This window comes from Alteromonas sp. CNT1-28 (genome assembly GCF_022348345.1).
In the GTDB taxonomy this organism is placed as follows: Bacteria; Pseudomonadota; Gammaproteobacteria; order Enterobacterales; family Alteromonadaceae; genus Alteromonas; species Alteromonas macleodii.
In genome coordinates, this window is the sequence record NZ_JAKREZ010000037.1 from 1 (window position 1) to 41,181 (window position 41,181).

Below are 41,181 nucleotides of genomic sequence, written 5' to 3' on the forward strand. Positions count from 1 at the left end.
AAGCTAATGTGTAATCACGCTGTGTGCGCTTAGGTCTTTGATTACTTGAAGTTGTCATAAAGAAGTCCTCTTTATGTCAACGTATTTTAGGACGGGACAGCCATAAACAAAAAAGCCGGAGTACGATCCGGCTTTTTTACAGCTTGTATTTTACGCTTAAATTAGCCCCATGTGTCCTGCATGGAACTCCAAGTGTTCTTCAATAAATGATGCAATAAAGAAGTAACTATGATCGTAACCTTCATGCATGTTAAGCGTAAGTTGCGTATCTGACTGTTGCGCAGCATGAACAAGTGACTGAGGTTTCAGCTGCTCGTGCAAGAACTCATCTTTTGTCCCTTGCTCTACTAGCAGAGGTACACTGTGTGTTTTGCTTGCTAATAGCAACGAGGCGTCGTAATCCTGCCATGCTGCCTTGTCATCGCCTAAGTATCGACCTAAGGCTTTCTCGCCCCACGGACAATCTGAAGGATTTGAGATAGGGCTAAAGGCCGATACCGATACAAACTTATTAGGATTACGCATGCCAATAACTAAAGCACCGTGTCCGCCCATTGAGTGGCCGCTAATAGCGCGCTCTTTGGTTACAGGGAACTCGCTTTCAATAAGCGCAGGTAGCTCGTTCACAATATAGCTATACATTTTGTAATGCTTATCCCACGGCGCCTGCGTAGCGTCAACGTAGAAGCCTGCCCCAAGGCCAAAGTCATAAGATCCTTCTTCGTCATCTGGAACGTTCTCGCCACGGGGAGATGTATCGGGCGCTACAATAGCCATACCTAATTCCGCCGCTAGCTTCATTGCACCGGCTTTTTGCATAAAGTTCTGGTCGGTACATGTCAGCCCTGACAGCCAGTAAAGCACGGGCACTGGCTTTTCTTTCGAGGCGAAAGGGGGAAGAAAAATTGCGAAGGTCATATCGCATTGTGTTGTTTCAGCTTTATGGGTATAGCGTAAATGCCGTCCCCCGAATGCTCTATTTTCGCCAATAAGCTCCATTTCAGCTCCTTAAATACGTAAATTTGCACCTTTATTGTGGAATCAGTAAAGGCTCTATCGGATTTTAGATCAAGTTCGTTTACACTAAGCGCCTAATTTTTGAGGTAAGTACAATGGTAAAAGCACTGTTGCATCATATTGTTGGCACTATTTCGGTCATCTGCTATTTCGTCAATACGGTAGTGTGGTCAACGCCTATTTTCATATTGGCTATTTTTAAACTTATACCTATTGCGCCGTGGCGACGATTCATTTCTTATTTACTCGACGCATGCGCGACTGCGTGGATCGGCGTTAATAACCTGAATCAGCGCATCAGCGGACGCACCAAATGGCAAATAAACGGACTAGAAAAACTCACTCGAGATGATTGGTATCTCGTTGTTGCTAACCATCAATCTTGGGTCGATATCTTAGTTCTTCAACGTGTATTTAACCGAAGAATCCCATTTTTGAAATTTTTCCTCAAAAAAGAGCTTATCTATGTTCCTATTTTAGGTCTGGCTTGGTGGGCACTCGATTTTCCATTTATGCGCCGGTATTCCAAATCATTTTTGGCTAAAAACCCGCATTTGAAAGGAAAGGATATGGAAACCACGCGCCAAGCGTGTGAGAAATTTAGGAATAAGCCTGTAAGTATTATGAATTTTGTTGAAGGCACCCGCTTTACGCAAGCCAAGCACGACAAGCAGGCCTCGCCTTTCACTCATTTACTTAAACCTAAAGCAGGCGGCATAGCATTCGTTTTGTCTGCGATGGGCGATCATTTGCATAAGCTTATTGATGTCACAATTGATTATCCGAACGGCGTACCGTCTTTCTGGGACTTCGTTAGTGGTAAGGTTCGTGATATTCGAGTGAATATCAACGTAATGCCCATCAAAGACATTATGGAAAACGGCATTTTCAGCGACAATTATTTTGATGATCCGCAAGTTCGAGCCCGTTTTCAGACGTGGTTGAATGAACGCTGGCATGCCAAAGATCAACTTTTAGATTCACTAAACGCAACACAGAAACCATTATGATTCGCGCAGTACTCGCTCCTTTTATTTTCGTATTACATACTTCACTACAAATCCTCAATCTTGCGTTGTGGGGAGGCTTAATTATCTTACTGGGCTTGGTAAAACTTATTATGCCCAACGGAAAGATAAGAACAGCATGGAATAAAGTGATGCACGGGCTAATGTTTAGCTTCGGACGGGTCAGCGTTCTCATGATACGCTTGTTCAACCGCGTCGATATTGAGTGTTCGGTACACGGCGAACTGTCAAAAGACCGTTGGTATCTGATTATTGCCAATCATTTAAGCTACCTCGACATTATTCTGCTCATTGAATTCGCAACGAACCGCATTCCTGCACCCAAATTTTTCCTTAAGAAAGAGCTTATTTGGCTGCCATTTGTCGGACTCGGTGCCTGGGCGCTTGATATGCCGTTCATGCACAGATACACCCGTGCTTATTTAGAAAAGCACCCAGAGAAAAAAGGAAAGGATCTCGAAACCACCAAAGCGTATTGTGAGAAGTTTAGAACGGTGCCCACAACGGTCATTAACTTTGTAGAGGGAACTCGATTTACTTCATTGAAGCATCTGTCAAAGCAAAGTCCCTATGAAAACCTCCTGCCCCCCAAAGCCGGCGGCGTTTCCTTTACGCTCTCAGCTATGGGCGAATTGTTTACCAACGTGTTAGATATCTCGCTGCTTTACCCGGAAAATAAGCGTCATCCTATGATGGCAATGCTTAGCGGTCAGATGACAAAAATCGTGATCGATGTGAACGTTACGCCGGTACCTGAATTACAACAGCATTCAGAACGCACTGAGTCTGAGTTTCGTCTTTATTTCCAAAACTGGTTGAACGGTCTATGGGAAAATAAAGACAACCGTATAAAGAAAATGTTGGAGTCGTAATTAATGGAAGTCAGTGCTTCAGTACGCGATAACTTTATTCACATAGTTAATGATATTTTCCCGAATCTTACTACTGAAGATCCGCTGTATAACGTCATCGCACTAAGTAGTATTTTAGTGGTGTCGGCGGTAATCTATATTATCGCAAGGCTATTGGTGCGCCCCCAGATAGCCAGTTGGGTATACAAATCCAATAACCTTTGGGACAACGCCTTGCAGCAGCACGGATTTTTCCGTCGCTTAATGCACCTGTTTCCTGCCCTGTTTATTTACTTAACCACACCGGTACTTATTAGCGATGAAGCCGTGATGCACGGTATGGTGATAAAGAGCGCTCAGCTATACATGTTATATAGCGGCCTTCTTGCCTTATATGCCATGTTGAGCACAGTGGAAGACGTTTATAACGCCTCAGCGCTTGCTAAACGCGCACCTATCACTGGCTTTATTCAAGTTACCAAATTGGCATTTGCTATTGTCACCATACTATTAAGTATCTCTTTAATTGTAGACAGAAGCCCGCTACTTATTGTGTCTGGCTTAACCGCCATTGCCGCTGTTTTACTATTGATATTCAGAGACACCATTCTGGGCTTTGTTGCCGGCATTCAAATAGCCGCTAACCGCATGTTTAATACGGGCGACTGGATTGCCATGCCTAAGTATGAAGTAGATGGTGAAATACTCGAGATAGGCCTTACCAACGTCAAAGTACAGAACTGGGATAAAACCATTTCTACGCTGCCGACTTACAGCCTTACTACAGAAGCAGTTAAGAACTGGCGCGGTATGCAAGAGTCTGGCGGACGCAGAATTAAGCGCGCCATTTATATTGATGTGCACTCTATTAAGCTTTGTGACAACGATATGCTAGAGCGCTTTTCGAAAATTCGCTATATCAACGAATATATCGATAAGAAGAAAAATGAGCTCCGGGCTTATCACCGAGATTACTCCATTGATGAGTCGGATCTGCTAAACAGCCGTCGCCTTACCAACATCGGCACTTTTAGAGCTTATTTAGAGGCATACTTGCGCAAGCACCCAGATATAAACCAAGAACTAACCCTAATGGTTAGGCAGCTACCGCCTAATGAGCTTGGTTTACCTTTAGAAATTTACTGCTTCAGTGCACAAAAGGAATGGGTGAGGTACGAAAAAGTACAGGCGGATATTTTCGACCACGTTATGGCTATGCTGGATTTGTTCGATTTACGCGCTTATCAACGTGATGGACATTTGTCGCTGCTTGCCCATCGCGAACAAAGCGCTTATAGAAACAGTCCCGAAAGCGACAATGCGCCTGAGGATGCTCTGGAGAAGAGCGAACCTAATCGATAAGGCAGTGATGAATAAAGACTTGTTCAAGACGAAAAAAAACCGGCTGAGATAGCCGGTTTTTTTAATGCTTATCGCTTAAGCCAATGCGTAGGCCATCAGTAAGCAAAGTACTAAACCAGTAACGCCAAAAAAACCGTACTCGATTTTTTCCTGCATACCTTCAGCACCTGCTTTAGCAGTCATAAAGCCCATAACGATGCTGCTTAGCCCTAGCGTAAAGGCAATTAGCGCAACACCAAACATAATTGCATTAATCCAATCAGCCATTGTGATAACCCCTTAAAAATATTGGCGGTATTATGCACCAATAAATAAGATTTAACCATGCTTGGATTGGCTTAAATGTACCGCTATTGGTATTAATTGATCTTAGTCAAAACTACTAATTAGTTGGTAATCTCACTAAATAGTGTATTTAGCAGAGCATAAAGAAATCATCAAATATCACTAACTATTTGAAAGATATATACTTTAAATATTGGCAAGGCCATTGCTCTACCTTAGGTATAACAGCGAGTATCGTTAGCGTCTATCTGACAGTGACACTACAACGCATTGCAGTTTGCTTCGAGCACTTTCGTTAACGCGTCACACGTAAATTAAGGAATGAACAATGTCTAAGAAACTATTACTTTCAGTTGCCCTTACCAGTGCTTTAATGAGCGGCCACGCATTTGCGCATGACAGCAGCTTTCAAAACAACAGTTGTGACATGGAGCTTGATGGTCATATTCAATATTACCAAGGTGACCTAACGGTACAGATGGACAATGGCTCAGTGATGACGATTGACTCCCATCACAATATGACCATTAACGGCGAATCAGTATCGCTTGACAGCGAACAACAGCGCTGGGTAAGTGAATATTACAACAACATTGATATTGCCATCCCTATGACCTTGAATATCGCCAGTGAAGGGCTGCAAATTGCCAACGTGGCAGTAACTGAAGTATTTACTGAACTGTTAGGCGGCGATCAAATGGGTGACGATTTTCGTGAACTGTTCGACTCACTTGAAACCAAAGTAAACACTTCATTCTATGATGACGCAGGCAATATTCGCGTTGATTCAACTAAATTCGATGAGCCAGGTTGGTTTGACGAAAGCTGGGAGCAAGAATTCGAAGCGCAAATTGAGTCTTTAATCAGTGAGTCTATGGGTAGAATACTTATTGCGGTAGGAACACAAATGTTGTGGGAAGGCGGTGATATGTCTGAGTTTGAGCAAAAGATGGAGCGCTGGGGTGAAGATTTAGAATATCGCTTAGAAAGCCAAGCGGCTGCGCTAGAAGAAAAAGGCGATGCATTGTGTAAGGTACTGAAGAAAGCAGATTATGCCGAAGGCAAAATGCAGGCATCCATATCTGGGCTAGATGACTTGAACCTGCTAGATATTGATCAAGACAACCACCATGACCACAACGACGAAATGAAAATGTAGTTGGAACATTTAGCGAACTAAACGCGCAAAACGAAACGACTTACAACTCTAACCACTCACCTTAGAAAACCGACTGTTACCCAGTCGGTTTTTCATTTTAACAGTTAACGACAACCGCCCTCCAATTAATGTACTCTTAAGCCCTAAACAAAGGGGTATTTAATTGATGACTCAAAATGTAGTAATTAGTGGCTACGGCTGGTTAGCCAGCTATGTGGGCAAAGCACTTTCAGGAAAGGTCAATATTGTTGGCACCACTCGAAGCCAACAGAAACGTCTCGCGTTAAAAGACCAAGGTATCACCGCAATTGAATATGCCCTGGGCGAAGATACATCAGCGCTTTGTAACCATTTGCCAAACGCTACCTTGTTGCTAAATATTCCCCCTGGCAGGAGAAACACAGATCTCGCGTCATACACCAACAATATGCTGCAGTTGATAGACGCAGCCATCAGCGTAAAGGTGGCGCATATCGTGTTTATCAGCACCACGTCGGTTTACGGCGATGCAACAAATGAGGTAGTGTCCGAAGTCAGCACTACACAGCCGCAAACAGCCTCGGCCAAAGCCCACGTGACTATTGAAGACTATTTATTGTCTAAACGAGGTCAGATTGATATCAGTATTGTTCGCCTAGCCGGTTTAGTAGGCCCAGACCGTCACCCCGCCCGCTCGTTAAGTGGAAAACAGTTAGATGCAGGAAATAAGCGAATAAACCTTGTACATGTGTACGACATTGTATCTGCGCTAACGACCATCATTTGTGGCATGCCGCTTAACGATGTTATTCACCTTTGCAGCTTGTCTCACCCTAAGCGCGGTATTTATTACGTGGATGCAGCGAAGGCGATGGATATTGATGCTCCTCGCTTTTCTGATACTGAAGCAGAACCTGCTGGCAAAGTGATTGACGCCGCACAAAGCTGGGCAAGGCTAAATATTACACCAGAGTATAGCGACCCCTATCGCATGTTTTAGGCTTTACACTTAATGAAAATACATACTCTGACACAAACAAAAACGGCAAGCTTTAGGCTTGCCGTTTTTAAGTTGAGCTCACTGCTAGCTCACGTCATTTCTTTTAAAACCTGACTATCCGAATAGGCTCAACCCGAAGTATTTTACCGCTACCGTGTTTACAAAAATCACGAGTAAAATAAGTGGAATAAAGGTTTTCAGCGATATATCCACGTATTTTTCAAACCAGCTACCTTTGTAACCACTGCTGCCCTCTTCCAAAGAAGCATTGAAGTTTGCACTCTTCCAACGATAAATAACAAACAAACAAATTAGCAAGCCATTTAAAGGCAAAATCGTGTCGTAGAACACATCGTAAATGACATCAAACAGTGATTTATCTGCGCCAGCGTAGTGCATAAACGACGTAAGCATATCAACTTTACCGAATGACAACGCACTTAGGATGGCTAGCAAAATCATAATGCTTCCTAGCGACCCAAGCGCCCATTTACGGCTTACACCTTTTTCATCCATAAGCGCCGCAACAGGTACTTCAAAAATAGACACTAGCGACGTAATTGCCGCAAAGAACACTAATAAGAAGAACAAGCTAGCGACAATCGATGCGCCCATATATCCAATCGAATCTTGTAACGCTAGAAAGATACTAGGTAGATAAGTAAAAATCATACCCACTGACGATTCACTTAAATCATCAGGGTTAATGTCTGGGTTAAAAGAGAAGATGGCAGGAAGGATCATCAAACCCGCAGTGAACGCCACGGCCGTGTCTGTTAACGCCACCAGCTTGGCAGCGCTCGGTACATCTGCACGCTTATCAATGTAGCTACCATAGGTAATAAGAATACCCATACCCAACGATAGAGAGAAAAAGGCCTGCGATAGCGCACCATTCACCACTTCAGCAGTGATTTTTGAAAACTCAGGAACGATGTAGAACTCAACGCCAGCCATCGCATTTTCGCGAGTTAATACGAAGATAACGAGACCGATTAGCATCACGAAAAGCGCAGGCATGAGCAGCTTTGCCGCTTTTTCTATCCCTTCTTTTACACCGCCTTGAAGGATGAGGTAGACCACACCAACAACGGCCGCCATATATAAAAAGATGGCTTCTGAGTTAATAAACAGCCCAAAGGTTTCTGGGTTAGCTAACTTGTCTAGATTTCCGCTTACTGCTTCGAACAAATAGCCGAAAAGCCACACGGTAATAACCATGTAGAAAACGGCAATCATGAATGGCGTAGCAATAGCTAGCCACCCCGCGACTTTCCATTTCTTTTCATTACCGCTTATATCACTGTATGCACCAAGCGGGTCTTTTTTAGCATGGCGACCAACTGACATTTCCGCCAGCATTACCGGTAAACAAATGGCAAAAACGAAAATAGCGTACATTAAAAGAAATGCACCACCGCCATTTTTAGCTGCACCGACAGGAAACCCTACCAAATTACCTATGCCTACCGCAGAACCTGCAGCAGCCAAAATAAAACCTATGCGCGATCCGAACTGTTCTCTGGCCCCGCTCATATCCCTTCCTCTTGTTGAGTTATTGTTATAGCAGTTCGCCGTATCACGCCTTGTGATGCACAAACACGTCGTGTGCTCACAATTTATGCTGGTTGTCGGTACTTACTATTCGTAAGAATCAAGCCTAGCGAACTGGTATTATTTATTATCAGGATGGCATTTATTGTTATGACTCACGTGTGGCGTCAACGCGTTGTATTGCTACCTCTATGGGCTTATCAATACGCTGCACCATTCCCAAAAATAGCATGGTAACAGCAGTGAAATAAAAAGTCTTGATGTTGGACTTGCTGAAATGATGTTAGACCGTATCACCAAGTTACCACTTCGCCATTCCAGTCGATAAAATGACAAGTTTGGTCTCGATTAAGCGCCGAAAGGTGATGAATAAGCTGTTTAGCGGTAAACTCAGGCGTGAACAGTTTCTTGGCAGCGACGTTCTTTTGAAAAGGCTTAGAAAGCCCCGTATCAACCGTCCCAGGGTGATAACAAACAAGCATCACGTCTTTCAATCTGCGCTTGTATTCTACCGACGCCGTTTTAACCAACATGTTGAGCGCCGCTTTCGACGCGCGGTAGCCGTACCACCCTCCAAGTCCATTATCTGAAATACTCCCTACTCTCGCGCTTAAGCAAACAAGGGTTGAACCTTCTTTACTCATGATATTCACTAAATGCTTGAGCCACATTGCGGGAATAATGCTGTTAGTCGAAAAATAAGCCGCTAAGGCCTGCTCGCTGACATCTTCCAAACGTTTCTCAGGATGAATGCCATCGCTTTCGTTATGCAAAAAACCGGTTGTTATTACTACCGTATTTAACACAACGTCTTGCTCAGCGAGTTGTTTTACAAAACCGCTAATGTGCATATCGTCCTGTTCGGCCAGCTGATGATAGGTAACATCCCCAGAATGATTAGTGTCAGATAAAGGGGCGCGACTAACCGCAAACACCCTAGCACCATCACTGCTATATTGCTCAATAAGCGCAGACGCAATACCGCCCGACGCGCCCACTATAAGGACGTTATTTTTCACTGGCTTCTCCTGGTATGCAGCGATCGCACTGGCGTTTTTTACCTGTTAACAGGTATGAAATGGTGTATCTATGCTTTGCGAATACATTGTAGAAAGCATCGGCTATATGACGAATAACAGGCCAGCGAAGCGGTGCATATAGCCAACCCATGCCCACGGCTTTCCATGCTTCATGAGTGACATCAAGGCCAGTTATCAACGTCCCGTCTTCACGAAGTCCGTGAATTCTTGCATTGAGTGCATGCCAATCCATGGTTGGATAACGGCTCGAAAAATCGGGGGCCTGGATATCTACCAATGTTAATTTGTTGTGCTTGTCTCTTTTTCTTAAATGACGCATTTCAGCGATACACAACGGACAATACCCGTCATAGAAAATAATCACGACTGAATACCTCTGCCAAATTTTGAACACGCTTATACGCACTCTTACCAGTTGTAAACTGCTTGAAAGAAAACAGCTAACTTTACATGTTAAAACCTTTCACTCAGCTCGCACATTATTCTTATTTAATATTCGTTTATACGATAAAAAAACACGCTTGGATGACTTGTGTTGTGACCTACCCGCACCCACACTACAGACAAAGATTAAGAGAGGTTTTTACTATGGCAAATTTACAAGTCGCCACGTTGGCAGGCGGATGCTTTTGGTGTATCGAATCAGCGTTTAATAGCGTTGAAGGCGTGGAAAAAGCAATTTCTGGCTATGCTGGAGGCGAAAAGGCCGATCCAACCTATGAAGAGGTATGCAAAGGAAATACTGGCCATGCTGAAGTGGTACAAGTGACGTTTGATGCCGACAGTATTAGCTACCGAGAAATACTAGAAATTTTCTTTGCGCTGCATAACCCTACACAGCTGAATAGACAGGGCAATGATGTAGGCACACAGTATCGCAGCGCGGTTTTCTATCACGACGATACACAAAAAGCTGAAGCAGAAAAAATTATCGCAGAAATTACAGAAGAAGAGATTTGGCCCGACCCAGTGGTGACTGAAATAGTAGCTGTAAATAACTACTACGACGCCGAAGACTACCACCAAGATTACTTCAAAAATAATCCACAGAACCAGTATTGCTCTATGGTGGTGGCGCCTAAGCTTGCGAAGTTTAAAAAGACCTTCGCTTCTCGACTTCGCAGCGACGCATAGATAAAACCGCGATATTAAGCGCGCTTTCAACAGCGTTAGCCAACAATGAAAGGGGTTGCTTAAAAGCAACCCCTTTTATTTTTCAATCTATTCGTTTTCTTATTATTCAAACCAAACGCTGTTAATTTCTAAAGGGAATAATAAAGGCGCTAAGTCTTCATAACGCTTCTTATGCGCTTCACACGTCGCGTTTTTAAGGTAGTTTTTCTCCCAAGGGTCGTTGATGATCCACAAGGTATTTTCAATGGTCACTAATCCTTCCATCGACGAATTATCCATTGTGTACTGTTCACAATTCTGGTCGCCGGCAACGTCGAAGGTAATAGGGATACGCTTTGTTGGCTTATTGCCACTCACATCAATTACCCACAGTTCATTGTCGTTTCTTGCTGCGCCAAACAAATAGGATGCGCCCGTTGAATGAGTATATGACGCCAGTCCATTGATAGGGTGATTGCCTGAAGTAAACGAAGGAAGTTGAAGGTTAGGCTCGCTCACTGGGGCAAAATCATTCGACGAGAAAAAGTCTTCATCAACAGCCAATGTAAAAATTCTTGGCTGTCCTGCTTTATCTTTCTCTAGCGCCAGATATAACGTGCCGTCTTCAGCCATCGTCAACCCTTCAATGCCGTCGTTAGGAAAATTACCTACTTCAAAATCGTTGGGAAACTGAAGAGGTCGCACATCCGACATTTCAACCGAGCCATTATCTTTTCGTGTCAATTTTACCAACAAGGTAGGGTAATCTGTTGACCCTGTTTCCTCGTATTTGGATTCACAGCGAGGGCTTAATGCGCCGGTACGGGTAGCATCTTCGGTAACCGTATAAATTACGTTAGTGTCTCTGGGGTCTACGGCTAGCGCTTCTAAATCAGGTTGCTCGCTCAAATAGCTATAAAAGCAGCTTCGGCGCACGGTATTGGAAAATGAAAAGCGTTCGCTCGATGCGCTCAGCGTTGCGGTATTCGGTGAAATACTATGAAGTTTCAACTGTTGAGTGGTATCAGCGCTAGCATCTGCGATAGTGACAAGTTGACCGTCTAGCACCACTAACCCTGAGGTTTGAGGATCAAACATAACGTTGCCTTTTTCATCAAGGATCCATTTACCCACAGCGACTTCTGTTAAGTCTTGAGGTTCAGGAGTAATAACAACGTCTTTCGGCTCGCTACAGGCGCTTATCAGTAAAGTGGTTAGCACAGCACTGGTTAAATATTTTAGCATAGTGTGAAGTCCTCTCTCCGTTTATTAAGACGAGAGCAAAAGGTAAAACTGAAAAAATTGTAAGGGAGTATATCGAGCATACCGTTTATTCACAAAAAAGAGTAAGGTTATGCGATAGACATCAGGTTTGCTGAGTACATATATGATTTGGCAACGTTAAATAGTCGTGCTGTCATCATGTTTTCAATTAATGTGCAGCATATTTAGTCAACACACTTACGTGTATTAATATTGACGAAAATTAAAGGAGAGCGTCATTTCTACGCAGCACTTGCCCCAAGTTATTGCAGGTCCAATAGTAAGAAGGGTGACATCTACAGAATGTCATATTTGGGTAGTAACCAGTAACGCCGATTCACCTGCGCTAAATCTATCTGCAAATGAAGTCGTCGTCAGCGGCAATTGTCAACGCGAAACCATACGCGTAGGTAAGTACGCATTTATACACTTGCTCTCTTTCACTTCGTCAGAGCCCTTCGAAGATACTGCGCGGATAGGTTACTCGCTATCTTTTAGCGACGATGCTCAGCAGGCTTCATGGGAAGTTGAACAACGCGGGCTTCTTTACGATGGGCAGTCTTCCTTATGTTTCCACTACACCGAGACTCCCGAGACCATATTGCACGGCTCATGCCGTAAGCCTCACTTTCACAGTGATGATGCCCTAGCACAAGTAGATGCACTCCATAAAAATGCGTTCAAAAAGCAAAATGATTTTCCCGATCTCCTGTTGATGACGGGCGATCAAATTTACGCTGATGATGTCGCAGGTCCTATGCTTAAAGCCATACACAGCGTGATTGACCGTTTAGGTCTTTATCATGAAGCACTGGAAGGGGCAGTAGTAACCAACACTAATGAACTTGCCACACATGAACATGGGTATTACGAACGAGAGCAGCTTCTGCCACAAATTGCGACCAATACGGTACTGTCTTCAATATTCTTTGGTGCTAAGAAGAAACCGGTATTCACATCAGTAAACGCGCAAAACCATTTGATTGGCAGTGCGGAGATCATCGCTATGTATTTACTGGTGTGGTCCGACACGCTTTGGGCTGATATCAATGTAGATAAAGATGGGATCACCCCAAAATACCACGCTATTTTCGACAAAGAACACGAGGCGCTTAACGGCTTTGTAAAACAGCTACCGCAGGTACGTAGAGCCCTGGCACACATTCCTACCTATATGATTTTTGACGATCATGATGTTACCGACGACTGGAACTTAACCCGGGGCTGGGAACAAGAAGTTTATGGAAACCCTCTATCAAAACGCATGATTGGCAATGCGCTTATCGGCTACTTGCTTTGCCAAGGATGGGGAAATGCACCAAAAAAAGTAGCGCCATTAATTGCTAAAGTACAAGAATCAATGGGAGAAAGCGGTTTAAACTCGCACGATGAAATCATTGATGATCTTTTGGATTTTGATCAGTGGCATTACCGTTTAGATACCACACCACCTATTGAGGTTTTAGACACCCGCACGCAGCGTTGGCGCAGTGAATCTAATATGAATAAGCCCTCGGGGCTAATGGACTGGGAAGCACTGTGTGATTTTCAGCATTCGATAATTGGCAAAGAATCTGTCATCGTCGTCTCTGCCGCTCCCATTTATGGTGTAAAGGTTATCGAAGCCATTCAAAAGGTGTTTACGTTTTTTGGCAAGGCGCTTACTGTTGATGCTGAGAACTGGATGGCCCACAAAGGCACCGCGAACGTTATATTAAACATATTCAGGCATTACAAAACGCCCCCCGATTTCATCATTCTATCTGGCGATGTGCACTATTCCTTTGTATACGATGTACGCCTGCGCTTTAGGCGCAACAGCCCCCACATCACCCAGTTCACCTGCAGTGGATTAAAAAACGCCTTTCCGGATGGATTGATCAAATGGCTAGATAGATTAAACCGCGTGCTTTATCGCTCCAAATCGCCCCTCAACCTTTTCACAAGACGTCGAAATATGTCGGTAAAAGCGAGAGAGCCAAGTTTGGGCTATGGCGAATTATTCAACGGTTGCGCCATTGGTGTATTAAAAATTTCACAGAAAAACACCGATGTTCAGTGCAAAGCTTTGTTGAGCAACGGTAAAGAGGTAGAATTCCCAGCTTCTAAAGACGATTAGTTCAAAAGAGGTATCTAATGAGTGATAGCGCACTGTCCATCGGATTATTTTACGGCTCAACAACCTGCTATACCGAAATGGCAGCAGAAAAAATCCAAGCGCAGCTCAATAGCCTTTTCGACGAAGATATTGTTGACCTTCACAACATTAAAGACGTTAACCTAACGCGCACGGCCGAATACGACATTATCATTTTTGGTATTTCAACGTGGGACTTTGGCGAGCTCCAGGAAGATTGGGAGTCTCATTGGGAAGAAGTGCACGGTTTGGATTTATCAGGGAAAACCATCGCCTTATTCGGACTTGGCGATCAACTCGGTTACGGTGAATGGTTTCAAGATGCACTAGGCATGCTTCACGATGCAATATTGCCATCAGGCTGTAAGATCGTGGGTTATTGGCCAAACGAAGGCTACGAGTTTACCGCCTCAAAAGCGTTAACCGAAGACAAAACTCAGTTTGTTGGCCTGTCTCTTGACGATGAAAACCAATACGACAAAACAGACGCGCGCATCGAAGCATGGTGCGAACAGTTATTGGTCTCGATGGCTTAACGCCTATTAATTTCGGATGTCAGTGTTGGAAAGTAAAGGCCGTATTCATCAGCAGTTTTATCGCAACGGCCCAAGCCACAGGGACGGCGCTGATGTTTCATTTCAAGATATTCGCAAACTGTTTAATTTCGCTACGATCACTGTGGGTAGATGGGTAACAGCAGAAGAACAACAGATCGCTGCCAACCTCTTTTTCGATGCGCTATACGATCTGGTCGCGATCTTAAATATCAATGAACAGGTGTTATCGTTAAACGGATCCCTGTCACTGGCTTTTGGCAGTGGCGGTCAAAAACACAGCAGTGCCCACTACAACAGTGCGAAAAGACAGCTTGCGCTAGCAAAAAATGCAGGAGCCGGAGCGCTAGCCCACGAATGGTTTCACGCTTTCGATCATTATATTGCGCCGCGCATGTTCGACGGTATTGCTGCCGGTAGCTTTGCCACACAGGCCTGGCTCGACAATGCCCCGATGAATCCTCATCCGTTGAATCAAAAATTGAGCGATTGTTTCTCGCTATTGTTCCTAAATGATCAAAAAAGACCAAATGAGTACTTTGTGCGATCCGTAGAAGCTGATCGCGCGTTAAAAATGTATTATTATGCTATGCCTCAGGAGATGGCTGCCCGCGCATTTGAAGCCTGTATTCAAGATCACGAGATCAAAAACGCATTTTTGGTGCAGGGGACAAAAAAATCAACGGAAGCTAGACTTGGCATTTATCCTCATGGTAACTTGCGTACATCACTCAATCAGGCATTGATGTTGTATTTTTACCAATTAGGTGTCGCTATTTCACATAAACAAACCTAGTTTGTTGTTTTATTACTGTGAAACTGAGTATTTTTTCAACAACAAGTGTTAATGAGCACACTGTTTTTGTACAAAACCCTGTATATTTTTGTAACAAGCAGTATACTAAAGCGCTCGAACGTAACAGAAGAAAGAAGACGAGATGAAAAGAAAGAAGCATACCTCGGCTGAAGACGAGGCTCAGATTGATATGACCCCCATGTTGGACATCGTGTTCATCATGTTGATTTTCTTCATCGTAACGACCTCGTTCGTGAAAGAGAAAGGTTTGGACGTAAACCGTCCTGAAGATAATCAAGCGAAAAACGATAAGCCTTCAAAAGCGCTTTCTATCCGTATTGATGCTGATGGCACAATTATGATGGGCGGCCGCGAAGTTGATATTCGTCGTGTGGTTGCAAACACGCAAACATACCTAGCGGAAAACAACACGGATTCAGCTGCTATCCAGGCTCACGAAGACAGTGAGCACGGTACTGTGGTAGAAGTTATGAACCAAGTTAAAATTGCAGGTATTGATAAAGTATCTGTTTTGGTTAAAAAGAGCAGCTAAAACGCCTTTCTGACCACGCAAAATAAAGAAAGCCACCTTCGGGTGGCTTTTTTCGTATAAGACCTTATACCAAAGTATCTCTTGTGCTATCGCATGAATTTTGTTCAGATCGTATCATTCGGTGTGTCTGGAAAATCCATGTTGAAACTCGGTTCCAGACTCTGATGTCACTGGAGCCATTATGCACAAAAAAATACTCTATACTGCTGTACTTGCAGCGGTTATGTCAGCACCACAAGTGTCTGCCGCCAAAATTGAATTAAGTGAAGCGTTTGAATACAACGCATTCATCTTCGATAGCTTTACCGGCCAATCTTCCGATGTTGAAGGAAGACTAGCTGTCGGTGGCGAAATGAACGTATCCGATTTCAATGTCGGCTTACTGCTATCGCCAGATATGTCTGAGTCTGCTCTTGCCGTAGGCGGTAACCTTCATTTCACGCGCGGTGATGTTCACGGTGGTTCAACTACCGTGTCAGGTATGGTGTTTGGCTCTGAACTCACATTCGATAAAGCGGTTAACGCTCAGCAGACTGTAAATCTCATTAATTCTACGGTGAAATCTGGCGGTATCTCATCGAAAGGTGATGTCAAACTAGGTAACTCAAATGTTGTATCAGGTGATGTGCACGCCAATACTGTGAAACTTGGTGGGCCTAATAGTGTATACGACAGTGTGAGCAACCCTGCTTTATATGGCTCTCAAGTTGAAAACGGAAACGTATTTGCTGAGTCTAGCGTTGAACTTGATAGCAGCGAAGTTAACGGTACCGTAACGCTTAACGACGTTAACAATTACACCGCTATCAACGGTTCGACAGCAAAATCTGTTGAACAGGGCAGCGTGAGTAAGGCTGACGTTAACAATATCGACTTTAATGCAATTGCTGCCGAAGTAACAGCGCAGTCTCAGGAGTTTGCGTCAATGTCGGTGAATGGCACAACAACATTGTCGTGCACTGACGCTAACGATTCGGATCAAGTGGTTGCTTGTACCGACGCTAGCAAGGATGTATTAAATACCATTACTTTCTCTGGCTCTGATGATATCAATATCTACAATATTGACGCTAGTTGGTTCAGCGCTGCTGATAAAGGCATTGTTTACGATTTCTCAACCACCAGCTACAACATCATCAATGTGTACGGTGAGTCAGTTGAGTTATTTAACACTGGCTTCTTTAATACAGCCTTTACGCAGGAAAATGAATATTTCAGAGAAAATGGCCAGTACAGAGACAATGACAACAATGTAGGTCAGCGTCATGATGGCCTTTATACCAACAACATCTTGTTTAACTTTGTTGATGCTGATTTTCTTACACTACATAGTGTGGGTGTTAAAGGTAGTGTACTGGCGCCATATGCAGAGCTAAGTTTCTACAATGGTCATGTAGACGGTAATGTCATTGCTAATAGTTTGGTCACTCCGTTGGTGCAACTGATTAATGACGACGGCGAAACCTACAATGCGCCGACAGGCCAAGTAAATAACTATCAGTTCGGCGCTATCAACGTAGGTGAACCTGCATCAATCGCCCTTTTATTTGGCGCTGGATGTTTCATGCTAGCTAGACGTAGAAAAGCGAATTAACGCTTTAAAAAGAGAGTGAATCTTCAGGCAAAAGCGGCTTTATAGTGCAAAGCCGCTTAATCTTGGCGAAGACAGCAAAAGCTCATCGCTTGTTACACCAGCACCTCGCCCTTCTCGCCACCTTATCTGAATACCCGCTTCAAATGCTTGGTACTCAACCGCAAATGCTTTTCCTATATACCCAGCCACAATCCAGTTGTGATTGATTCGATACTGACCTTCAGCCATAAAATTTCCGCTTAAACCCGTATCTGAGCTTTCACCAAGGGTCGCGTTCTCGTCTGCCGTAGGAAATGCACCTCCAATCGGAAAGCGCAGATCATCGTCTTGTTCAACACGTGAAAGCGCAAGTGAACTTCGAAGTTTAACTTGCCAGTTTAACGCCTCAAGCGTTAACAGCTCTGAATAGCCCCCGATGCTGACAAACTGACTGGGGCTAAAGTAACCACCATTGCCGACCGTAAAGCCGCTTAGATTTTTATCATAGCTTGTATAGCTCAAGAATGGCCCTACGCGCCAATAATCAAGCATGGGAGATATCATGGTAGCAATATCGTAACTTACATCCCCCCGTAGAGAGAACGCGCTATTATCGGCAACCTGCTCGCCTTCTAAGCGACTAACCTGAGCAGTACCTGCAACAGACCAGTTGTCGGCCACTGCATGCGCTACTAACCCTCTTATGCCACTTTCTATCACGTATCCCCAAGGTTTCGCGTGATCAGCATTGAAGGTTCCGGTTTGGCTTAATAAGCTGTCTTCTTTTGCCTTTCTAAACAAGGTTGCAGCTACCGTTGTACTGGTAAGAAATTTGGTTGCAGATATCTGCCCGGTTACTTTAGCGCCAACGGGTTGATCGAACATGGCATATTCAAGGTTAGCGTAAAAATTGAAATCAGGTGCCTGATAATGCGCTTCGGCGCGAAGTCCCTTATCTTCAAAGCCGCTTATTCCCGAAAATGCTCCACTCAATTGTTTGTTACCAAACCAGTCGCCAACTTGAGGGCGACCGCTGTAGAATTGCTTATAGTCGAGTGATACTTGCCACAGCCAGTTTTCATAACCGCTACCAATACCAATATATTGCGACAGAACATCGAAATTACCGAGTCCCTCGCTCCCGCTTCGACTGCGAGTATTAATACCGTAGACTGCACTTAGGCCATCTTTAGTTTGTGCTGTAACTCCCCGCGCATCGCGATTTTGATAGGCTAGCCAAAACTGTTTTCTGGGCCAGGCGTTACGTGTGGTACGTTCTTGCAATATGCTTTTTACCGCACTGTATCTCAGCGCCAATCGGTTCAGTGTGGCTTCGTCGTCTTGATTAATTGTAACCAATTCATTGGCAATTACCGCATCGGTTGGCGTCTTCGCGAGCACTCGCTCGAACGCTGCGGTGGCGGTTGTGGTGTCTTGTATCTCTTTAGCAGCCCACCCAATTAGTGCTTGCTCATCTACACTTAACGGTCTCAAACGGGCGAGTGCTTCGCCTGACTCAATACTTTGCTTGTAGCGCCGTGTATCGTAAAACTGAGCCTGTCGGCTAGCCAGACCATCAGCACAGCGTCGAATGAAAACCTCAGTATTGACACTACATGCTAGGTCGAACGCGCTTTGCTTGGCCGTGTCGCTGCTTTGCGCGCTAAGTGACAAATACCTGCCTTCATTATCGTTCACCAAACTAAATAGCGCGTCGGCAAAGTCGTAATTTTTCAAGTCGTATTGTTGCCATGCCGCACCCTGCAGCACTTCTTTCACGTAGCCGCTGTTATCAGATTTGAGAAATTGCTCCAGCGTTGTCGTATCGCGCAAAGACAATGCCTGCTGTAGCTTAATACCAGTGACACTGTTAAGGCCTTGTTGAGCGGATTGTTTATCGATATCACGAACTGCCGATTGTTGGGCCTGAGAGAACTGCTGCGTTGCCATTTCTAACATGCCTTTATCAATGGCGGTCCACCCCATAAGCAAGTAAAAATCAGTACGCTTAATTTGATTGCTCAATGCAATAAGCGTTTCTACTTTTTGCTTCGGCGTATTTGCTCTGGCTTTCGGCGTTAACTGAGCAAATTGTTCGAGCGGGAGGGCTTTAGAAGCGGGCTTATCTGGCTGCTTTTTTAAAGCCTGAAGCGATTCTCTTGGCGCTGACACTACAGGCTTGATAGTACCTTTTAAGCGGCCGTTTATTCTGTTTAGTTCGGTTTCGACTTCTTGTGGCACCTGCCACGTAGGGTAACGAGCTTTTAAGCGCGTAAACTCTTCATTGGCTTGCTGAATCTGTCGCTCATTAATATGGTACCAAAGCCCTGTTAAATCCGGCTGATCTTGTTGTGCAGGTAATATACCCAGATCTTTTTCTTTGTACGTTGTTTTAGCTTGTCCGTATGCCTGCACCGACACAAGTGACGTGGCCAAAGCGCCTAGTGCCAGATACAAAGACGTGCGATTAAACCGAGTTTTCACGATGCGTTATCCAAAACTGCTAGCATAGAAAGCAGCGTTAAACTTGCCGAATAATAATCCATGTTTCGATTGATCTCAGGCCACTCTGGCCTTTGCTTTTCTCCTGATTTCATCAAGCGGTTTACGGCCATCTGCACTGAACGCATTCCCTTAGACATTTCGTACTCAGCGGTTTCCTCGTTTAACAGGTTGATGGTAGCTGGCGTAGGCGTTATCGCCCACCATGCAAAGTAGGGAGAAAGTAGCTTCTCAGTTAACCTAGCGTTTTGGCGAAAACGTGGGGACCATGCAAGCTGAAGCGGTATACGGATCGCATTAAAACCAAACTCAGGCGATATCACATTATCTAAACTTAACGCACCAATCTTACTGTTATCGGACTCAGTACTATTAGGGGTGAAACGCACCCAATCACTGGGCAATTGGTAGGTAGAAAACTGCATATTCGACAGCAAGATCAAGCCCGACTCGAACAGGCTTTCCCAACGTGACGGAGTATCCGACAGCGAAGACAGGGCAGTTATGGCGGGAAAAACCCAATAGGACAGATTTAGCTGAAGGCTGCTATTTCCTGTTTGGTCAGATGCAAATCCGTATTCCCCTGGCAAGAGCACTACACTGTTATTATTCACCACCAGAAGTTTCTGCTCTACAGCACGTACAATATTCCTGGCGGCCTCCTCATACTTACCAACGCCCCACTTTTCACTTGCACGCAATAATGCCCACGCAATAAGAATCTCACCATCAGAGGCATTATTAGGGTCATCGATACAAGAAGATGAATTATCCACACAAGGTCGGTAGCGCCAGCTAAAGAGCCCGTCTTCTCGCATGAGCGTACGTTGGGTCCAGTGCCATAATGCATCAAAGGTGTCTTTGTCGTTGGCGGCGACGGCAAAGAGCATACCGTATCCTTGCCCTTCGCTGTGAGACACATCATCATTTCCTGTGTCTACCACGCGCCCGCCGTCAACAAACAATGCCTTATACGCTATGTACTGAGACTTGAATTCGCTATCTTCCTTGGTAGAGCACGACGCCAACAGGAACAAAAAACCTATCACGAGCGTCGCTTTTGTTGCGTAATGCAGCTTTACCATGAGTCTTGCACTTGTTTATTTCTGCGTTTAAGCAACAGGTAAATAAGTAGGCTTACAACAAATACAACCAGTATAAAGCCTATTAACCAATACCACGGGTTGTTAGACAGCCATAGTCGTAAATGTAGCCAGCTGTCGTCGGCTTCACCCACTTCATATTTATCGCTTACCTGCATGATGAGTGATGGCGAAAGACCATCTTTCCATGCGAAGAAATCCCCTGCCATCTGCCCCCACATCGACAAACTAACCAGATCCTCGATTCTAGCTTGAAGAAGTTCCGGCGTCTGCGCTGCAACAATGAACAAGGTATCGGTTTGTGAAGAAACAGGGTGTGCCTGTGCAGTAAGTACTGCTTGCTCACCTAAGTCACTTTCTTGAACGGTATGACCGTCTATGCGCATTTCTTTGAAAGACTGATCGTCAGTCAGGTTTCTTACGCGATTGTACAGATTGTTCTGTAACCGATAAGACCAGCGTTTCGTTGCCTCAATGGCCGTACTGAATTCAGACTGCTCAATATTCGTTAAGCTTTCAGGGGTACCTAGAACAATCACAGAACCTTCGGTTGTAATGTCGTTTCCAGTTGCTATTTTCACGTTCAATAAAGGCACTTGGGCTACTTGCGCTAATTTCGCTGAAAGAGTTAACGCTGTATCTAAATAGTCATCTGACGGAATAGCAATGGTTGACGATGGTGCTGACTTAAAGCGCGCAAACGGGTAAGCCGTTTCTGAAAGCAAGACGAGATTAGGTTGAACTGCCACGTTTCCTGCATCAGGTAGTTTTATAGCCGAAGAATCATCAAGCTGGAACACGAGGTGGGAACCTGGAATATCATCACAAGGCACACCTGCTAACGGCGCTCTCATGGTTACCGCAAAGTCTAAAATATTCGTCCCGCCTTTGAAGAATCGTGCAGGTATTCTTAGCTGATAGTCTCGGTAGGATTGTCCGTTAATATTATTAAGAGACAAACCGTGTACAAGTTCGTCATTCACGCTTACATTCATAACCGAACCTGGCCCAAAACCTGCGCCATATCCAAAGTCTAAGAGCAAGCTCACGCTCGCGTTTTCAGGTACATAAAAATCTGCAGGCAATCTGAATGACACCCGTTTGGTGAAGTTCCCCTCATCCCTAAACTGAGTGGTCGCCACACCAAAGTCTTGGAATGTGTAGTGATTGTCTGGGTTCAGAATGCGATGACGCTGCAGCGTTTCCGCCTGCATTTGTGACTGTGAAAGTACGGTAACTTGTGAAATAGGGTTAATCGCATCGTCCATTACCGCCAAGGCTTTCGCTGCCTCAAGTACTTCATCTTGCGTAGTACCGCTGACAATAAGGCGGTAACTAGCCGGTACAATAACGTTGCTGTCCTTAACAAACGCAGGTGTGCGCTGTGCTTTTAGAAACGCGCCATCAATGTCGTTAATCACTTCGTCAGATAATACCGGTGATAACGCGTCGACTGTACCAACTAGAATATGAACAGGCTGTTTTTGCTTGGCTTTGAGATACCATGCAGCACGCTCGTAGCGAGCAACATTTTGGTCGTTCCAAAAACTATTTTCTGTGTCTTCTAGCTGGGGCAAAACGTAACCATCATCAAAGCTGTCATGCTCGATAATAAGCGGCTGATATTGGTTCCTAAGAGACAGTGCTTGAGCAACAATGGGAAGTGTCTGATATTTAATTTGATCATCAGCTTCTCGCGCCGTGTAAAGCTGAACGTTTCGCTGTCCGCCAATTCCTGGATTAAAGAATCCGCTCAGCTCATCTAACGTGAAGCGCTTTTCATTCACCGACGTCGCAATTTTTAGCGTTGAGTTGTATGCATTAATTTCGCTCCACAATTCAGGCGCACTGCCGTCAACACATTGCTCGGCATAGTGCTGACTTACCGCTAGTGTCAGAGAGTTAAACCCGGCTCGCCACAATGAAGTAGGGATCGCAATTTCAGATACAAGAGAAGGTCTGTCTGGGTCGAACGCAATCTGTCCAATGGTCGCATTATTGAATCTCACATACAGCTGAGAACGTTTTTTGATTAACGCCTGCGAGCTGACCACTTCTAATGTAAGTAGCGCGCTGTCCACATCAGTTACTGAACTAAGGGGAATTGGAATATCAATGGAGGCAGATTTTCCCTGCAAGCGCACGGTACTTTCACCGCCAAAAAAGTCGGTTAATCGATACGTGTCAGTTTGCGCCGCTAGGGTAAAAGGCATGCACAAACATACGATGAACATAAGGTATTTTTTTATCATTGATTTTCCTTTGCCGGTTTAGCAAGCAAACCTAATTTCCCGGCGAACTTCCCCATTAATACAAGCATATGCAATAAAACAGGCTTTAACCCAACTTTCAACACATGTTTTGCGCCGAACCAGTATGAGATAGCCCTTGTTCTTCTTCGTTGAAACGACATCCAGCGCAGACTATCACACAGTGAATAGGCGACGACTTCGTTTTCTTGTTCTTCGGTTTGAGGCATAAAGCGTACTCGAAGAATTTTTGACCTATTGTCGTAATGCAGAACGCTAATTGGCAAATGAACGTTCTTATTCAGTGCGTGACTCCACGATGTGAGCGTTGCATTTTCAGGTACTAACGCTCCCTCACCTTTCAAGCGTAACCGAGCTCCACCAAGCGAAAGATCGACCAAATCTCCAACCCAAGCTTCATCGCTTGTAGTCTTAATAACGACACTATTGGTAGCTGGGAGACGTGCCTGACTACGCACCTGTTTCCGCTCTAATAACACACTAAGAACAGACAACAATAGAATCAAATTAAATACATTCCACAACATGACCACCACAGTAAGTTCGCGTGTAAGAGGCTCTGTTATGAACTTATAGACGCCGCTCCCTAATGCGAATGTGATTACCAATATTAGCCAGTAAAACACGCTCGATAGTGGCGACACAAAGGTTCTGTCAAGGCTCTCTCCTTTTGGCGTCACAACAAATGAAGGTGCCCGCGGCTTTAAGAAAACCTTGATTAATGCATTTAGCGTAAATGCGCACTGTAGTATTTCATATAACTCTGACACTAAGGGCCATCGGGTTCGCCCAAAGAGCATGGTGGATATCATGTAAGTGGCAATAACGTGAGGCAGGGTGAAGGCAAAAATTTCCAGCATCGATGCATGGTAAACCTGAAGCCCAAAGACCAAATACGCCAGTGGCATAAGCAAAAAGATGATGCGAGCAAACGGGAACAGCCAAAACATGATTGAACTCATGTAGCCCACTCGCTGATACCATTTTAGTCCTTGCGCTTTAAAAGGCTTTTTGAGTAGTAAAATTTGCGTCATGCCTTGTGCCCAGCGCATACGCTGCTGAATAAACGCATCAAAAGTTTCTGGCGCAAGGCCGCTTACCATAGGTCTGTCCACATATACAGACTCGTAGCCCATTTTGTGAAGATCTAACGCGGTTTCTGCATCTTCAGTGATAGAGTCGCCGGAAATGCCCCCAACCAAATCGAGGTGCTTTCTTCTCATCAATGCGGCTGATCCACAGAAGAAGGAACTCCCCCAGTAGTCTAAGCCTTTCTGTATAGTGCCGTAAAACATGTCGTTTTCTGAAGGCATGCGAGTAAACGCAGAGAAGTAGTTACGCTCAACAGGATCTGGGTTAGCCATAAAATGAGGGGTTTGAACGAGAAAGACCTTCTCGTTTTTAAGCATCCACGGCACGGTTCTATCAAGAAAATCCGAAGTAGGAACATGATCAGCATCCAAGATAACAATCAAATCACCCGTGGTATCTTGTATTGCACTGTTCACATTACCCGCCTTGGCAAACTCATTTTTTGCTCGAGTGTGATAGGTAATATCCAAGCGTTTGCACAGTGCTTGCAAATCTTGTCGCCGCTGTTTTGCAGTGGCCGCTGACACAGGGTTTTCAGCGTTAATTTTCTGGTCGGTTCCGCCATCGTCAAGCAAATGAATACGAAGCTTTTCTTTAGGGTAATCGAGCATTTTTGCAGCGCGGATAGTAACTTCTAATATCCCTTCATCTTCGTTATAACTCGGGATCATGACGTCTACACTGGGCAGAGTTGATTTATCTACCCCTTCCAGGGACAAAAGCGGTCGACTGAGCGGAAACGCGTTAACGATCGCCCCTAACACTGAAGTGATCCCCGCATAAATTTCAGCGCCAAATAATAGCCAGACGGCAATCATTGAAAGAAAATCTGAGTAGGTTAGCGTGTAAATACCACGCCACAGCAAATACCTGACGCTAAGCGCAATGGCTAGCACCAGAGCTAAAATGCGGAATAAATGCTGGTATTTTTGCGTGTGCCGCGCTTCTTTGCTGCACAAGGATATTGCAATGAGGATAACGATTGAAGAGAGAAGCTGGCCCAATGCATCCATGGGTGCCAGCAGTAGCACCCCAAGAATAAAGGATGCTACTAACAGAACAATAATGAACTGAGAGGTGTAGTGTTGTCTACGAGTTTGCGAATAGTCCAAGTTTGCGATCCAATACGTGTATTTGCGTTACACTTGCATAGTTCGCCCTGTTAATTAACGTAATTTTACCGTCCGACATTTCAATCTCGTGATTACTTTTATAAAACAAACGAGAAATGTCATCTCTCTGCTTTTTATTGCTTTTAGACGCTAACAACCACGCCGGATACGTTGCCATTCCAAATGCAGCTACAACAATAAGGCCATAGAACAATACTGGCGACATTGTTGGCGCTATGTACAGGGAAAATAAAAACATAGCCATACTTGCAACGGTAAATATACCAGTAATTTTGCGAAAACGTATAACTTTCATAAGTTTATTTTCTGCATCAAGCAGCATCGAAAGACGCTTCTTCCACAGCTGCTCTGTCTCTAAACTCGTGCGTTCTTCAACCAGTTGAGGTTTTTTAAAAGCAGGGTTGGTATTTTTAAACTGTTGAGCAAGCTCAAACACGTTTACCGCAGCGCCTTCATTAATAGCGCTCTGAAACGATTGTTCAAGCGTAGGTGATTGGTCAAATTGTTGTGAGTTATCTACTAATTTCACTGCGCACACTCCCCTCATTACTACACACTGAGTCTACTTCCGTACATTCAGAGGAAAAATTGCTGAAACCATACTTACTGATTAATAATGATACGCTTACATACGCAAATTGATATTGAACTTTAGCTCATTGAACTTTGGTATAAGTCATGTAGGGCAAGGCCTACAAGGGTGTGCAGACTATATGAAAAGCCATATAGCAGGTAGCGTAAGTCGCAGAAAAGAAGCCCAACTAAACGGGATTAAAGTGGGCAAATTAGACTAATTGATAAGGTGAGTTTTATTGCTAAAGCGTTAGGGCTTGCGCAGCTTACTTAAAATACTGATCAAGTTACTTACATTGAATACCGTTCCAAAAATACTGCCCACGGAAATGGCGTATAACAGCCCCAAAGTTTCAGCAACAAGAAAAACCTTTCTAATAGTGTGCGTATTGCGGATAACCAAAGATCCCACTGTAAAAATAAGTGAAGACGCATAGGCAATGAAGATTATCCAGCTGTGCTCTAGCACAAACCACTCATAAGCGAGGAAGCCTAGATTCACCGCAACAAAGAAAAATAAAATGGCATTGCTTCTATGTTTAATGGCAATAAAGTTACGAACGCTGGCAAGCAGTGTTCCAATGCCTGCGGCCATGGCATCTAGCATAAAAAAATGCACGCTAAGTGCACTTAAGGCAAACGCAGAAATAAGCAAATACTTGTCTACGTTAGTTTGGCGATACCCAATAAAATTTAAAACAACGGCTATTGCGCCAAAGCCTTCTGCAACTATGTTCATTAATATAAGCTCATTAAAATTTAAGGTAGAAAGGCTGACAAAGGGCTTTGTATTCACTGGTATATTCGCCCTTTTGATCCCTAATTATCAGCTCATTTTTGATTGCATTTTTCGCTATTAAGCTCGGCCATTCCCGATGTGCAGTAACGTTTTTAAGATTATCACTTGCGCCCTCTATTAGTTTTTTAAAGTGGAACGCGCAAAGATAAGGCGATTTGTTAGATGTATGCTTTACATAAAGAATATTTGCCAGCGATAGGCCATAACCTTCAGCCGTTTCGATAACCGAGGCTTCCATCGACGCTGGGTACACACAGTACATTTGCCCTTGTTCTATTAACAACTTGCTGCTTGAACTAAAAAGTTCATCTGGGGCCAATGCAGACGTTTGCCTTGCCACCGAGCGAGATTGGCTTTGCTTGCTGTACGCATTTGAAAGTGTAGCTGGCGTGTCAAAGTAAGGTGGATTAGAAATCACTAGGTCATACAAGTGGGGGGAGGTGTAGCCAGTTACATCACAGCAGTAAATAAACAGCTGTTTGGCCCATTTTGCATTTTTAAAGTTGGTAGCGGCCTGCGCTGCGGCTTGCTCATCTATTTCTATCGCGTCAATTCTGGCTGCGCCATTATCGAACGAGCTGATGTCAATTGAACTGCTTTGAACATTCCGCTCTTCACCGTTCGGATTGCAAAAGTGCGCTGCTTTTTGGGCCATCATCAACGCTAAAATGCCACTGCCGGTGCCGATATCCAAGATACGTGGGGCATGGCTGAGGTTTGCGCGAAACTGTGCCCAACTTCCTAAAATCAGACTGTCGGTATTCACTTTCATCGCGCATTTGTCCTGTGCTACGGTGAATTGTTTACAGCGGAACATAAGGAAGTCGTATTACCTAGTGCGTTAAAAGGCACGCATTCTATATTAAGTCGGGTTGTGCTTCACGTTAAGGTTGTGACATTTACTGTGAGCGCTTATTTCCAGCGCTGCAGCGACATCATATTTCTGGCCACGTCAACGGCATGAACGGGTCGGTATTTCTTTAACGGGCCTTTCATTATGCTTTGCCATATGGGCGCCGTTTTCTGCGCTATATCTTCTAGCGTCCGCGACTCGTCGCGATTGCCTAACAATAACGAAGGGCGTACGGCAGAGGCATGGGGTAACTGAGGCATTCGCATAATCGCGTTTTCTAGCTCGCCTTTTACTCGTAAATAAAAGTTACTGCTTTTAGCATCAGCGCCTACCGATGATATCCATACAAAACTGTCCGCGCGCTGAGCTCGGGTCAGCTGTGCGGCAACATGAACATATTCAAAATCAACGCGGCGAAACGCTTGTTTCGATCCCGCCTTTTTAAGCGTGGTGCCCAGACAACAGTACACATGATTAACGCTAAAGTAGCCTTGATAGTCCTGTAGATTGTCGAAGTCGATAACTACAGGTTTTAGGCGATTGTGAGGGTCGTTAAACATACTGGAGGAGAGCGGTTTTCTGACTAAGCAGGTTACCTCATTGTACCGTCTATCCTGTAACAGCATATTTACAAGCGTTCGTCCCACTAAACCTGTCGCTCCTAGCACCATTGCGGATTTCATATGTCGCACCTTGTATCATAAATTGATATAACTACAATCAAACCTTCGACAGTCAAATATGCAGATAAAAATGAAAAAAGCCCTTTTAATTGGAGCCGCTATGCTCTCTACTGCTTTAAACGCTGAAACGCTCACAATTGAGCGTATTTTTTCTTCTCCTTCACTCGATGGCAACGCACCCCGTTCGTTAAAAGTATCACCTGACGGTCAACGGGTAACATTTCTTAAAGGTAAGCAAACCGACTACGAGCGCCTAGATCTATGGGAATACCATATTGAAAGTGGCCAAACTCGCATGCTTTTCGACTCAAACGACCTACAAAGCGGCGAAGAAGTGCTTTCTGATGAAGAGAAAGCGCGACGCGAGCGTATGCGTTTATCTGGCAGCGGTATTGTAAGCTACCAGTGGTCGGACGATGGTAAAGCATTACTTTTCCCATTAGGTGGCGATGTGTTTTATCACAAGCTGGGCGAAAAAGGGGCGAAGCAACTTTTAGATACTGACGCTTTTGAAACTGATATTAAATTATCACCAAAAGGTAACTACATTTCCTTCATTCGCGACCAGAACCTTTATGTAAAACACATTGAATCAGGTAAAGAAACGGCAATTACCAAAGAAGGTGGCGACAACATTAAATTTGGTATGGCCGAATTTGTGGCGCAAGAAGAAATGGGCCGTATGACCGGATACTGGTGGTCGCCAGATGAGACTAAAATTGCTTTTACCAAAGTTGATGAAAGCCCAGTAGATGTGATCACGCGTTCTGAAATCTATGCTGACGACATCAAGCTTATCGAACAAAAATACCCGAAAGCGGGCACGCCAAACGTCTTGGTGGAACTTGCTATTCAAGACATCAACTCTGGCGATCGCACTTGGGTGGATTTAGGTGAAGATAAAGACATTTATTTTGCTCGCGGTAAGTGGATGCCTAACAACACCACCTTTACCTACCAGTGGCAAACACGGGATCAGCAGACGTTAGAGCTGCGTGCGTTCGACCTTAACAGCAAAAAAGAAAACGTGCTGCTTACAGAATCAAGCAACACGTGGGTAAACCTGCACAACGACCTTTACTTCCTAAAAGACAAAGGCCAATTTATTTGGGCGTCTGAGCGCGACGGTTTTAAACACCTTTACCTTTTCGACAATAAAGGCAAGTTGGTTAAGCAGTTAACCAAAGGTGACTGGGTTGTAGACAGTGTTGAAGCTATTGATACAGCGAACAACCGTTTGTACTTCTCTGGCCGCAAAGACACCCCACTAGAAAGCCATGTTTACAGCGTGCCTTTAGATGGCGGCGAGATTTCGCGTATCACTGAACTAGGCGCGTATCACAGCGCGGCATTTAGCAAAGATGCCTCTATCTTTATCGACCGTTTCTCAACGATTAACTCTCCTGCACAAGTTAGCCTAAATAGCGCCACCGGCGAGCGAATTACCTGGCTTGAAGAAAATAAAGTTGAAGAAGGCCACCCTCTGCACGCTTACATGGATAGCTGGACGGCACCTGAGTTTGGTGACATCACCACAAAGGATGGCGCAACCCTTAAGTATCGAATTTATGCGCCTGACAGTGCTAAAAAGAATCCTAAACAGAAGCACCCTGTTATTGTTTACCTTTACGGCGGCCCGCACGCACAAGTGGTAACAAACAGCTGGGCGGGTAACCGTGGTTTGCTATTCCAACACTGGGTTGACCAAGGTTATGTGGTATTTACGTTAGATAACCGCGGCTCTAACTATCGCGGTAAAGGCTTTGAAGATCCTATTTATAAAAAAATGGGCTTTATTGAAGTGGACGATCAGGTTGCAGGCGTAGAGTTCTTGCGTACGCTTGACTACGTTGACGCTGAGCGTATTGGTGTTCATGGCCACAGCTATGGCGGCTACATGACGCTGATGACCATGTTCAAAGCGGGCGATTACTTTGCAGCGGGCGTATCAGGTGCTCCGGTAACTGACTGGCGCTTATACGATACCCACTACACTGAACGCTACATGGGCAACCCAAATACAGATGATGATGCTTACACTGCGTCTTCAGTATTCCCTTACGCAAAAGATCTGAAGGGCGACCTTTTGATTTACCACGGCATGGCAGATGACAACGTGTTGTTTACCCATTCAACAATGCTCTACAAGCACCTTCAAGACTTGGCAATTCCATTTGAAACTATGGATTACCCGGGCAAGAAGCACAGCATCCGTGGTAAGCAAACGGGCATTCATTTATACAAAACTATTACTAACTTCTTTAACCGTAACTTGAAAGACTAATACGGTTAGAGCCTGGGGCCTGTTGATCTCTGTACATCTAAGCTCAACAAGCCCTAGAAAGCAGTAAAAAGCAAAAAGCGATGCTTATGAAGGCATCGCTTTTTTGTTTGGTCAGTTTAATTAACGCTTATTTTGTGCATGTTTGCGTTGTAGCGCTTTGTGCACTTGTAGGGTGATTAGACTTTCTTTACTTGCTACTTGCTACTTCAAAGCATCTATCAAGTATTACAAATGCAGAAACTAGCTAAACATCTGGGTTGCTAGGTTTTGCTGTACCGCCTGAGCAGACGATGCACTTAGTTCAATCTCAATAGGATCGGCTTTGCCCGACAGCCAAATTTTAAGCTCGGCGTCAGTATCAAAATGCCCTGCCGTCTCAACGATAAACTGCGTAATAGATTTATAAGGTATTGAATGATAGTTCACTTTGCGCCCGGTAAGGCCTTGCTTATCAATAAGGATTAGGCGCTTGTTTGTGAATACACTTAAATCGCGCACTAGCTTAAACGCAGAAGTAACGGTTTCGTTAACAGCAAGTATAGGCATAAGCTCTTCTTGAACATCTGAAGCGCTAGTCTCGCTTGCATTACCCATGATGGTATCAAATAAACCCATGACATTTCCTTTTAGGCAGAGGCAAGTTTAACTCGCCATTGAACTCTATGCGCCAGTGGCTTGGGTTTATCCAAAGCAAAGCCTTGACCGAAATCTACTTTAAGCTCTCGTAAAACTTCGGCGGTCGCGTTATCGACCACAAACTCTGCCACGGTCTGTTTACCCATACTGTGCGCGATATTATTTATCGCAGTTACTGTAGCATGATCGATAGGATCGTGAACGATATTTCGCACAAAGGAGCCGTCAATCTTAACGTAATCAACATCTAGGTTTTTCAGGTAGGTGAACGAGGACATACCAGCACCAAAGTCGTCTAAGGCAAAGCTACACCCCAAATCGCGTAGTGTAGAAATGAAATGTTTAGCAGCGCTTAAGTTAGTTACCGCTGTTGTTTCTGTAATTTCAAAACAAATTTTCTCAGCAGGTACAGAAGTACTTTGCATACGCTTGGCAATCTTATGCAGCGCCATTTCATCACCCAATGTAATACCCGATAAATTAATCGCGACTTTGCCCACGTTATCGATGTGAGCGGGGTTACGTTCAAGAGTTTTAAGGGTGTTATCTACTACCCACATATCCACTTTGTTCATTAAACCGTGGCGTTCTGCCAACGGGATGAAAAGCCCTGGACTTATAAGGCCACTGTCTTTTGCATTTAGACGAAGCAAGATCTCGTAATGCTGAAGTTGGGCGGCCTTTTCTTGATTGGGCACGTTAAGCGGCATGATAGCTTGGCTATACAACTCAAACCCGTCGTTTTGTAATGCGTGATGCAAGGCATGTAACACCTGGTTTTCACTGTCATCAATGGCCATTTGCGAGTCATTATCATGAAACACAAAGTAACGGTTTCGACCCAAGTGTTTGGCTTTGTAACACGCGTTGTCAGCAGCTTTAATTAACGCTTCTGCACTTTGTGTACTCTCGTTTATTTCGATAACACCAATGCTTGCCCCCACAAAGAACAACTTGTCGTCATAAACAAAACGATAATTTGAAATCGCCAATAAAAGCTTGTCTAGGCGCTTGGTCACCTCATCCAAACTTTGATTGCGAAATATAATGCAGAACTCGTCTCCCCCTATTCGGGCAAGCAGATCTTGCCCATTCACGTATTGCCTAAATATGGTGGAGATTTCTTTTAGCAGCTTATCGCCCGCTGGATGACCACAGCTGTCGTTTACTAACTTGAATCGATCCATATCGATAAAGCACATCACGCTTTGCTTGTGGTAAGCGCGAGGAAAATTGATACTCGCCACTTTTTCAAAATCAACGTGGTTTAAAGCCTTGCTCTCGCCCTGCTGACCAGCCGCTTTATGCGTTTCATCAAGGATCGCTCGCAGTTTTTCATCAAATGCATAGCGATTAAACAGCCCGGTTAACTGGTCATGGTTTGCTTGAAAATACACTTCTTCCTGCAGCGCCAGCTCTTTGGTTACATCACGTGCTATGCCTTCAACAGCAACCAGTAGCCCTTGCTCGTCGACAATGGGCGTGTCTGAAAATTCAATCGCTAACGGTTCGCCAACCTTGCCTTGATAATGCACAATATAAGGCTCGGGCTTTTCGCCACGAGCAATGGTTTGGCGTATCTCAAACGTCTCATCAGGTACTTGGCGAACGTACTTCGACTCGTTTGCACAGAAGTCTTCTGCGCTAAACCCTAAAATCTTTTCAATACCCGCGCTCACATACATAAAGTTGTGCTCGACGGTCTTGGTGTAAACAAAGTGGCGGTGCATGCCGTCAACTAAGCGGCGATACTTTTCTTCGCTACGCTTTAAATCGTGCTGGGCACGAAAACGTTCGGTCACGTCCCTTACGGTTACCGCAATATTGTCACCGGCTTTTACCACCTGAACTTTTATCCATTGAGGCGCAATCTTATCGCTATGAATGGCAAGGTGAGCTTCATAAGGCACGCCAAGTTCAGCAACGTTTTTGGCGTTTTTAAATTCACTGCTTAAGCCTAAATATCGCGTTTGCTCGGCTAAGCTCATAGACCGCAATACATCGCATGCACCGCGAAATAGATAGCGACTGTATGAGTTTGCTTCTACTAGAGAAAAGTCATCATCTGTTGGCTGATAAATAAGAAGCGCATCAAGGGAGGCTTCGCTAGCGGTGAGGTAACGCTGCTGACTCAAAGACAAATTAACCGCGCCTTTAAGCTGCTTGTGCAGCACATAGCTAACTAGCGCTGACATCAACAGTCCAATCATAATAATTAACAAGCCTGCGTTATATGGGCTTAGCTGAGACTGCATGGAAAGGTAAAAATCGCGTTCTAAAAAACTGAACGGCAAAAGCGACACAATGGTGCCATCGTTGACTAACTCACCGCTTTGAAAAAGCGTTGCACTGTCGGCGTTAAGCTGAAAGTTAAACTGTGGGCCTACTAACTCGCCTAACATCACGGTTAATATGGTTTGTACGTCGAACCCCGCCACCAGAAATCCGTGCTCAGGCTCTTGAGGGCTTATGGCCCTGCCCACAACGATAAAGTGATGTTGAGCAGCATCTGAATACAAAAGCGTGCTTTCCAAGTCCTCGGACAAACGCGATATGTTTAAGCCCAACGCATCCATAGGATGGCCAATGAGGCTGTTGTCTATACGGGTTTTGATACCGGAAGATGGTGTTGCCACCCACGCTATCTCACCGCTCGCATCGACAAATACCAACGATGAAAAGCCTCGCTGCATGCCCATCAATGACAGGGCTTGCGCATTAAACCAGTCTACTTGGTTTGGCTCAAAGGTGGGCCAGTTTCGCATCAGGTTGTGCAGCGCTTGAATACGTTCGCTTGAGAAAACTTCAAGACTAATTTTTACCTGCTCGGCAACCGACTGCGCCTTAGAAATACGTGCTGCGCGTTCATCGTTTTGAATAAAAACACCAGCAGAAACAAATAAAAAGGTGAGAAAAAGAAACAAAACCGTAGGTAAGGCGTAAATACGATGGTTGTGTTTGCTTAACATGTGCCTGTCTCCGGTAACTAGCGCCGGTATACTAAAGTAGAATTATTAAATAAATATGAATTGTCTTATGTGGTATAGGCTCTGGCGTTATCTAATAGTATCTGGCACTGTAAGGCTTCCGATTTTCTTTTAGTGCGTAAAGGCCCTTGTCGGCGCTACCCCATAAAAAAACCAAAATGAAAAGAGCGTTACTTAATGAGTATTTCCCCAAATTTCGAAGACATTAAACAAGCCTATGAACGTATAAAAGGCGACGTAAAGAAAACGCCGATTGTTGAATCTTCGTTGCTCAACAAATGGATGGGCAACCGCATTCTGTTTAAAGCGGAGTGCTTACAGACCATCGGGGCATTCAAAATTCGCGGCGCCATGAATTTTTTAGCCCGGTTGAAAGAGGAAGGTCGTTTACCGAAACATGTGGTCGCCAATAGTTCTGGAAATCATGCTCAGGCAGTAGCCTATGCAGCAGCTCACTTTGGTATTAAGGCCACTATTTTTGCGAGCGAGACCATTTCGCCAATAAAAGCTGCCGCTACGCAAAGCTATGGTGCTGAATTAAAACTATTTCCTACCCGTCCAGAAGCAGATGCGGCTGTCGAGCAAGCCTCAAAAGCACCAGACACGGTCTGGATACCGCCGTTTAACCACAAAGATATTGTGGCAGGACAAGGCACGGCAACGTTAGAAGCGCTTAACGAAATTGGTGAGGTGGATGCTGTCTTTGCGCCGTGTGGTGGCGGAGGGTTATTGTCGGGCTCATTACTGGCAACTCGCGCACTACAGCCAAATGCATTGGTCATTGGCGCTGAGCCCGCCGAAGCGAATGATGCCTCTATGTCGTTGCAAGCTGGTGAGATCATTGCTTTAGACTATGCTCCAAATACCTTAGCAGACGGTGCAGCCACGCCTTCTGTTGGCGATGTAACGTTTCCTATACTGCAAGAAATAGATGATTTCTACGAAGTAGATGAGCTGCAAATTGCTTATTGGACCCAATGGTTACATCATTTACTAAAGCTTCATATTGAGCCCACGTGCGCGATGACCATGGCTGCAGTAGCGGCTTGGGCTGCCAACACTCCACCTGGGCAAACCGCTCTTGTTATATTGAGTGGTGGCAACATTAGCCAGTCGAGTATGGCTAAAATTTGGGAGAGAGATTTTTTGCTGCAGCCTCCCATTCTTGACCTTGATGACGAAGATGAACTTGAAGAAACTGAGCGTGTTGAGGCATAGCGTTTTGTTAGCACACAGCTATCGAAATTTGGACAACTCGGTATAAGAACAAAGAATAAAACAGAAATAAAAAAGGCAGAAACTCACTATGAACTCTACATTGTCGGCACTGACATTTAAAAAGCACTCGCTTTCAAAATTGCTAACCGCAACGTTTGCAACAGCGGCAACGTTAGGTGCTATGACCACCACGCTTACGGTGGATGCTGCAACGCTTGTTGAGAACGTAAAAGGCTATACGTTAAATGAAAGTGGCAAACTCATTACGTTTAAAAACCTTGTCATTGATGAAGGCAAAGTGGTTGCATTAGATATCGACAAAGGCAACACGCCTGTCGACAGCACCATTGATGGCAAAGGCAAAGTTATGCTACCCGGGCTTATCGACGCTCACGGGCATTTACTAGGCTTAGGCGCAAACTTGTTGGAAGTCGATTTGCGAGAAAGTAGCAGTGCACAAGACGCGGCCAAGACAGTTGCCGAATACGCCTTTGCAAATGGACAACAAGCTTGGATTACCGGGCGCGGTTGGAACCAGGAATTGTGGTCTGACAGAGCGTTTCCAACAGCGGCTGATCTAGATAAAGTCATTTCTGACCGACCTGTTGCGCTAGCTCGTGTAGACAGCCACGCTACCTGGGTGAACAGTAAAGCGATGGAAATTGCGGGTATAACTAAAGACACCCTATCGCCCGCAGGGGGCGAAATCATTAAAGACGCCGACGGTAATCCTACCGGTGTTTTTATTGATAATGCATCGCAATTAATTGAAGCGCATTTGCCTAAAGCAAGCAGCGCTATTTACGAGCAGCAATTACATGCCGCAGGTGAGCACTTACTAGCAAATGGCGTTACGTCAATGCACGACGCAGGCGTAGACAGAGACGTATACGATTTCTATTTGAAAGAAGCGGTTGAAGGTGACTTGCCCGTGCGTATTTACGCTATGGTGAGTGCTACAGACCCCGATCTCAGCACCATGCTAGGAAACGGCACCATTCGCGACAAAGACGATTTCTTATATATTCGTTCGGTTAAAGCCTATGGCGATGGCGCATTAGGTAGCCGAGGCGCAGCATTGCTTGAACCTTATTCAGATGCACCGCATCAACATGGTTTGCTGTTAACTCAACCAGAAGATATGACCCAACTGTTTACTACGGTAATTGGTGCGGGCTTCCAGCTTAACTACCATGCCATCGGTGATAAGGCTAACCATGTTGCACTGAACGAGTTTGAAACCACGTTTAAGAGTATTGGCGGCAGCGAACTGCGCAACCGCATTGAGCATGCACAGGTGATTGCGCCTGACGACCTAGCCCGCTTTGCTTCGCTAAAGGTGTTACCTTCCATGCAGCCTACTCACGCCACCAGCGATAAGAACATGGCGGAAGATCGCCTTGGCAAAGATCGTATGAAAGGCGCTTACGCGTGGAAAACGCTACTCGATTCGGGCATTGCACTGCCCTTAGGCTCTGATTTCCCTGTAGAGCTTGCTAACCCATTTTACGGGCTTCACGCTGCGGTTACGCGACAAGACAGAAACAATCAACCCGTAAAAGGTTGGTATGCCCACGAAGCGTTAACCATTGAACAAGCCTTTAAAGGGTTTACTTTAGATGCTGCTTACGCAGGGCACATGGAAGATACCTTGGGCACACTGACGCCAGGAAAATGGGCAGACTTTATCTTGGTCGACCAAGATATTTTTACCATTGATGCCAAAGACATTTGGAAAACCGAAGTACACGCAACTTATGTGGCTGGAGAAGAAGTTTTTTCTAAATGAGTAGCGAAAACAAAAGCCTGTTAACCAAAGGGATTGGCGGCATTGGCGCTGCCCTTTTGGTGTTAAATGGCCTTATTGGGGCGGGCATTTTTGCTCTGCCCGCTAAAATGGCCGCTGAGCTCGGCGCTTTCAGCCCTTACATCTTTTTGATTTTTGGCGCGCTAATGCTGGCCATTGTGTGGTGTTTTGGGCAGCTAGCGACGCTGTACCAAGAAACCGGTGGACCTGTGGTGTACGCCCAGAAAGGCTTTGGTGACGCAGCGGCGTTTCAAACTGGCTTTATTTACTACTTGGCTCGCGCAACGGCGATTGCCGCCAACATGCACGTGTTATTGCTGTACGCCGGTTATGTGTGGCCCGAACTGAATGCGGGAATAGGCAAGTCATTCGCCATTATCGCGCTTACCGCAGCACTAATCGTAGTGAATATTGTTGGCCTTAAGGCCGCCATGCGCTCGCTTGATACTATCTCGGTGTTAAAACTGCTGCCTTTCGTGGCGCTTATTGGAGTTGGCTACTGGCAGCTCGACTTTTCTGCTGCATTTACAAGTACATCGACATCCGTTGTGCCTGCATTTGACACCATATCTGCCGGCGCCCTACTTACGCTTTACGCTTTTATTGGTTTTGAAACGGTAGTGGTCACGAGCGGCGAGACCAGTTCACCGAAAAAAACCATACCTCGTGCACTAATGCTTACGGTTTCAGGTATTGCCATATTTTACTTTTGCGTGCAGTGGCTTTATTGGCACACCGTGGGGCCTGCAAAACCTGATAGCGCACCGCTAATTGCACTCGCCAATATGATATTTGGCGAAACCGGGGCCCTCATAATGACGCTTACCGCCGTAGTGTCGGTTGCCGGTAACTTGTTAGCGAATATGATATCTACGTCTCGACTTACGTTCTCTATGGCGCAGCAGTCACTTATTCCAGGTAAACTGGGACAGAAGTTAGGTGAGATTCACACATCCTTTGCTACCCCAGCAGTTTCCATATCAATACTGGGAATATTTGCCGGTACTATGGCGCTGAGCGGCAGCTTTGTGTGGTTAGCTATTTCAAGCGTGCTTGCACGGCTTGTGGTTTACGCCGTGTGTGTAGTGGTGCTGATGAAAGCCCAGCGGGCATCTTTCAAAAGGGCTTCCTCGCAGAGCGCTTCGTCACAAAAAAGCTTGCAGCCGATTACTTCTGAAAAAGATGCTCACGCTAAGGAAGCAACAGCCGCATCCGCCAGCCCTGTAAACCTGTTTCGACGTCTGATACCCTTTGTCGCATTAGCGGTTTGCGCATGGTCTATTGCGCAGTCGGCAACCAATGCGTGGCTATTTTTACTGGGTGAATTAGTAGTTGGCGCACTGCTTTATTTTTTTTATTTCGCTCCAAGCAACAAAGAATCAAAAGGTTAAACCGTGGAAATTCAAGTTATACCCGTTACGCCCTTTGCCCAAAACTGTTCATTAATTTGGGATTCATCCACTAACAAAGGCGCGTTTGTCGACCCAGGTGGCGACGTTGAAACGTTAATTGAAGCTGCTACAAATAAAGGCGTGAGTATAGAGAAAATTATACTCACACATGGGCACTTAGATCATGTAGGTGGTACCGTCGCCATCGCAGAACATTACGGTGTCCCCATTGTAGGGCCGCATATTGGCGATAAATTCTGGTTAGATGCGCTTATGCAGCAAAGCCAGATGTTTGGCTTTCCACCGGCCCAACCTTTTGCTCCCAATGAGTGGTTAAACGACAACGATACAATTTCAGTAGGCAATTTAACGCTAGAAGTGCTGCATTGCCCGGGTCATACGCCTGGTCATGTGGTGTTGGTAGAACGCTTAAGTAATCGGGTTATTGTTGGGGATGTCATTTTCGCAGGCTCTATTGGTAGAACTGATTTTCCGCAAGGTAACCATCAGCAATTAATCGACTCGATCAAGCAGAAGATTATGGTGCTGCCGGATGATATGACGATTTACCCGGGTCATGGACCAACCACTACGGTTGCAACCGAAAAGGCCACGAATCCTTATGTGTCTGGCAGGTTCGGTTAGCCTTATTAAAAATAAAAAGGCGAGGTACGTTTAATTGCTATTAACGCCCTCGCCTTCCTGTTAATTAACGCCCGCTACATACAAGCATGAAGCGATAATTAACAGACCTTACAAACAATGCTTATTCGTAAGCGCCGCTTGCATAATGCAACTCATAGCTGTGGCTATAAATTTCAAGGATGTTGCCAAACGGGTCTTCCATGTAAATCATGCGGTAAGGCTTTTCACCCGGATAGTAATAACGCGGCGCCTTCATTCGCTTTTTACCACCAGCAGCGACAATCTTCTCAGCCAAGCCTTCTACATCTGGGTCTTGAACACAGAAATGGAAGATACCGGTTTTCCAATATTCAAAGTTGTTTTCTGGGTTCTCTTGGTTGCTGAACTCAAAAATTTCAACGCCGACACGATCCCCTGTTGATAGATGCGCAATGCGGAATTTTCCCCAACCTGGACCAAATACATCGGTACACATTTCGCCAATCGCCGAGTCATCTTCAACAATCTCTGTTGGCTTCATGATGAGGTACCAGCCAAGTACTTCGGTATAAAATTTCACGGCAGCTTCTAAGTCAGGTACTGAAATTCCAATATGAGAAAACGTACGTGGATACGGTGTTTTTACTGCTTCTGTCATCACTTACTCCTATGTAGTGCAAGTTATCAAAATGGCTTAAGCGGCCGCCTCGTCAAGAAGGCCAACTCGAACACCGCTTAAGTGAATGTGCATACATAGTAGCTAGACAAAGATTAAACATGAAATTATGATATTTTCTAAATTTAATAATTTTAAATTATAGAAAAATGCTAAACCCTATTTGGCTAGACACCTTCATCACGTTAGTAGAAACGGGGAACTTTACGCGCACCGCAGAGCAACGCTTTATGACCCAGCCAGGTGTAAGTCAGCACCTTAAGAAACTGGAAGAGGCATGTCAGTGTGAACTAGTCGTCCGTTTAGGCAAGGGCATTCAGTTAACTGAGCAGGGTCAGCGTGTGTACCGATATGCCAAGGAGCAGCAGGAAAAAGAGCAAGATTTTATTGCCAGCTTAAAGTTTGACGCCCCTTTTGAAGGTAAGTGTGTAGTGGCCTGCTCGGGTGCGATTGCTCAGCGTATTTTCCCTGCTCTGCTGGCACTGCAAAAACAGCATAGCGCGCTTAATATTCACGTGGAAGTCGCACCTCGTCGTACTATTTTGTCAGGCATTGCGAACAATACGCTGGAGCTTGGCATTGTGACAAACCAGCCAGAGAGCGAAGATATACATAGTGAGTATTTAGGCGAAGAAGCATTGGGGCTTATTCTACCGCGTAGCCTACCTGACGCGCTTGCTGCGCAGATTCCTGGGTTATCTGAAAACGCGCAGGGTTTTATTTCGGATTCGGTAGCAAAAGTAGCAAGCGTATCTGGAAAAGCAAAGAGTAAAACTGATGATGGTAGAACATTAAAAGCCGTCATCAAGCATCTAGGGCTTATTAATCACCCTGATGCTATGCACTACTTGCAGCGCTATTTTAACGATTGTGGAGAAGCTGAGTTAGCTCACGTTAATCCGAATAAGCTACCTCATACCGGCTACATCAACCAACTTTCGCAAATTCTACTGCCGGTAAGCGAAGGGTTGGGTTACACCGTGCTGCCCACCAGCACACTAGACTTTGTGTCTTTTGCCGACAAACTTACCGTCTACAAAGCTAAAAATGAAGTAACCGAGCCCCTATACAGTGTTCAAACACCCCACAGCGCTCTACCCGCCCGCTACCAAGCAGTTAAACAAGCAATCACCCAAGTATTGGGTTAAAAATTGGGGTCAGAGTACATTATCGATCTAGCTAACCTGAATATTGGGGTCAGAGTCTGAGGGATCCCCACGAATTTAATTCCATGTGCCTGCGGTCCAGGCCCCGTCGACTATGGAGCTGTACCATTTGAGTGCAGT

The 41,181-nt window shown here is 45.0% G+C and carries 34 protein-coding genes; 17 read left to right on the forward strand and 17 right to left on the reverse strand.

Translation table 11 applies throughout. The features are described 5' to 3' along the window. Window positions 1-156: 156 nt before the first annotated feature. Window positions 157-999, reverse strand: a complete 843-nt coding sequence (gene fghA / locus MHN02_RS18070; protein ID WP_014950731.1) for an S-formylglutathione hydrolase — start codon at window positions 997-999, stop codon at window positions 157-159. A 113-nt stretch (window positions 1,000-1,112) separates the two neighbouring features. On the opposite strand from fghA, the gene MHN02_RS18075 reads away from it, so the two are divergent. Genes MHN02_RS18075 through MHN02_RS18085 form a run of 3 tightly spaced genes read left to right on the forward strand, consistent with a single transcriptional unit; the run spans window position 1,113 to window position 4,258 of the window. Beyond that, the gene (locus MHN02_RS18075) at window positions 1,113-2,027 is read left to right on the forward strand and encodes an acyltransferase (protein WP_039231212.1); all 915 of its coding nucleotides are present in this window, start codon (window positions 1,113-1,115) and stop codon (window positions 2,025-2,027) included. Next, the gene (locus MHN02_RS18080; RefSeq protein ID WP_014950733.1) at window positions 2,024-2,917 is read left to right on the forward strand and encodes an acyltransferase; all 894 of its coding nucleotides are present in this window, start codon (window positions 2,024-2,026) and stop codon (window positions 2,915-2,917) included. Before MHN02_RS18075 ends, MHN02_RS18080 begins: the two co-directional genes overlap by 4 nt. A gap of 3 nt (window positions 2,918-2,920) precedes the next feature. Further along, window positions 2,921-4,258 carry a mechanosensitive ion channel domain-containing protein gene (locus tag MHN02_RS18085; RefSeq protein ID WP_039231214.1) on the forward strand — a complete coding sequence of 446 codons (1,338 nt, stop codon included), beginning with the start codon at window positions 2,921-2,923 and terminating at the stop codon, window positions 4,256-4,258. 75 nt (window positions 4,259-4,333) lie between these two features. Here the strand turns inward: MHN02_RS18085 and MHN02_RS18090 are convergent, their stop codons facing one another. Next, window positions 4,334-4,525: a hypothetical protein gene (locus MHN02_RS18090; protein WP_014950735.1), complete on the reverse strand. Its 192-nt coding sequence runs from the start codon at window positions 4,523-4,525 to the stop codon at window positions 4,334-4,336. Window positions 4,526-4,871: 346 nt separating this feature from the next. On the opposite strand from MHN02_RS18090, the gene MHN02_RS18095 reads away from it, so the two are divergent. Next, a complete protein-coding gene (locus tag MHN02_RS18095; protein WP_239247591.1) occupies window positions 4,872-5,702 on the forward strand; it encodes a DUF2884 family protein in 831 nt (276 codons plus the stop codon). A 166-nt stretch (window positions 5,703-5,868) separates the two neighbouring features. After that, on the forward strand, window positions 5,869-6,681 hold the full coding sequence (locus MHN02_RS18100; RefSeq protein ID WP_239247592.1) for an NAD-dependent epimerase/dehydratase family protein: 813 nt from the start codon (window positions 5,869-5,871) through the stop codon (window positions 6,679-6,681). 114 nt (window positions 6,682-6,795) lie between these two features. Here the strand turns inward: MHN02_RS18100 and MHN02_RS18105 are convergent, their stop codons facing one another. From MHN02_RS18105 to MHN02_RS18115, 3 genes are all read right to left on the reverse strand, one after another. After that, window positions 6,796-8,217, reverse strand: a complete 1,422-nt coding sequence (locus MHN02_RS18105; protein WP_014950738.1) for a sodium-dependent transporter — start codon at window positions 8,215-8,217, stop codon at window positions 6,796-6,798. A gap of 311 nt (window positions 8,218-8,528) precedes the next feature. Continuing rightward, window positions 8,529-9,254 carry an SDR family NAD(P)-dependent oxidoreductase gene (locus tag MHN02_RS18110; protein ID WP_239247594.1) on the reverse strand — a complete coding sequence of 242 codons (726 nt, stop codon included), beginning with the start codon at window positions 9,252-9,254 and terminating at the stop codon, window positions 8,529-8,531. Next, on the reverse strand, window positions 9,244-9,639 hold the full coding sequence (locus MHN02_RS18115) for a DUF393 domain-containing protein (protein WP_156086945.1): 396 nt from the start codon (window positions 9,637-9,639) through the stop codon (window positions 9,244-9,246). The genes MHN02_RS18110 and MHN02_RS18115 overlap by 11 nt, the downstream gene beginning before the upstream one ends. A gap of 224 nt (window positions 9,640-9,863) precedes the next feature. Here MHN02_RS18115 and msrA point away from each other — a divergent pair, with 224 nt between their 5' ends. Beyond that, window positions 9,864-10,409, forward strand: coding sequence for a peptide-methionine (S)-S-oxide reductase MsrA (msrA, locus tag MHN02_RS18120; RefSeq protein ID WP_014950741.1), 546 nt, complete (start codon window positions 9,864-9,866; stop codon window positions 10,407-10,409). A 102-nt stretch (window positions 10,410-10,511) separates the two neighbouring features. Here the strand turns inward: msrA and MHN02_RS18125 are convergent, their stop codons facing one another. Continuing rightward, window positions 10,512-11,633, reverse strand: a complete 1,122-nt coding sequence (locus MHN02_RS18125) for a hypothetical protein (protein ID WP_239247596.1) — start codon at window positions 11,631-11,633, stop codon at window positions 10,512-10,514. A gap of 271 nt (window positions 11,634-11,904) precedes the next feature. Here MHN02_RS18125 and MHN02_RS18130 point away from each other — a divergent pair, with 271 nt between their 5' ends. From MHN02_RS18130 to MHN02_RS18150, 5 genes are all read left to right on the forward strand, one after another. Continuing rightward, window positions 11,905-13,770, forward strand: coding sequence for an alkaline phosphatase family protein (locus tag MHN02_RS18130; protein WP_239247598.1), 1,866 nt, complete (start codon window positions 11,905-11,907; stop codon window positions 13,768-13,770). Between the two features lie 17 nt (window positions 13,771-13,787). After that, window positions 13,788-14,324, forward strand: coding sequence for a flavodoxin FldB (fldB, locus tag MHN02_RS18135; protein WP_014950744.1), 537 nt, complete (start codon window positions 13,788-13,790; stop codon window positions 14,322-14,324). Between the two features lie 25 nt (window positions 14,325-14,349). Then, window positions 14,350-15,138, forward strand: a complete 789-nt coding sequence (locus tag MHN02_RS18140) for a CLCA_X family protein (protein ID WP_014950745.1) — start codon at window positions 14,350-14,352, stop codon at window positions 15,136-15,138. 142 nt (window positions 15,139-15,280) lie between these two features. Continuing rightward, entirely contained in the window at window positions 15,281-15,691 is a 411-nt protein-coding gene (locus tag MHN02_RS18145; RefSeq protein WP_014950746.1) for a biopolymer transporter ExbD, read from the forward strand. 181 nt (window positions 15,692-15,872) lie between these two features. Next, entirely contained in the window at window positions 15,873-17,285 is a 1,413-nt protein-coding gene (locus MHN02_RS18150) for a collagen-binding domain-containing protein (protein WP_239247600.1), read from the forward strand. A 39-nt stretch (window positions 17,286-17,324) separates the two neighbouring features. On the opposite strand, the gene MHN02_RS18155 is transcribed toward MHN02_RS18150, so the two are convergent. The 8 genes from MHN02_RS18155 to MHN02_RS18190 form a co-directional block, all read right to left on the reverse strand. Continuing rightward, window positions 17,325-19,748 carry a cellulose synthase subunit BcsC-related outer membrane protein gene (locus MHN02_RS18155; RefSeq protein WP_239247602.1) on the reverse strand — a complete coding sequence of 808 codons (2,424 nt, stop codon included), beginning with the start codon at window positions 19,746-19,748 and terminating at the stop codon, window positions 17,325-17,327. Beyond that, complete coding sequence (locus MHN02_RS18160; protein WP_239247604.1) at window positions 19,745-20,815, reverse strand: glycosyl hydrolase family 8; 1,071 nt, start codon at window positions 20,813-20,815, stop codon at window positions 19,745-19,747. The genes MHN02_RS18155 and MHN02_RS18160 overlap by 4 nt, the downstream gene beginning before the upstream one ends. Before the next feature lie 29 nt (window positions 20,816-20,844). After that, on the reverse strand, window positions 20,845-23,121 hold the full coding sequence (locus MHN02_RS18165) for a cellulose biosynthesis cyclic di-GMP-binding regulatory protein BcsB (protein ID WP_239247606.1): 2,277 nt from the start codon (window positions 23,119-23,121) through the stop codon (window positions 20,845-20,847). Then, on the reverse strand, window positions 23,118-25,343 hold the full coding sequence (gene bcsA, locus MHN02_RS18170) for a UDP-forming cellulose synthase catalytic subunit (protein ID WP_239247608.1): 2,226 nt from the start codon (window positions 25,341-25,343) through the stop codon (window positions 23,118-23,120). Before bcsA ends, MHN02_RS18165 begins: the two co-directional genes overlap by 4 nt. Then, window positions 25,321-25,893 (reverse strand): hypothetical protein, encoded by a 573-nt coding sequence (locus MHN02_RS18175; RefSeq protein ID WP_014950752.1) that lies wholly within the window; start codon window positions 25,891-25,893, stop codon window positions 25,321-25,323. The genes bcsA and MHN02_RS18175 overlap by 23 nt, the downstream gene beginning before the upstream one ends. Window positions 25,894-26,187: 294 nt before the next feature. Further along, entirely contained in the window at window positions 26,188-26,676 is a 489-nt protein-coding gene (locus MHN02_RS18180) for a YgjV family protein (protein ID WP_014977436.1), read from the reverse strand. Between the two features lie 13 nt (window positions 26,677-26,689). Next, on the reverse strand, window positions 26,690-27,508 hold the full coding sequence (locus tag MHN02_RS18185) for a methyltransferase (protein WP_239247610.1): 819 nt from the start codon (window positions 27,506-27,508) through the stop codon (window positions 26,690-26,692). Window positions 27,509-27,648: 140 nt separating this feature from the next. Then, window positions 27,649-28,272: an NAD(P)H-binding protein gene (locus MHN02_RS18190; protein WP_014950755.1), complete on the reverse strand. Its 624-nt coding sequence runs from the start codon at window positions 28,270-28,272 to the stop codon at window positions 27,649-27,651. 70 nt (window positions 28,273-28,342) lie between these two features. Here MHN02_RS18190 and MHN02_RS18195 point away from each other — a divergent pair, with 70 nt between their 5' ends. Continuing rightward, window positions 28,343-30,556 carry a S9 family peptidase gene (locus MHN02_RS18195; RefSeq protein WP_239247612.1) on the forward strand — a complete coding sequence of 738 codons (2,214 nt, stop codon included), beginning with the start codon at window positions 28,343-28,345 and terminating at the stop codon, window positions 30,554-30,556. Between the two features lie 240 nt (window positions 30,557-30,796). Here the strand turns inward: MHN02_RS18195 and MHN02_RS18200 are convergent, their stop codons facing one another. Further along, window positions 30,797-31,171: a PH domain-containing protein gene (locus MHN02_RS18200; protein ID WP_239247614.1), complete on the reverse strand. Its 375-nt coding sequence runs from the start codon at window positions 31,169-31,171 to the stop codon at window positions 30,797-30,799. Between the two features lie 11 nt (window positions 31,172-31,182). Continuing rightward, complete coding sequence (locus MHN02_RS18205; RefSeq protein ID WP_239247616.1) at window positions 31,183-34,161, reverse strand: bifunctional diguanylate cyclase/phosphodiesterase; 2,979 nt, start codon at window positions 34,159-34,161, stop codon at window positions 31,183-31,185. A 195-nt stretch (window positions 34,162-34,356) separates the two neighbouring features. Here MHN02_RS18205 and MHN02_RS18210 point away from each other — a divergent pair, with 195 nt between their 5' ends. The 4 genes from MHN02_RS18210 (at window position 34,357) to MHN02_RS18225 (ending at window position 39,240) form a co-directional block, all read left to right on the forward strand. Beyond that, the gene (locus MHN02_RS18210; RefSeq protein ID WP_156078848.1) at window positions 34,357-35,397 is read left to right on the forward strand and encodes a serine/threonine dehydratase; all 1,041 of its coding nucleotides are present in this window, start codon (window positions 34,357-34,359) and stop codon (window positions 35,395-35,397) included. A gap of 88 nt (window positions 35,398-35,485) precedes the next feature. Then, window positions 35,486-37,186: an amidohydrolase gene (locus tag MHN02_RS18215; protein ID WP_239247618.1), complete on the forward strand. Its 1,701-nt coding sequence runs from the start codon at window positions 35,486-35,488 to the stop codon at window positions 37,184-37,186. Further along, window positions 37,183-38,595 (forward strand): APC family permease, encoded by a 1,413-nt coding sequence (locus MHN02_RS18220; RefSeq protein WP_239247620.1) that lies wholly within the window; start codon window positions 37,183-37,185, stop codon window positions 38,593-38,595. Before MHN02_RS18215 ends, MHN02_RS18220 begins: the two co-directional genes overlap by 4 nt. 3 nt (window positions 38,596-38,598) lie before the next feature. Then, window positions 38,599-39,240, forward strand: a complete 642-nt coding sequence (locus MHN02_RS18225) for an MBL fold metallo-hydrolase (protein ID WP_239247621.1) — start codon at window positions 38,599-38,601, stop codon at window positions 39,238-39,240. Between the two features lie 121 nt (window positions 39,241-39,361). Here MHN02_RS18225 and MHN02_RS18230 read toward each other — a convergent pair whose 3' ends face one another. Further along, window positions 39,362-39,877, reverse strand: coding sequence for a lactoylglutathione lyase family protein (locus MHN02_RS18230; protein ID WP_014950763.1), 516 nt, complete (start codon window positions 39,875-39,877; stop codon window positions 39,362-39,364). 167 nt (window positions 39,878-40,044) lie between these two features. Here MHN02_RS18230 and MHN02_RS18235 point away from each other — a divergent pair, with 167 nt between their 5' ends. Then, window positions 40,045-41,043, forward strand: coding sequence for a LysR family transcriptional regulator (locus MHN02_RS18235; protein WP_239247622.1), 999 nt, complete (start codon window positions 40,045-40,047; stop codon window positions 41,041-41,043). The last annotated feature ends 138 nt before the right edge of the window (window positions 41,044-41,181 follow it).

What these genes read in the sequence shown, in the direction of transcription:
- fghA (WP_014950731.1), bottom strand. Translation starts at nt 999, where the DNA reads ATGGAGCTTATTGGCGAAAATAGAGCATTCGGGGGACGGCATTTACGC.
- MHN02_RS18075 (WP_039231212.1), top strand. Translation starts at nt 1,113, where the DNA reads ATGGTAAAAGCACTGTTGCATCATATTGTTGGCACTATTTCGGTCATC.
- MHN02_RS18080 (WP_014950733.1), top strand. Translation starts at nt 2,024, where the DNA reads ATGATTCGCGCAGTACTCGCTCCTTTTATTTTCGTATTACATACTTCA.
- MHN02_RS18085 (WP_039231214.1), top strand. Translation starts at nt 2,921, where the DNA reads ATGGAAGTCAGTGCTTCAGTACGCGATAACTTTATTCACATAGTTAAT.
- MHN02_RS18090 (WP_014950735.1), bottom strand. Translation starts at nt 4,525, where the DNA reads ATGGCTGATTGGATTAATGCAATTATGTTTGGTGTTGCGCTAATTGCC.
- MHN02_RS18095 (WP_239247591.1), top strand. Translation starts at nt 4,872, where the DNA reads ATGTCTAAGAAACTATTACTTTCAGTTGCCCTTACCAGTGCTTTAATG.
- MHN02_RS18100 (WP_239247592.1), top strand. Translation starts at nt 5,869, where the DNA reads ATGACTCAAAATGTAGTAATTAGTGGCTACGGCTGGTTAGCCAGCTAT.
- MHN02_RS18105 (WP_014950738.1), bottom strand. Translation starts at nt 8,217, where the DNA reads ATGAGCGGGGCCAGAGAACAGTTCGGATCGCGCATAGGTTTTATTTTG.
- msrA (WP_014950741.1), top strand. Translation starts at nt 9,864, where the DNA reads ATGGCAAATTTACAAGTCGCCACGTTGGCAGGCGGATGCTTTTGGTGT.
- MHN02_RS18125 (WP_239247596.1), bottom strand. Translation starts at nt 11,633, where the DNA reads ATGCTAAAATATTTAACCAGTGCTGTGCTAACCACTTTACTGATAAGC.
- fldB (WP_014950744.1), top strand. Translation starts at nt 13,788, where the DNA reads ATGAGTGATAGCGCACTGTCCATCGGATTATTTTACGGCTCAACAACC.
- MHN02_RS18145 (WP_014950746.1), top strand. Translation starts at nt 15,281, where the DNA reads ATGAAAAGAAAGAAGCATACCTCGGCTGAAGACGAGGCTCAGATTGAT.
- MHN02_RS18150 (WP_239247600.1), top strand. Translation starts at nt 15,873, where the DNA reads ATGCACAAAAAAATACTCTATACTGCTGTACTTGCAGCGGTTATGTCA.
- MHN02_RS18165 (WP_239247606.1), bottom strand. Translation starts at nt 23,121, where the DNA reads ATGATAAAAAAATACCTTATGTTCATCGTATGTTTGTGCATGCCTTTT.
- MHN02_RS18180 (WP_014977436.1), bottom strand. Translation starts at nt 26,676, where the DNA reads ATGAACATAGTTGCAGAAGGCTTTGGCGCAATAGCCGTTGTTTTAAAT.
- MHN02_RS18185 (WP_239247610.1), bottom strand. Translation starts at nt 27,508, where the DNA reads ATGAAAGTGAATACCGACAGTCTGATTTTAGGAAGTTGGGCACAGTTT.
- MHN02_RS18190 (WP_014950755.1), bottom strand. Translation starts at nt 28,272, where the DNA reads ATGAAATCCGCAATGGTGCTAGGAGCGACAGGTTTAGTGGGACGAACG.
- MHN02_RS18195 (WP_239247612.1), top strand. Translation starts at nt 28,343, where the DNA reads ATGAAAAAAGCCCTTTTAATTGGAGCCGCTATGCTCTCTACTGCTTTA.
- MHN02_RS18200 (WP_239247614.1), bottom strand. Translation starts at nt 31,171, where the DNA reads ATGGGTTTATTTGATACCATCATGGGTAATGCAAGCGAGACTAGCGCT.
- MHN02_RS18205 (WP_239247616.1), bottom strand. Translation starts at nt 34,161, where the DNA reads ATGTTAAGCAAACACAACCATCGTATTTACGCCTTACCTACGGTTTTG.
- MHN02_RS18210 (WP_156078848.1), top strand. Translation starts at nt 34,357, where the DNA reads ATGAGTATTTCCCCAAATTTCGAAGACATTAAACAAGCCTATGAACGT.
- MHN02_RS18215 (WP_239247618.1), top strand. Translation starts at nt 35,486, where the DNA reads ATGAACTCTACATTGTCGGCACTGACATTTAAAAAGCACTCGCTTTCA.
- MHN02_RS18220 (WP_239247620.1), top strand. Translation starts at nt 37,183, where the DNA reads ATGAGTAGCGAAAACAAAAGCCTGTTAACCAAAGGGATTGGCGGCATT.
- MHN02_RS18230 (WP_014950763.1), bottom strand. Translation starts at nt 39,877, where the DNA reads ATGACAGAAGCAGTAAAAACACCGTATCCACGTACGTTTTCTCATATT.
- MHN02_RS18235 (WP_239247622.1), top strand. Translation starts at nt 40,045, where the DNA reads ATGCTAAACCCTATTTGGCTAGACACCTTCATCACGTTAGTAGAAACG.